The organism is Pseudomonas putida (assembly GCF_030159595.1).
Lineage (GTDB): Bacteria > Pseudomonadota > Gammaproteobacteria > Pseudomonadales > Pseudomonadaceae > Aquipseudomonas > Aquipseudomonas putida_AC.
The window spans coordinates 166787-224076 of sequence record NZ_BSKJ01000001.1 but is presented as its reverse complement, the minus strand read 5'-3'; the positions used below and the strand labels follow the sequence as shown (position 1 = coordinate 224076).

At 62.4% G+C, this 57290-nt stretch carries 47 protein-coding genes, 2 pseudogenes and 1 riboswitch (1 of these 50 cut by a window edge); of the genes and pseudogenes, 23 read left to right on the top strand and 26 right to left on the bottom strand.

Annotated elements, in window-relative coordinates; all coding sequences use genetic code 11:
* The 7 genes from QQL85_RS01065 to QQL85_RS01035 form a co-directional block, all read left to right on the top strand.
* A protein-coding gene (locus QQL85_RS01065; protein ID WP_284356221.1) for an efflux RND transporter periplasmic adaptor subunit crosses the window boundary here: on the top strand, positions 1-1109 show its 3' portion. It extends 55 nt beyond the left edge of the window; 1109 of the gene's 1164 nt are visible here — the last part of the coding sequence; its start codon lies off the left edge, out of view; it ends in the stop codon at positions 1107-1109.
* Positions 1106-4198: a multidrug efflux RND transporter permease subunit gene (locus QQL85_RS01060; RefSeq protein WP_284356222.1), complete on the top strand. Its 3093-nt coding sequence runs from the start codon at positions 1106-1108 to the stop codon at positions 4196-4198. The genes QQL85_RS01065 and QQL85_RS01060 overlap by 4 nt, the downstream gene beginning before the upstream one ends.
* A gap of 9 nt (positions 4199-4207) precedes the next feature.
* On the top strand, positions 4208-4882 hold the full coding sequence (locus tag QQL85_RS01055; protein ID WP_012270545.1) for a heavy metal response regulator transcription factor: 675 nt from the start codon (positions 4208-4210) through the stop codon (positions 4880-4882).
* Positions 4857-6260 (top strand): heavy metal sensor histidine kinase, encoded by a 1404-nt coding sequence (locus tag QQL85_RS01050; RefSeq protein WP_284356223.1) that lies wholly within the window; start codon positions 4857-4859, stop codon positions 6258-6260. Before QQL85_RS01055 ends, QQL85_RS01050 begins: the two co-directional genes overlap by 26 nt.
* 174 nt (positions 6261-6434) lie before the next feature.
* The gene (locus QQL85_RS01045) at positions 6435-6659 is read left to right on the top strand and encodes a hypothetical protein (protein WP_019099753.1); all 225 of its coding nucleotides are present in this window, start codon (positions 6435-6437) and stop codon (positions 6657-6659) included.
* Positions 6660-6864: 205 nt separating this feature from the next.
* A complete protein-coding gene (locus QQL85_RS01040) occupies positions 6865-8199 on the top strand; it encodes an OprD family porin (protein WP_284356224.1) in 1335 nt (444 codons plus the stop codon).
* Positions 8200-8434: 235 nt separating this feature from the next.
* Entirely contained in the window at positions 8435-9925 is a 1491-nt protein-coding gene (locus QQL85_RS01035; protein ID WP_284356225.1) for a sensor domain-containing diguanylate cyclase, read from the top strand.
* Here QQL85_RS01035 and QQL85_RS01030 read toward each other — a convergent pair.
* The gene (locus QQL85_RS01030) at positions 9922-10398 is read right to left on the bottom strand and encodes a ferritin-like domain-containing protein (protein ID WP_284356226.1); all 477 of its coding nucleotides are present in this window, start codon (positions 10396-10398) and stop codon (positions 9922-9924) included. The two genes, QQL85_RS01035 and QQL85_RS01030, sit on opposite strands and share 4 nt — an antisense overlap.
* Before the next feature lie 203 nt (positions 10399-10601).
* Here QQL85_RS01030 and QQL85_RS01025 point away from each other — a divergent pair, with 203 nt between their 5' ends.
* Positions 10602-10823 (top strand): DUF3820 family protein, encoded by a 222-nt coding sequence (locus QQL85_RS01025; RefSeq protein WP_284356227.1) that lies wholly within the window; start codon positions 10602-10604, stop codon positions 10821-10823.
* A 121-nt stretch (positions 10824-10944) separates the two neighbouring features.
* Here the strand turns inward: QQL85_RS01025 and QQL85_RS01020 are convergent, their stop codons facing one another.
* From QQL85_RS01020 to ptsP, 3 genes are read right to left on the bottom strand one after another with little or no spacing between them, the layout of a single operon-like run.
* A complete protein-coding gene (locus QQL85_RS01020) occupies positions 10945-12684 on the bottom strand; it encodes a PTS fructose-like transporter subunit IIB (protein WP_284356228.1) in 1740 nt (579 codons plus the stop codon).
* On the bottom strand, positions 12681-13628 hold the full coding sequence (pfkB, locus tag QQL85_RS01015) for a 1-phosphofructokinase (protein WP_284356229.1): 948 nt from the start codon (positions 13626-13628) through the stop codon (positions 12681-12683). Before pfkB ends, QQL85_RS01020 begins: the two co-directional genes overlap by 4 nt.
* Positions 13629-16481, bottom strand: coding sequence for a phosphoenolpyruvate--protein phosphotransferase (gene ptsP / locus QQL85_RS01010; RefSeq protein ID WP_284356230.1), 2853 nt, complete (start codon positions 16479-16481; stop codon positions 13629-13631).
* Positions 16482-16764: 283 nt separating this feature from the next.
* On the opposite strand from ptsP, the gene cra reads away from it, so the two are divergent.
* Together cra and QQL85_RS01000 are read left to right on the top strand one after the other, a co-directional pair.
* A complete protein-coding gene (gene cra / locus QQL85_RS01005) occupies positions 16765-17760 on the top strand; it encodes a catabolite repressor/activator (RefSeq protein ID WP_284356231.1) in 996 nt (331 codons plus the stop codon).
* Positions 17761-17762: 2 nt separating this feature from the next.
* The gene (locus QQL85_RS01000) at positions 17763-18539 is read left to right on the top strand and encodes a TatD family hydrolase (protein WP_284356232.1); all 777 of its coding nucleotides are present in this window, start codon (positions 17763-17765) and stop codon (positions 18537-18539) included.
* Between the two features lie 20 nt (positions 18540-18559).
* Here the strand turns inward: QQL85_RS01000 and ampE are convergent, their stop codons facing one another.
* The 3 genes from ampE to QQL85_RS00985 form a co-directional block, all read right to left on the bottom strand.
* Positions 18560-19390, bottom strand: a complete 831-nt coding sequence (gene ampE / locus QQL85_RS00995; protein WP_284356233.1) for a regulatory signaling modulator protein AmpE — start codon at positions 19388-19390, stop codon at positions 18560-18562.
* Positions 19387-19959, bottom strand: a complete 573-nt coding sequence (ampD, locus tag QQL85_RS00990) for a 1,6-anhydro-N-acetylmuramyl-L-alanine amidase AmpD (protein WP_284356234.1) — start codon at positions 19957-19959, stop codon at positions 19387-19389. The genes ampE and ampD overlap by 4 nt, the downstream gene beginning before the upstream one ends.
* A 97-nt stretch (positions 19960-20056) precedes the next feature.
* Positions 20057-22204 carry a DUF1631 domain-containing protein gene (locus tag QQL85_RS00985; RefSeq protein WP_284356235.1) on the bottom strand — a complete coding sequence of 716 codons (2148 nt, stop codon included), beginning with the start codon at positions 22202-22204 and terminating at the stop codon, positions 20057-20059.
* 242 nt (positions 22205-22446) lie between these two features.
* On the opposite strand from QQL85_RS00985, the gene nadC reads away from it, so the two are divergent.
* Positions 22447-23295, top strand: coding sequence for a carboxylating nicotinate-nucleotide diphosphorylase (gene nadC / locus QQL85_RS00980; RefSeq protein WP_027615751.1), 849 nt, complete (start codon positions 22447-22449; stop codon positions 23293-23295).
* Positions 23296-23372: 77 nt separating this feature from the next.
* On the opposite strand, the gene trxB is transcribed toward nadC, so the two are convergent.
* On the bottom strand, positions 23373-24335 hold the full coding sequence (trxB, locus tag QQL85_RS00975) for a thioredoxin-disulfide reductase (protein ID WP_003247318.1): 963 nt from the start codon (positions 24333-24335) through the stop codon (positions 23373-23375).
* A gap of 331 nt (positions 24336-24666) precedes the next feature.
* Between trxB and cysZ the strand changes: the two genes are divergently transcribed.
* From cysZ to QQL85_RS00960, 3 genes are all read left to right on the top strand, one after another.
* Entirely contained in the window at positions 24667-25428 is a 762-nt protein-coding gene (gene cysZ / locus QQL85_RS00970) for a sulfate transporter CysZ (RefSeq protein ID WP_284356236.1), read from the top strand.
* A gap of 137 nt (positions 25429-25565) precedes the next feature.
* A complete protein-coding gene (locus QQL85_RS00965; RefSeq protein ID WP_284356237.1) occupies positions 25566-29267 on the top strand; it encodes a calcium-binding protein in 3702 nt (1233 codons plus the stop codon).
* 210 nt (positions 29268-29477) lie between these two features.
* A complete protein-coding gene (locus QQL85_RS00960; RefSeq protein WP_284356238.1) occupies positions 29478-29825 on the top strand; it encodes a M10 family metallopeptidase C-terminal domain-containing protein in 348 nt (115 codons plus the stop codon).
* A 124-nt stretch (positions 29826-29949) separates the two neighbouring features.
* Here the strand turns inward: QQL85_RS00960 and QQL85_RS26690 are convergent.
* Both QQL85_RS26690 and QQL85_RS26685 read right to left on the bottom strand, forming a co-directional pair.
* Positions 29950-30366 (bottom strand): annotated as a pseudogene (locus tag QQL85_RS26690) (methyl-accepting chemotaxis protein); the annotation flags it as partial.
* Between the two features lie 171 nt (positions 30367-30537).
* Positions 30538-31137, bottom strand: a pseudogene (locus QQL85_RS26685) (PAS domain-containing protein); the annotation flags it as partial.
* A gap of 307 nt (positions 31138-31444) precedes the next feature.
* Between QQL85_RS26685 and QQL85_RS00950 the strand changes: the two are divergent.
* Positions 31445-32662 carry a glycosyltransferase family 4 protein gene (locus QQL85_RS00950; RefSeq protein WP_284356240.1) on the top strand — a complete coding sequence of 406 codons (1218 nt, stop codon included), beginning with the start codon at positions 31445-31447 and terminating at the stop codon, positions 32660-32662.
* 124 nt (positions 32663-32786) lie between these two features.
* Here the strand turns inward: QQL85_RS00950 and QQL85_RS00945 are convergent, their stop codons facing one another.
* Both QQL85_RS00945 and QQL85_RS00940 read right to left on the bottom strand, forming a co-directional pair.
* Positions 32787-33269: a glutathione peroxidase gene (locus QQL85_RS00945; RefSeq protein WP_025337716.1), complete on the bottom strand. Its 483-nt coding sequence runs from the start codon at positions 33267-33269 to the stop codon at positions 32787-32789.
* A 145-nt stretch (positions 33270-33414) separates the two neighbouring features.
* A complete protein-coding gene (locus QQL85_RS00940; RefSeq protein ID WP_016501463.1) occupies positions 33415-33900 on the bottom strand; it encodes an FKBP-type peptidyl-prolyl cis-trans isomerase in 486 nt (161 codons plus the stop codon).
* Between QQL85_RS00940 and QQL85_RS00935 the strand changes: the two genes are divergently transcribed.
* Positions 33899-34201 carry a DUF3565 domain-containing protein gene (locus tag QQL85_RS00935; RefSeq protein WP_284356241.1) on the top strand — a complete coding sequence of 101 codons (303 nt, stop codon included), beginning with the start codon at positions 33899-33901 and terminating at the stop codon, positions 34199-34201. The two genes, QQL85_RS00940 and QQL85_RS00935, sit on opposite strands and share 2 nt — an antisense overlap.
* 31 nt (positions 34202-34232) lie before the next feature.
* The gene (gene pta / locus QQL85_RS00930; RefSeq protein WP_284356242.1) at positions 34233-36320 is read left to right on the top strand and encodes a phosphate acetyltransferase; all 2088 of its coding nucleotides are present in this window, start codon (positions 34233-34235) and stop codon (positions 36318-36320) included.
* Between the two features lie 34 nt (positions 36321-36354).
* Here pta and QQL85_RS00925 read toward each other — a convergent pair whose 3' ends face one another.
* From QQL85_RS00925 to QQL85_RS00890, 8 genes are all read right to left on the bottom strand, one after another.
* On the bottom strand, positions 36355-37077 hold the full coding sequence (locus tag QQL85_RS00925; RefSeq protein WP_016501466.1) for an OmpA family protein: 723 nt from the start codon (positions 37075-37077) through the stop codon (positions 36355-36357).
* Between the two features lie 109 nt (positions 37078-37186).
* Positions 37187-37831 (bottom strand): MBL fold metallo-hydrolase, encoded by a 645-nt coding sequence (locus QQL85_RS00920; protein WP_284356243.1) that lies wholly within the window; start codon positions 37829-37831, stop codon positions 37187-37189.
* A 145-nt stretch (positions 37832-37976) separates the two neighbouring features.
* A complete protein-coding gene (locus QQL85_RS00915) occupies positions 37977-38669 on the bottom strand; it encodes a sensor histidine kinase (RefSeq protein ID WP_284356244.1) in 693 nt (230 codons plus the stop codon).
* A complete protein-coding gene (locus QQL85_RS00910; protein ID WP_284356378.1) occupies positions 38666-40273 on the bottom strand; it encodes a tetratricopeptide repeat-containing response regulator in 1608 nt (535 codons plus the stop codon). The genes QQL85_RS00915 and QQL85_RS00910 overlap by 4 nt, the downstream gene beginning before the upstream one ends.
* A 159-nt stretch (positions 40274-40432) precedes the next feature.
* Positions 40433-43150: a LuxR C-terminal-related transcriptional regulator gene (locus QQL85_RS00905; protein WP_284356245.1), complete on the bottom strand. Its 2718-nt coding sequence runs from the start codon at positions 43148-43150 to the stop codon at positions 40433-40435.
* Positions 43151-43434: 284 nt separating this feature from the next.
* Complete coding sequence (locus QQL85_RS00900; protein WP_284356246.1) at positions 43435-44799, bottom strand: DUF1329 domain-containing protein; 1365 nt, start codon at positions 44797-44799, stop codon at positions 43435-43437.
* A gap of 25 nt (positions 44800-44824) precedes the next feature.
* Positions 44825-46708, bottom strand: coding sequence for a DUF1302 domain-containing protein (locus QQL85_RS00895; protein ID WP_198748888.1), 1884 nt, complete (start codon positions 46706-46708; stop codon positions 44825-44827).
* Positions 46709-47040: 332 nt separating this feature from the next.
* Positions 47041-48723 carry a fatty acid--CoA ligase gene (locus QQL85_RS00890; protein ID WP_284356247.1) on the bottom strand — a complete coding sequence of 561 codons (1683 nt, stop codon included), beginning with the start codon at positions 48721-48723 and terminating at the stop codon, positions 47041-47043.
* Between the two features lie 251 nt (positions 48724-48974).
* On the opposite strand from QQL85_RS00890, the gene QQL85_RS00885 reads away from it, so the two are divergent.
* The 3 genes from QQL85_RS00885 to QQL85_RS00875 all read left to right on the top strand — a co-directional run bounded on the left by QQL85_RS00885 (position 48975) and on the right by QQL85_RS00875 (position 51845).
* Complete coding sequence (locus QQL85_RS00885; protein WP_284356248.1) at positions 48975-49940, top strand: 2-hydroxyacid dehydrogenase; 966 nt, start codon at positions 48975-48977, stop codon at positions 49938-49940.
* A gap of 54 nt (positions 49941-49994) precedes the next feature.
* Positions 49995-50993: a class I SAM-dependent methyltransferase gene (locus QQL85_RS00880; protein WP_284356249.1), complete on the top strand. Its 999-nt coding sequence runs from the start codon at positions 49995-49997 to the stop codon at positions 50991-50993.
* A 39-nt stretch (positions 50994-51032) separates the two neighbouring features.
* Positions 51033-51173, top strand: a riboswitch (yybP-ykoY riboswitch).
* Between the two features lie 87 nt (positions 51174-51260).
* Positions 51261-51845 (top strand): TMEM165/GDT1 family protein, encoded by a 585-nt coding sequence (locus QQL85_RS00875; protein ID WP_016484894.1) that lies wholly within the window; start codon positions 51261-51263, stop codon positions 51843-51845.
* Positions 51846-51881: 36 nt separating this feature from the next.
* On the opposite strand, the gene QQL85_RS00870 is transcribed toward QQL85_RS00875, so the two are convergent.
* The 4 genes from QQL85_RS00870 to QQL85_RS00855 all read right to left on the bottom strand — a co-directional run bounded on the left by QQL85_RS00870 (position 51882) and on the right by QQL85_RS00855 (position 53977).
* The gene (locus QQL85_RS00870; RefSeq protein ID WP_019099796.1) at positions 51882-52700 is read right to left on the bottom strand and encodes a M48 family metallopeptidase; all 819 of its coding nucleotides are present in this window, start codon (positions 52698-52700) and stop codon (positions 51882-51884) included.
* Positions 52701-52898: 198 nt separating this feature from the next.
* Entirely contained in the window at positions 52899-53519 is a 621-nt protein-coding gene (locus tag QQL85_RS00865; protein WP_284356250.1) for an SOS response-associated peptidase, read from the bottom strand.
* A gap of 15 nt (positions 53520-53534) precedes the next feature.
* The gene (locus QQL85_RS00860) at positions 53535-53795 is read right to left on the bottom strand and encodes a putative signal transducing protein (RefSeq protein WP_284356251.1); all 261 of its coding nucleotides are present in this window, start codon (positions 53793-53795) and stop codon (positions 53535-53537) included.
* Positions 53795-53977 (bottom strand): CPXCG motif-containing cysteine-rich protein, encoded by a 183-nt coding sequence (locus QQL85_RS00855; RefSeq protein WP_012270508.1) that lies wholly within the window; start codon positions 53975-53977, stop codon positions 53795-53797. Before QQL85_RS00855 ends, QQL85_RS00860 begins: the two co-directional genes overlap by 1 nt.
* A gap of 125 nt (positions 53978-54102) precedes the next feature.
* On the opposite strand from QQL85_RS00855, the gene QQL85_RS00850 reads away from it, so the two are divergent.
* On the top strand, positions 54103-55269 hold the full coding sequence (locus QQL85_RS00850) for a 1-acyl-sn-glycerol-3-phosphate acyltransferase (RefSeq protein WP_284356252.1): 1167 nt from the start codon (positions 54103-54105) through the stop codon (positions 55267-55269).
* A gap of 34 nt (positions 55270-55303) precedes the next feature.
* On the opposite strand, the gene QQL85_RS00845 is transcribed toward QQL85_RS00850, so the two are convergent.
* Entirely contained in the window at positions 55304-55564 is a 261-nt protein-coding gene (locus QQL85_RS00845) for a hypothetical protein (RefSeq protein ID WP_284356253.1), read from the bottom strand.
* Between the two features lie 159 nt (positions 55565-55723).
* Here QQL85_RS00845 and QQL85_RS00840 point away from each other — a divergent pair, with 159 nt between their 5' ends.
* Complete coding sequence (locus QQL85_RS00840) at positions 55724-55930, top strand: hypothetical protein (RefSeq protein ID WP_284356254.1); 207 nt, start codon at positions 55724-55726, stop codon at positions 55928-55930.
* Between the two features lie 73 nt (positions 55931-56003).
* On the opposite strand, the gene QQL85_RS00835 is transcribed toward QQL85_RS00840, so the two are convergent.
* Positions 56004-56588, bottom strand: coding sequence for a YajG family lipoprotein (locus tag QQL85_RS00835; RefSeq protein ID WP_284356255.1), 585 nt, complete (start codon positions 56586-56588; stop codon positions 56004-56006).
* Between the two features lie 145 nt (positions 56589-56733).
* On the opposite strand from QQL85_RS00835, the gene QQL85_RS00830 reads away from it, so the two are divergent.
* Positions 56734-56967 carry a hypothetical protein gene (locus tag QQL85_RS00830; RefSeq protein ID WP_284356256.1) on the top strand — a complete coding sequence of 78 codons (234 nt, stop codon included), beginning with the start codon at positions 56734-56736 and terminating at the stop codon, positions 56965-56967.
* The last annotated feature ends 323 nt before the right edge of the window (positions 56968-57290 follow it).

The following is a 57290-nucleotide window of genomic DNA, read 5'->3' as shown; positions in this document are numbered from 1 at the left end:
TGGTTGCGGGCAGCTGGTACAGCCAGCGCCAGCCCGCACCGGTCGCCCGCGCGCAAACCGCCGTGCCGGTTCGCGTGGTCAGCGTCGCCCAGCAAGACGTGCCGCGCTACACCAGTGCCATCGGAACAGTGCTGTCGCTGCACAGCGTCGAGGTGCGGCCACAAGTCGAGGGGGTGCTCACCCAAGTGCTGGTCAAGGAAGGGCAATGGGTCAAGGAAGGCGACCTGCTCGCCACCCTCGACGACCGCAGCATCCGCGCCAGCCTCGACCAGGCCCGTGCCCTGCTCGGCCAGAGCCAGGCGCAGATCCAGGTGGCCGGCGTCGACCTCAAGCGCTACCGCCTGCTCAGCAGCGATGACGGCGTCTCGAAGCAAACCCTCGACCAGCAACAGGCGCTGGTCAACCAGTTGCAGGCCACCGTCAAGGGCAACCAGGCCGCCATCGCCAACGCCGAAGTGCAGCTTTCCTACACGCAAATCCGTTCGCCGGTCACCGGGCGCGTCGGCATTCGCAATGTCGACCCGGGCAACCTGGTACGCACCAGCGACACCCAAGGCCTGTTCAGCGTCACCCAGATCGACCCGATCGCCGTCGAATTCGCCCTGCCACAGCAGATGCTGCCAACCCTGCAAAGCCTGTTGAAGGCACCCACCCCAGCATTGGTGCAGGCATACATGGACGCCGACGGCGAGCGTAGCCTGCTCGGCGAAGGCCACCTGGCGCTGATCGACAACCAGATTTCCGCCACCACCGGCACCGTGAGGGTGAAAGCCGAATTCGACAACAAGGACGGCCATCTGTGGCCGGGCCAGTTGGTCACCCTTCGCCTGCGCACCGCCGTCGAAGAGAACGCCCTGGTGGTGCCGCCGCCCGTGGTGCAACGCGGCGTCGACGGGCACTTCGTCTACCGCCTGGACGGCGACAAGGTCACCAGCGTGCCGGTCAAGGTGCTGTACCAGGACAGTGGGCTGAACATCATTGCCGGGGTCAAACCGGGCGAGCGCCTGGTACTCGATGGCCAGTCAAGGCTCAAACCAGGCTCGCGGGTCGAGGTCACGCCTGATGCGCCCGCGCCGTCGGAAATGGCCGACCGCCGGAGCCAGCCATGAACACGCGCAACGGTGTTTCCGCCTGGTGCATCGACCACCCCATCGCCACCCTGCTGCTGACCTTCGCCCTGGTGCTGCTGGGGGCCATCGCCTTCCCGCGCTTGCCAGTGGCGCCCTTGCCGGAGGCGGACTTCCCGACCATTCAGGTTACTGCCCAGTTGCCCGGCGCCAGCCCGGAAACCATGGCCTCGTCGGTGGCCACGCCGCTGGAGGTGCAGTTCAGCGCCATCCCCGGCATGACCCAGATGACCAGCAGCAGCGCACTGGGTTCGACCACCCTGATCCTGCAGTTCACCCTCGACAAGAACATCGATACCGCCGCCCAGGAAGTGCAGGCAGCAATTAACACCGCCACCGCACGCCTGCCACAAGACCTGCCCAACCCGCCGACCTGGCGCAAGGTCAACCCGGCCGACAGCCCGGTGCTGGTGCTGACAGTCAGTTCCAACCAAATGCCCGGCAATGACCTGAGCGACTACACCGAAACCCTGCTGGCCCGCCAACTGAGCCAGATCGACGGGGTGGGCCTGATCAACATCACCGGCCAGTTGCGTCCGGCAATCCGCGTACAGGCGCAGCCCGAGAAGCTGGCCGCCATCGGCCTGACCCTGGCCGACCTGCGCCAGGCCATCCAGCAGACCAGCCTCAACCTGGCCAAGGGCGCGCTGTACGGCGAGCACAGCGTGTCGACCATCGCCGCCAACGACCAGCTGTTCCACCCCGAGGACTATGCGCAACTGATCGTCTCGTACCGCGACGGCGCCCCCGTGCACCTGAAGGACGTGGCCAAGGTCATCAACGGCGCCGAAAACGCCTACGTCAAAGCCTGGTCCGGCGACCAGCCGGGGCTGAACCTGGTCATCTTCCGCCAGCCCGGCGCCAACATCGTCGATACCGTGGATCGGGTACTGGCCGCCCTGCCCAAGTTGCAAGAGATGCTGCCGGCCTCGGTCGAAGTGTCAGTGCTACAGGACCGCACCCAGACCATCCGCGCCTCGCTGCACGAGGTTGAGCTGACGCTGATGATTGCCGTGGCCCTGGTGATCGGGGTGATGGCGCTGTTCCTGCGCCAGTGGTCGGCGACCATGGTGGTGTCCAGCGTGCTCGGTGTCTCGCTGATCGCCAGCTGCGCGTTGATGTACATCCTCGGATTCAGCCTCAACAACCTCACCCTGGTGGCCATCGTCATCTCCGTGGGCTTCGTGGTCGACGATGCCATCGTGGTGGTGGAAAACATCCACCGCCACCTGGAAGCCGGCGACGACAGCCGCACGGCGGCGCTCAAGGGCGCCGGGGAAATCGGCTTTACCGTGGTGTCGATCAGTTTCTCGCTGATCGCCGCGTTCATTCCACTGCTGTTCATGGGCGGCGTGGTCGGGCGGCTGTTCAAGGAGTTTGCCCTTACCGCCACTGCCACCATCCTGATTTCGGTGGTGGTCTCGTTGACCCTGGCACCCACGCTCTGCGCGCTGTTCATGCGCCGCCCACCCGGTGAGCACAAGGGTGGCTTTGGCGAGCGCCTGGTCAAATGGTACGAAAAGGGCCTGAACCGCGCCCTCGCCCACCAGCGCCTGACCTTGGGTGTATTCGGCGTGACCCTGGCGCTGGCGGTGGCCGGTTATGTGGCCATCCCAAAAGGTTTCTTCCCGCTGCAGGACACCGGTTTCATCTTGGGCACCAGCGAGGCAGCGGCGGATGTGTCGTACCCGTCGATGATCGAAAAGCACCAGGCGCTGGCCAAGATCATCGGGGCAGACCCTGCGGTGCGTGCGTTCTCCCACTCGGTGGGCGTTACCGGCAGCAACCAGACCATCGCCAACGGCCGCTTCTGGATAGCCCTCAAGCCGCGCGGCGAGCGTGACGTGTCGGCCAGCGAGCTGATCGACCGGTTGCGGCCCAAGCTGGCCCAGGTACCGGGCATTGTCCTGTACATGCGTGCAGGCCAGGACATCAACCTCAGCTCCGGCCCCTCCCGCACCCAGTACCAGTATGTGCTCAAGAGCAACGACGGCGAGGCACTGAACCTGTGGACCCAGCGCCTGACCGACCGCCTGCGGGAAAACCCGGCGTTCCGCGACCTGTCCAGCGACCTGCAACTGGGCGCCAGCGTCACCCGCATCGACATCGACCGCCAGGCCGCAGCGCGTTTCGGCCTGACCACCACCGACGTCGACCAGGCCCTGTACGATGCCTTCGGCCAGCGGCAGATCAGCGAATTCCAGACCGACACTAACCAGTACAAGGTGATCCTTGAACTGGATGCCCGCCAGCGCGGCAAGGCCGAGAGCCTGAACTACTTCTACCTGCGCTCGCCGCTGAGCAACGAGATGGTGCCGCTGTCGGCCGTTGCCCATGTGGCGCCGCCTGGTACCGGGCCTCTGTCGATCAGCCACGACGGCCTGTTCCCGGCAGCCAACCTGTCGTTCAACCTGGCCCCCGGCGTGGCCTTGGGTGATGCAGTGAGCATCCTCGACCGCACCCAGCGCGAGCTGGGCATGCCCGACGCCATCAGCGGCAACTTCCAGGGTGCAGCGCAGGCCTTTCAGAGTTCGTTGTCGAGCCAGCCCTGGCTGATCCTGGCGGCGCTGGTGGCGGTGTACATCATCCTCGGCGTGCTGTACGAAAGCTTCGTCCACCCACTGACCATCATCTCCACCCTGCCCTCGGCGGGTTTGGGCGCGCTGATATTGCTGTGGGCCATGGGCCAGGATTTCAGCATCATGGGGCTGATCGGCGTGGTGCTGCTGATCGGTATCGTCAAGAAAAACGGCATCCTGCTGATCGACTTCGCCCTTGAAGCCCAGCGCCATCATGGCCTGACACCGGAGCAGGCGATTCACCAGGCATGCCTGACGCGCTTCCGACCGATCATCATGACTACGTTGGCGGCCTTGCTGGGCGCGGTACCGCTGATGTTCGGCTTTGGTACGGGTGCCGAGCTGCGCCAGCCACTGGGCATTGCTGTGGTGGGTGGCCTGCTGGTGAGCCAGGCCCTGACGCTGTTCACCACCCCGGTCATATACTTGGCCCTGGAGCGCCTGTTCCACCGCCACCAGGCTGCCCGTGCGGCAGCGCCAAGTGCCAGCTAGGACAAGACCATGCGTGTGCTGATCATCGAAGACGAAGAAAAAACCGCCGACTACCTGCATCGCGGCCTGAGCGAACAAGGCTTTACCGTGGACCTGGCGCGGGACGGCATCGATGGCCTGCACCTGGCCCTTGAGGGCGACTACGCGGTGATCGTGCTGGATGTGATGCTGCCCGGCCTGGACGGTTATGGCGTGCTGCGTGCCTTGCGCGCACGCAAGCAAACGCCGGTGATCATGCTGACCGCCCGCGAACGGGTCGAAGACCGCATCCACGGCCTGCGTGAGGGTGCCGACGACTACTTGGGCAAGCCGTTTTCGTTCCTTGAACTGGTCGCCCGCCTACAGGCACTGACCCGCCGCAGCAGCAGCCACGAACCGCTGCAGGTGCAGGTGGCGGACCTGTGGATCGACCTGATGGCGCGCAAGGCCACCCGCGCCGGTCAACGCCTGGACCTGACTGCCAAGGAGTTCTCGCTGCTGAGCGTGCTGGCCCGGCGGCAGGGTGAAATCCTGTCGAAGACGGCGATTGCCGAGCTGGTCTGGGACATCAACTTCGACAGCGATGCCAACGTTGTCGAAGTGGCAATCAAGCGGCTGCGCGCCAAGCTGGACGGGCCCTTCGATAACAAGCTGTTGCACACCATCCGAGGCATGGGCTATGTCCTGGAAAACCGTGCGGGGTAATTCCATCGCCCTGCGCCTGTCGGCGCTGTTCATCCTGGTGGCACTGGGGGTGTTCCTGCTGATCGGCTCGGCACTGTACCGCCAGGTTGATCGCAGCCTCGACCTGCTGCCGCAGGCCGAACTGGATGCACGCTTCAGCGTGCTCGAATCCACCCTCAACCGCTTCGGTACGCCGGATCACTGGGCCAAGATCAACAACAAGCTCAACCTGCTCAGCGAGGAAGACAAGCGCATCCGTTTCTGGGTGGTCAGCAGCAACCCGACCTACGAGTACGGCCACCCTAGCGAGCTGGTACATGCCTTCGCCGAAGGCCCGCAGGGTATGCGCGACCTGCGCCTGCCCGACCGGCCCTACCCTTACAAGGTGCTGGTCAGCGAACTGCCAGCACTGGGCGAACGGCCGCCGCTGCGCTTTCTGATCGGCATCGACACGGAAACCTTCTGGCAGGCCCAGCACAGCCTGCTGGTGGCGATTGTCGGGTTGGCAGTGCTCGGCGTACTGCTGGCCTCCGTGCTGGGATACTGGGTGGCGCGCATCGGCCTTCGCCCATTGCTGGCATTATCCAATGAAGCCCAGTCCCTGGCCCCGCCACGTCTGGATGGGCGCTTGCAAACCCACGCCCTGCCCCCGGAACTGGCGCAGTTTGCCGGCGCCTTCAACGCTGCGCTCGACCGCGTCAGCCAGGCCTACTCGCGCCTGGAAGCCTTCAACGCCGACGTGGCCCACGAACTGCGCTCACCGCTGACCAACCTGATCGGCCAGACCCAAGTGGCGCTGACGCGTGGCCGCAGTGCAGAGCACTACTTCGAAGTGCTGCAATCGAACCTGGAAGAGCTGGAGCGCCTGCGCAGCATCATCAACGATATGCTTTTCCTGGCCAGTGCTGACCAGGGCAGCAAAGCCACGGCCCTGGCCCAGGCCTCGCTGGCCGAGGAAGTGGCGACCACCCTCGATTACCTGGACTACATCCTCGAAGACGCGCAAGTCAGCGTGAACGTGACCGGCGATGCTCAAGCCCCTATCGAAAAGGCCCAACTGCGCCGGGCGCTGATCAACCTGCTGAACAACGCCGTGCAGCACACCGCGCCGCACCAGGTGATTCAGGTGCAGATCGATGCCGGGCCGGAGCAGGTCAGCATCGCCGTGAGCAACCCAGGGCCGGCGATTGACGATGAGCACCTACCGTTGCTGTTCGAACGCTTCTACCGGGTAGACGCGGCGCGCAGCAACAGCGGTGGGGGTAACCATGGGTTGGGGTTGGCCATCGTCAAGGCGATTGCGCTGATGCATGGGGGCGGGGTGTTTGTGCGCAGTGATGCGGGGGCCAATACCTTCGGCATCCAGTTGCCAGCCGCTAGGCCAACGCGGCCCGTATAACCCGCGTAGGCTGTCTAGCATGGGGGTTTTCGCCGAAAGTCCTATTGCTTTTGCTGTGATCGTTACCTTTTGTGCAACAGTGCTTATCGCACTTCGCTCTGTTTCCAGTGCATTGAAAGGACTAACTTTACCCCCGTCCTCATTAGCACTTGCATCGCAAGAAGGTAGTTTCAAATGTCCAACAGTATGGGTATTGCCAGCGTTTTCGTCCTGTCTTCCCTGTTGTTGTCGCCCCTGGCCATGGCCGAAGAATCCAGCGCTTTCGTCACCCGTAATGCTGCGCTCGCCGCCGTCCACCAAGAGGCCCGCGACGCGGTAGCTGCAAACAAGTCTGACGCCGCCAAAGACGCAAAACAGACCGCTTCCAAAGTTTCTGTCGATGCCAATGCCGACAGCTGATCAAGCGCTGTTGCTGCTCCCGATTTCCCTTGGCTACGCCATGGGCACCACCGGTGCCGATATGTTAGCCTTTTAAAGCCGCTGCCAATCAGCGGCTTTTTTTATGTGCTTTAACGCTCAGCCCGGCTGTAACGTCTACCTATAAAAAAGACGCACATTCAAAAATAACAACTGCCCCACCGTCATACCAAAGGAGCTAGTACCGGTGCCTTCCGCGTTTCGTTTTACCCCGCTGTTCATTGCGTTGACTGCAACGATCCCTTTCGCCGCCCAGGCAGATGAAGACAAGGCTGATGGCTTCATCGAAGGGTCGTCCTTCAACCTGCATTTCCGAAATGCCTACTTCAACCGCGACAACCACAACGCCGGCGTGCGTGACACCCGCGAATGGGGCCAGGGCGCGGTTGCGCGCTTCGAGTCGGGCTACACCCCGGGTGTGGTCGGCTTTGGCCTGGATGCCCATGCCATGCTGGGCCTCAAGCTCGATGGCGGTGGCGGCCATGCCGGCACCAGCATCCTGCCCGAGCACATCAAGGACGACGGCGAACTGGGCGCTGCCCCGCATTCGTTCTCCACAGCGGGCGCCGCAGTCAAGCTGAAAGCATTCGACACCGAGCTGAAAGCCGGTGACCTGTTCCTCACCAACCCGGTGATCGCTGGCGGCGAAACCCGCATGCTGCCGCAGACCTTCCGCGGTGTGAGCCTGACCAACACCAGCATCGACGGCCTGCTGCTCGAAGGCGGCCAGGTGAGCTTCACCCACCCGTACAACCAGAGCGGCCACCGCCGCATCGACACCTACTACGGTTCGCTGAACGAGCACGACAAGAGCAAGCACCTGAACTGGGCCGGCGCGTCGTGGAGCGGTACCGAGAACATCACCGCCAACCTGTACGCCGCCGAGCTGAAGGACATCTGGAACCAGTACTACGCTGACTTCGACTACACCTATGTGGTCAACGACCTGGTCAGCCTGAACCCGGGCGTGCACTTCTACCACACCCAGGACACCGGCCAGGCCCTGCTGGGCAAGATCGACAACAACACCTACAGCGTGCACTTCACCGTCAACGCCGGGTTCCACAGCGTCACCGCCGCCTACCAGCGGGTCAATGGCAACACGCCGTTCGACTACATCAACCTGGGCGACAGCGTGTACCTGGACAACTCGCGCATGTACTCGGACTTCAACGCGCCGAACGAGCGTTCGTGGAAGTTGCAGTACAACTATGACTTCGCCGGTGTGGGCGTGCCTGGCCTGAGCACTTCGCTGTCGTACTCGCGCGGTGAGGCTGACCTGACCAAAGCCGTCAAGGACACCACCCACTACGACTACTACCGTGAAGATGGCAAGAACGCCATGCACTGGGAACGTGACCTGGACGTGAAGTATGTGTTCCAGGAGGGTGACCTGAAAGACCTGTCGGTGCTGGTGCGCTATGCCACCCACCGTGGTAGCCAGGGTTATGCGTCGATCGACAGCAACAGCGACAACGATGAAGTGCGGGTGATCGTGGATTATCCGCTGAACGTGTTCTGATCCCGTTTTTTAGGCTTCACACATAACCCCTGTGGGAGCGGGTTTACCCGCGAAGAAGGCACCGCGGTGTTGGGCACCGGCTTCGCCGGTGTTCGCGGGTGAACCCGCTCCCACAGGGTCTGGTGTGAATCTGAAATACAGCACACCGTGATTCCGTCGGACAAATCTTGTCCGACAATCCGCGCTTCCCTAGAATGTCGCCGCCGCGAATGGCCCTGCCCACGCAGTAGCGAGCATGCCCACCCGATTATCGCGTTTCGCATTCCTCAGGTCGCACCCCGAGCTGACCCTCAATCTGGGCAGCTGCCTTGCCGTGCTCGCCATCGTCGCCATCGTCAGCTACTTGCTGGCGCGTGAACGCGACAGCGTAGAGCTGTCGGCCATTCGCTCGTCCAACAACATCGTCCAGTTGATCGAAAGCGATATCCTGCGCAACGCTGAACTCTACGATCAGTCCCTGCAGGGCCTGATCTGGGCCGTTGGGCGCAAGGAGCTGCCGGAAATCCCCGGCCCGCTGCGCCAGCGCCTGCTGTTCAACGAGGCCTTCGTCGACCGCAAGCGCGGTGATGTGCTGTGGCTGGACAAGCAAGGCAATGTGGTGGGCGACTCCACCAACAGCGTGCCGCGCAAGGCCAACTTCGGCGATACCGGGGTGTTCAAGGCGCATCAGAACAACGCCAACCTCGGCCTGTTGGTGGGCCCACCGTTCAAGGCCAAACTTGGCGACCTGGACTGGTGTATCAGTTTCAGCCGGCGTATCTCTGGCCCCAATGGCGAATTCGCCGGGCTGGCGGCAGGGGCACTGCGCCTGTCGTACTTCAGCGAGCTGTTCCAGCGCCTGGACATTGGCGACGACAGCAGCATTAACCTGTTCAATACCGACGGACAGCTACTCGCCCGCCAGCCTTCGCGCCCCCAAGACCCGCTGATCGGCACCAACTATGCCGCCCGCCCCAACTTCCAGCGCATTCTCAACGAGCAAAGCGGCAACTTCACTGCCCGCTCTGGCACCGACGGTAGCCCGCGCATGTACACCTTCGCCCGGGTCGCGCAGCTGCCATTGATCGTACTGGTGGTGCATTCGGCCGACGAAGTGTTCCAGTCGTGGCGGCGCACCGCGATTCTGGTCAGCGTCGCCACTGGCGTGCTGTGCGTGGGCATTCTCTGGCTAACCCTGCTGCTGGGCCGCGAACTGCGCCGCCGCCAGGAAGCCGAGCAAGGCCTGGCGACGTTGGCCGCCACTGACAGCCTGACCGGCCTGGCCAACCGCCGCCGCCTGGACCAGGTGCTACGCCAGGAGTGGGCTCGTGCACAGCGCAATCGCAAGCCGCTGGCGGTGCTGATGGTGGACGTGGACCATTTCAAGGCGTTCAACCAGCGCCATGGCCATGCAGGTGGCGACCATGCCCTGCGCGAAGTGGCCAAAACCATCGAGGCATGCATCCGACGTCCGGCTGACTTGGCTGCACGTTACGGTGGGGAGGAATTTCAGGTGGTGCTACCCGAAACCGACTTGGCTGGCGCACGGCTGTTGGCCGAGCGCATTCGTGCCAGTGTCGAGGCGTTGGCACCGTTTGCCGATGATGCCCACGCCGTTACGGTGAGCATCGGTATCGGCCTGTCCGGCACCCAACACGACCTGGCCAGGGTGCTGGGTGCCGCGGACGAAGCGCTCTACCAGGCCAAAGCCAAGGGCCGCAACCGGGTAGAGGGGCCTGGCGCCTAGGCGCGAGCGCGGGCGGCGTTGCGCAAGGCCTTGACCTGGTCATGGTTGCGCTGCACGCCTTGTAGCTGCTTTTCCACCAGGCTGTAGGTCATGTCGCTGGCAGTGCGGCCCAGTTTCACCAGTTTCTCGCGGGCCTCCTTGTAGGCTTTAAGCGCATGGTCTTCGCCACGCTCCACCTCGTTGAGCACCGCTTCTTCATCTTTGCCGGTGACCATCGACTTCAGGTTGACCCAGCCACGGTGCAGGTCGCCGCTGATGCTGGTGGAGGTTTCCGGGTCGCCGCCCAGACGGCGAACTTCGCTCTGCAGTTCGCCTGCGGCGTTGGCGCACTCGCCAGCGCGCTGAACGAAGAACGCTTTCAACTCAGGGTTCTTCACATCATCGGCCGAAGTCTTGAAGCCCTTCTCGCCATCCTTGCTGTACTCGATCAGGTCGTTGAGCACATCGATCACGTCTTTGTTGGGGTTGCTCATGGTACGAACTCCTTGGCAGGTGATAGTCATCTGTAAGGGAGCAGTGTTCGTGCCAAGCCATTGAATAAAAATAAATCTATAAAAAACAGCAACTTACACTTTAACGATTAGCGACGTATGAGGGCGTTCTGCATGATCGCCGCTTGGGCGCTCGTGCAGATTGCAGTATGGTCGGCACTTTTCCACAGCCAGGTGCGCCGAAAATGAAGCCGGAAACCCTCGAACTGCTGGTGACCCGGACCCTGCCGTTTGGCAAGTACCAGGGGCGGATCATTGCCGACTTGCCGGGCGACTATCTGGCGTGGTTTGCGCGCAAGGGGTTTCCGGCGGGGGAGCTGGGTGGGTTGCTGGCGCTGATGCATGAGATCGACCACAACGGGCTGGGTGATCTGCTGGTGCCGTTGCGGCAGAAGCATCGGCGCTGACCTGTTAGGGCCCTATCGCCGGCAAGCCAGCGCCCACAGGATCGCGCTGGCTTCTGGAGATGCGCTGTACCTGTGGGAGCTGGCTTGCCGGCGATAGGGCCAGTGGAGCCTACCCAGATCTTTAACCTTTCACCGGCGCTACGGCCAACTCCACCCGCTCGCTCTTCTTGATCACCGCATACACCACCGCCGTCACCAGGCTACCCGCCACGATCGCCAACAAATACAGCAGGGCATGGTTGATCGCATTGGGGATCAGCAGCACGAACAAGCCGCCATGCGGCGCCATCAGCTTGCAACCGAAGTACATCGACAACGCCCCGGTCAGTGCACCACCGACGACACTGGCCGGGATCACCCGCAGCGGGTCCTTGGCTGCGAACGGGATCGCCCCTTCGGAAATGAAGCACAAGCCCAGCGCCAAGGCTGCCTTGCCGGCCTCGCGCTCGCTCTGGGCAAACTTGCGCCGGGCCAGGAAGGTGGCGATGCCCAGGCCGATCGGCGGCACCATGCCAGCGGCCATGGTGGCTGCCATCGGTGCGTAGCTCGACGACGCCAATAACCCTACCGAGAAGGCATAGGCAGCCTTGTTGATCGGCCCGCCAAGGTCGACGCACATCATGCCACCCAGCAACAGCCCCAACAGGATGGCATTGGTGGTGCCCATGCTGTCGAGGAAGTGCGTAAGCCCTTCGAGCATGGCCGCCACTGGCTGGCCGACCACATAAATCATCACAAGGCCGGTGAACAGGCTGGCCAACAGCGGAATGATCAGGATCGGCTTGAGTGCTTCCAGGCTGGTGGGCAAGCGCGCCCATCGGGCAATGGCCTTGGCGCTGTAACCGGCAAGGAAGCCGGCGACAATGCCACCGATGAAGCCCGCGCCCAAGGTACTGGCCAGCAAGCCACCGATCATGCCGGGGGCAAGCCCAGGGCGGTCGGCGATGGACCAGGCGATATAGCCTGCCAACAACGGCACCATCAGCTTGAACGCGGCTTCGCCGCCGATCTGCATCAACGCCGCAGGCAAGGTGCCTGGCTCTTTGTAGGCCTCGATGCCAAACACAAACGACAGGGCAATCAGCAGCCCGCCGGCCACCACCATGGGCAGCATGAACGACACACCGGTAAGCAGGTGCTTGTACACACCGGTCTTCTCGCCCTTTGTCGTGGTGGCGGCCGCTGTGGCATCGGCACCGTTTTCCACCTTGGCTTCGGCCAGGGCCTTGTCCAGCGTGGCATGGGCCTGCTTGAGGGCGATGCCGGTGCCACAACGGTAGATGCGCTTGCCGGCAAACCGCGCAGTGGGCACTTCGATGTCAGCGGCCAGCAGCACCACATCCGCCTCAACGATGGACTCGGCAGACAAGGGGTTGCGCGCACCGACCGAACCCTGGGTTTCGACCGTGAGCTGGTAGCCCATTTGTTGCGCAGCTTGCTGCAAGGCTTCTGCGGCCATGAATGTGTGCGCAACACCGGTCGGGCAAGCAGTGACCGCAACGATACGCGTGACAGAGCTGCCAACGGCGCCTGGGGTGCCTGATGCTGCCACCCACGGCTGTGCGTTGGCTGCTGCCTCATCAAGGAAACCTTCGCGGTCGGCCAGCGCCTGGGCGGGTGTGCTCTGGTACACGCGCTTGCCGACGAAGCGGGCCAGGTCCACTGCGCCAGTGCTGACTACCAGCACCCAGTCGGCCTCGGCGATCTGCTGCGCACTCAGTTGCCGTTCGGGGTGCCCGGCTTCCTGCACTTCGACACTGGTACTCCAGCCACGCCGCTGGGCAGCGGCGGACAACAAGCGTGCGCTCAGCACACTCGACACCTGGCCGTTAGGGCAGGCGGTGACAATGGCAATGTTCATCGGCAACCCTCTTGTTGCTCTGTCAGTTGCACGGCCGCTTCCAGACGCGCCAGTTGCTCGCGGTCACGGATGCCGAAACCAACCTGGGTGACGGCCTGGGCGGCAATCGCGGTGGCACGGGTCAACGTCTGCGCAGGCGGCTCGCCCTGCAACAGGCCATGGACCATGCCGGCTACCAGCGAATCCCCCGCCCCCACCGTGCTGGCGACCCGCACCTTGGGTGGGCTGGCGTGTACGGCCAGGTCGCGGGCGAACCAGCTGACGCCCTGCTCGCCCGCCGAAACCACGACGTGTTCGACACCGCTGGCCAGCAGACGCTCAGCGGCGGCACGTTGCTGCGCCAGGTTATCCACAGCCAGACCAAGCACTTCGCCCAACTCTTCGGTATTGGGCTTTACCAGCCAGGGCGCGCTTTGCAGGCCGACACGCAAGGCTTCGCCGCTGCTGTCCAGGGCCACCTTGAGACCTTGGGCCTTCAGTTGCTCAAGCAGTTGGCGGAACCACTCGGCGCTGATCCCACATGGCAAGCTACCCGCTACCACCACGGCGTCATGGCCCGGGGCGACCTGCTCCAGGCGGCGTAGCAACGCGCTACGCGCCGCCTCATCGACCTCCGGGCCCTGGCCGTTAATGTCGGTGACGCGGCCATCCGCTTCCACCAGCTTGATGTTGCTGCGGGTTTCGCCCGGCACGCGAACAAAGCAGTCAGCAAAGCCGCGCCACTGGATCAGTGCTTCGAACGGCTGCAGGTTATCCTGCCCAAGGAAGCCGCCGACGGTCACGCTGTGCCCCAGGTCGGCCAATACCTGGGCAACGTTGAGCCCCTTGCCCGCCGCATGGCTCTGTTGTGCCTGGCTGCGATTGACCTGCCCAGGGCGCAAGGTGTCCAGGCCGATGGTGATATCCAGCGCCGGGTTCAGGGTGAGGGTGAGGATCTTGGCCATTCAGTAACGCTCCACCAGCGCGCGAACTGCCGCAGCGCTGTCTTGTTGCAGGGCCTCGTGCGCCAGGGCGCGGGCCGTCTGGTGATCGGCCTGGCGAACCAGGGCCTTGACTTCGGCGATGCTGCGCGCAGACACGCTGAGCTCGTCAACGTCCAGCCCCAACAGCACAGGCACCGCCTGCGGGTCGGCCGCCAACTCGCCGCACACGCCCACCCATTTGCCGTGGGCATGGGCAGCGCGCACGGTCATGTCGATCAAGCTGAGCACCGCCGGGTGCAGGCCATCGGCCTGGGCCGAAAGGCTCGGGTGGCCACGGTCGATGGCCAAGGTGTACTGGGTCAGGTCGTTGGTACCGATGCTGAAGAAGTCCACTTCGCGCGCCAGTTGCGGCGCCAGCAAGGCCGCCGAGGGCACTTCGACCATGATGCCCAGTTGCAGGTCGGCCACCGGGGTCTCTGCACGCAGGCGCTCGACCATGGCCCGCGCCTCGCGCCACTCGTGCACCTGGCCAACCATCGGGAACATGATACGCAGCGGACGCTTGTCGGCAGCCCGCAGCAAGGCACGCAACTGGTCTTCCATGATCTGTGGGCGCTGCAGGGTCAAGCGTACGCCGCGCACACCCAGGAAGGGGTTTTCCTCGGAAGCGATCGGCCAGTACGGCAGCGGCTTGTCGCCGCCGACATCAAGGGTGCGCACCACCAACGGCCGCCCGTCCAGGCCATCGAGCACGCGGCGGTACTCGGCTTCCTGGGTGGGCACGTCCGGGGCCTGGGGGTGGGCCATGAAAATCAGTTCGGTGCGCAGCAGGCCCACGCCTTCAGCGCCCTGCTCCACCACCTTGGCGATGCCGTTGCTGTCACCGATGTTGGCGAACACTTCCACGGCATGGCCATCGCGGGTGACCGCGGGCTCGAAGCGGTTGGCCCAGGCGGCCTGCAACCTTTGCTCGCGCAGGTCGCGCTCGGCCAGCGCCCGTTGCAGCTCATCGGCTGGCGGCGCCACGCTGACCACACCGCGTTGGCCGTCGAGCAGCAGCGGCGTGCCACGCTCCAGCAACAGTATCGACGCACCTGCGCCGACCACCGCCGGGATGCCCAAAGCGCGGGCGACGATGGCACTGTGGGCGGTCGCGCCGCCCTGGGCGGTAACGATACCGGCAACCCGGCTTGGGTCCAGCCGCGCCACATCGGACGGGCCGACTTCGGTCATCACCAGCACATAAGGTTGCTCGGGCTCAACCTGAGCCTGCACGCCGCACAATTGCGCCAGCACGCGGCGGCCAATGTCACGCAGGTCGGCGGCGCGCTCGGCCAGCAAGGTATCGTGCAACGCCTCCTGCTGACGGGCTGCGGCTTCGATTACCGCCATCCAGGCTGCCGCAGCGCTTTCGCCTTGGGCAAGGCGCTGTTCGACATCGTCGGTCAGGGCCGGGTCGGCGAGCATTTCCTGGTGGGTGACGAAGATCTCGCCAATGGCCTTGTCGCTGCGCTTCACCAAAGCCTGCAGGTCGCTGTCCACCGCCGCTATGGCCTCACGCAGCTTTTGCCGCTCCAGAACACTGGATTCGCCACGCAGCGGATAATCGAACTCACGCTCGACACACACATGCGCCGGGCCGCTGGCAATGCCAGGGGCAGCGCCCACGCCCTGGATGCAACTACCGGCCACAGGGGCTTGCAGCACGTCGGTCGCAACACTGGCTACGCGGGCCGCACTTTGCGGCAGCGGCTTGACCTCTTCACCCAGGCCCTGTTCGATGGCAGCCAGCAACACCGGCAAGGCATCGGCGGCGATGCCCGGTTCGGCCACCAACTCCAGCGTCTGGCCACGGCGGGCGCCGAGGCTGAGCAGCTTGCTCAGGCTCTTCACCGACACCGCCGGCTGCGCACTGTCGACCAGCCGCACCCGGATCTCGCCCTCGAAGCCTTTGGCCAGTTGCGCCAGCACCTTGGCCGGGCGCGCATGCAAGCCATGCGGGTTGGCCAGCACGATGCGCGCGCTGGGCCAGTCCGGCAGCGCCTCGCCACCCAGTACTTCCAGCACCGCACGGCTGCTGGTGGCCTGGTAGAGCATCTGACCGCGCCCTTCGATCAGCACTTCGCACAGGCGCTCAAGCAAAGCCTGGTGGGCGGCGCCAAGGCTGGCCAGGCAGAACAGGCCGTTGAGCGGCTGGTCGCGATAACGCAGTGGCTGCTGCGGGGTGATGAAGGCCAGGCCCGGTTGGCGCACCTGGCGCTCGCTGTGCAGCCACCACAGGCCCTCACCCAATGGCAGCGGCTCAGCCTGTTGCAGCACGGCGGCAAAGCCGCTGTCGACACAGTCGGCGCGCTGCAGCAGGCGGGCACCACGCCAGGCCAGTTCGTCGAAATCTTCAGCCGGCACGTTCAGGCCGACCAGCTGCGCATCCAGCGCCAGCTCCTGAGGCGCACCTTGCAGCAGCTTGAGCAACGCTTCGGCAGAGCTGGCCCGGCGCAGTGCTTCGGCCAGGTCGGTCTCGCCCAAGGCGCGGGTCAGCAGTTGCAGCAGGCGCAGGTGTTCATCGGAGCGGGCGGCAATACCAATGGCCAGGTAGACCATTTGCCCGTCACCCCAGTCCACGCCTTCAGGAAACTGCAACAGGCGCACGCCGGTGGCGTGCACCAGGTCGCGGGTTTGCGGCGTGCCATGGGGGATGGCGATGCCCTGGCCAAGGAACGTTGAGCCTTGGGCCTCACGGGCTTGCAGCCCTTGCAGGTAACCCTCGGCGACCAAGCCATCAGCGACCAGCCGGTCCGCCAGCAGGCGCAACGCCTCGGCTTTGTCGGCGGCCGTCTGGCCCATGGCTATCTGCTCCTTGGCGAGCTCGAGCATGACCTTCTCCTTTTGCAGTTCCCGGTCGGGTACTGGAGTATTGTTGTGAAATTCACATGAAGGGCCAGTTCACAGCCTTGCACAGAGGGCAGCCGAGGCAGAAAATTCGGCGGCTGAAACGTTTAATCTGACCAGACGGCCACGTTACTCGATAATCTGCCCGGTAAAAAGCCCCATCCTGTCGGACAATTGCGACAATGGTCGTCTGCGCGTGAAGCCTGCGCTGGGTCAAACTACCCGGTCCGGCCTTACAGCCAGCCCCGGAAATAACAAGGAAAATTCGGTGAAACTCAGCGATATCGCCCGTCTGGCCGGTGTGTCCGTGACCACAGCCAGCTACGTCATCAACGGCAAGGCTGAACAGCAGCGCATCAGCAGCACCACTGTCGAGCGGGTGCGTGCGGTGGTCGAAGCCCACGGCTTCACCCCCAACCCGCAGGCCGCTGGCCTGCGCAGCCGGCACACCCGTACCCTGGGCTTCATTCTCCCGGATCTGGAGAACCCCAGCTACGCCCGCATTGCCAAGCAACTGGAGCAAGGCGCCCGCGCGCGTGGCTACCAGTTGCTGATCGCCAGCAGCGACGACCAGCCCGACAGCGAGCGCCAGTTGCAGCAACTGTTCCGCGCCCGTCGGTGTGACGCGCTGTTCGTCGCCAGCTGCCTGCCGCCGGAAGACGACAGCTACCGCGATTTGCAGGACAAAGGCCTGCCCGTGATCGCCATCGACCGCCGCCTGGACCCTGCGCACTTCTGTTCGGTGATCAGCGATGATCGCGATGCCAGCCGCCAACTGGCCGCCAGCCTGCTCAGCGCCACCCCACGCAGCATCGCCCTGATCGGCGCCCGCCCAGAACTGTCCGTCAGCCAGGCCCGTGCCGGCGGGTTCGACGAAGCCCTGCAAGGCTATGCAGGTGAAGTGCGCCGCTATCAGGGCGAAGCGTTCAGCCGCGAGTGCGGCCAGCGCTTGATGCAGCAATTGATCGACGACCTGGGTGGCCTGCCGGATGCACTGGTGACCACTTCGTATGTGCTGCTGCAAGGGGTGTTCGACACCCTGCAGGCGCGCCCTGCCGATTCGCGCCAGTTGCAGTTGGGCACCTTCGGCGATAACCAGTTGCTCGACTTTCTGCCGTTGCCGGTCAACGCCATGGCCCAGCAACATGGCCTGATTGCCGCTACCGCGCTGGAACTGGCCCTGGCCGCAATCGAGGAAAAACGCTACGAACCCGGCGTACATGCCGTCGGCCGCACCTTCAAGCAACGCATCACAGCGGCCTGAACATGCGCCTGATCGACACCCACACCCACCTGGACTTCCCCGACTTCGACGCCGACCGCCCGTGCCTGCTGGCCAACGCGGCGGCGCGTGGGGTGGAGCGGATGGTGGTGTTGGGGGTGTACCAGGCGAATTTTCAGCGGGTGTGGGACCTGGCTTGCGCCGATCAACGCCTGTTCGCGGCGCTTGGCCTGCACCCGGTCTACCTCGACCAGCACCGCCCGGAGCACCTCGTTCAGTTGCGCGAATGGCTGGAGCGCCTGCACGGCGACTCGCGGCTGTGTGCCGTGGGCGAATTTGGCCTGGACTACTACCTCGAAAACCTGGACAAAACGCGCCAGCAAGACCTGTTTGAAGCGCAACTGCAAATGGCCTGCGACTTCGAACTGCCTTCGCTGTTGCATGTGCGCCGTAGCCATGCGCAGGTGATTGCCACGCTCAAGCGCTACAAGCCGGCGCGGGCGGGGGTGATCCATGCGTTTGCCGGCAGTTATGAAGAGGCCCGCGAGTACATCAAGCTGGGCTTCAAGCTTGGGCTTGGCGGTGCCGCGACGTGGCCACAGGCACTGCGGCTACGCAAGACCTTGGCGCGGTTGCCGCTGGAGAGTGTGGTGCTGGAGACCGATGCACCAGACATGGCACCGGTGATGTACCCGGGGATGAGGAACAGCCCGGAGCATCTGCCGGAGATTGCCGGGGCGCTGGCCGAGGTAATGGGTGTTGATGTCGAGGCGCTGGCAGAGGCCAGTAGCCGCAATGCCTGCGAGTTGTTTGGCTGGTAACAACTGCCAGCAAATTCAGTTCAGACCAGCACCGTCCACAACGCAAACCCGGCATACCACAGCACCGCACAGCGCAGCAGCAGTTCCCACAAGCTGTCCAGCCGCCCCAACCCGCGCTGGCTGTCTTCTTCCTCGGGAATATCGTCGGCAATGCGCCCTACCCTGGCCACCAGGTGCGCAGCGCTGATGTGCCAGTTGAGCACCTCATGCAGCATCACCCGGGTGACCGCGAGGAAGTTGCCAACCAGGGCAAAACTCAATGCCAGCACCCGCACCGGCAACCAGTCCATGATATGCCGCAACTGCTCGGCCCGGGCCTTCAACGTCGGTTGCTTGCTGTGCTCGCCGCACAACGCCAGCAAGCGATAAGCCAGCGCCGCACCAGGCCCCAGCACGAAGTACCAGAAGATCACCGAAAAAAAGCCTTGGTACACCTGCCACAGCAGGTTGCCCTGCACCCTTACCAGCAAGCTGTGCGGCTCGTCGGCGGCCAGGCCCAGGTCACGCTCTGCAACATGCAGCGCCGCCTGGTCATCACCGCGCCGCCAGGCATCGCGGAACGCCCCAAGCGACGCCTTGGCATCGCCACGGCCCAAGCTGTAGACCAGCACCAGCAGGTGCACCGGCAAGGCCAACAGCCCATACGCCACCGGCTCCAGCACATGCAGCAGCAACACCAGCAGCATTACCGGTGCCAGCACCAGAATGGCCAGCGTCCACCACGGGTGCACCTTGCCGCTGCGCTCCAGCCGCACCAACTCGCCGAGGAAGAACCCATCACGCTGCACTTGGTGGCGCAGGGCCGAAAACTTCTCGACCCACAGCGCCAGCAGCAACACCAGAAAACTCATGCCTTTTCCTCGTTGTGCAACAACGCTTCGCGGTAGCGCGGCCAATCGAAGGATGGGCCGGGGTCGGTCTTGCGTTGCGGGGCAATGTCGCTGTGGCCCTGAATGCGGCCCAGGTCGATGGCCGGCCAAGCGCTACGAATGTGCCGGGTAAGCTGCTCCAGCACGCCGTACTGGGCATCGGTATAAGGCAGGTCGTCGGTGCCTTCCAGCTCGATGCCGATGGAAAAATCGTTGCAGCCTTCGCGCCCATCGAAGCGCGACACACCCGCGTGCCAGGCGCGCTCGAGCAACGACACGAACTGGGTCACCGCCCCGTCACGCTCGACAAACAGGTGCGCCGACACGGTCAACTGGCTGATGCTGGCAAAATAAGGATGTTCGTCGGGGTCCAGGCGGTTCTGGAAGAACTGCTGCACCTTGCCGGTTCCAAAACAGGCCGGCGGCAGGCTGATGTTGTGGATCACCAACAGGGAAATCGAATCGCCTTCGGGACGGGAATTGAAGTTCGGCGAGGGGCAGTGGGTGATTCCGATTCCGTGGAACCAGCCAGTGGCACGGTCCAATTGCATGGGGCAGTTCCTGAAAGCGCCGTGAACAGAACCACAGTATGCCCTGCCACCTACACCGTTTGCATGTGAATGATTGTAATGTTTCAGCCTACTGCATCTACGGTTGCCGCAACCCATCGAGCACCGCCTCCAGCGCCCGCTCGAACAACAATCCGTCATCCAGCATCCGTACGTCCCCTCGGTGCAGTGCCTGGGCCAGGCCGGCGCTGTTCCACTCACGCACTTTCATGCCAGTACGGTTGGCGAATACCAACCTGTCGCTGCGATCGATGTGCGCCACCAGTTTGCATCGCAGCAGTTCGTCGTCATCCATTACTTCAACCCAGCTACCAATGCGTAAGCGCTGCACTTGCCGCAACGTTGCCGCCTGCCCATCGACAAACTGCAGCGGTGCGCAGGCTGGCTCTTCGGCAATGGCCAGCACGATATCCTCGTCCACCAGCACCTCGGCAAAGGGCTTGTCACTACCCGCCGGTGGCGCGGTGCCCGCACAGGCAAGCAGGTGCAACTGCTCCAGTTGCAGGAAAAATTCACGCGTTGCTGCCGAATCCAGAGCCACGCTGGCCAAGCCATCGCGCAGCGCCTTGAGCAGGCCCGGCACCTGCTGCAAAAGTGCTTGCGGCTCATGCCCGATGGTAATGCTGGCCAGTAGCGCATCCACGGTTTGCAGGGCATCCCGCCAGCTCTGGGAGGCCTCACCTTGCTTAAGCCAGGCCAGCTGCAGCACCTGGCTCCAGGCCTGCACCAGCATCTGCACCACGACCAGTGGCAATACCCGCCCACGCAGGCGCTGGTTGAGCGCCCGCTGCACCTGCTGCCGGGCCTGCAAGGCACGCGCACGCCCCTCTTCGGCATCGCGGGTACGCTGCTCAAGCAGCTCGTTGCGCCGCCGTTCCTCCAGGTTGAATGCAAGGAACTCATCAAGGAGCTCGGCAAACAGGCCAGCATCTTCGGCAAAATCATTGAGCAGGCGCTGAACTATGCGTTCTACCCGCAGGTGAAGGCTGTCACGCTGGCCTTCGCTGCCGCACTCCCAGCCAATGGCCGCGCCCGCAATCTCGTTGATCAACCGGCGCCCCGGGTGGCTGGCCCGACTGAATAGCCCCTTGTCCAGCAGCGCTACCTTGAGCAAGGGAATATGCAGGCGCACAAGCAGTGCGCGCAGGCTGGCCGGCAGGTTGTCATCGTTCTGGATGAAGGCGAACAGCCAGCCGACCAGGTTGATCACGTCCTCATCGTCCACGGCGATGCGCCGGCGCATGCCGCTGCGCACACTGACCCGCAACAGCAGCTGCTCAAGCTGCTGGCCGAGCTCGAAGTCATCTGCCTCGTGAGGTGTGGGTACATAGTGCTGCAAGTGCGAAAGCAGGCGAATCAGGTCTGCAGTGCTGATCGGCTGGGCAGCAGCCACCGCCTGCAATCGCGGTGCGAACTGCCCACGCGCCGGGGCCAACAACGTTTGCAACGAGGCAAAATACGCCAGCCCAGCCGCATCTGCCCCAACGTCCTGGTCTTGGCTTACCGGCCCTCGTCGTGCCCGCAAACGCCGGTCTTCAGCGCGCCGGCGCGGTGCCGGTTGCAACTCCGGCAGTACGCCGGCTGCAGCCAACAACTGGTTGGCGTCGGCATAGAGGACATCTGCATCGCGCAGTACATAGCGCTCGAACAGCTTGAGCAGCACCAGCTTGACCCGCAAACCAACCCCCAGATTGCGCCCGGCGTCCAGGAAGTACCCGCACAATGCGGCAGGGCCCAACGGGTTGTGCTGTTCATGTATGGGGCGATCGAGCAGGGCCTGCAAACGCAGGCCCAGTTGCTGCAGGCCAATACCATCGCGTGACAGCACCCGTGCAACCATGCCTTCTATTGCCGCAGCTCGTTCCGGTTGTGCCTTGCTACGCAAGCTGCCCGGTTCGGCCAGATGCGCCAGCGGGTCTGCCTGGCCGATGCGGGCGTAAGTGTCATGGAAGGTATCGAGAAAGCCACGTTCGATGCTTTTGCGCTTGAGCCTCAGATCACGCATGGCTTCGAAGTACAGATGCTGGTCACAACGGTCGAAGGCCTTGTCGGCCATTTCGAAGAGTGTGTCATCGGCATTGTCGAACAAGTCCTGCAGGCCCTGGCGCAACTGCAGGGCAGCTTTGTCGCGGACCTGTAGCAACAACACGGGAAGGCAAGGCAGCGGCATACGCCCCCCTCGCTCGATGGCTGCCGCCAAGGGCACCACCTTGCCTTCTTTTTGCATCCTGGACTCCTTGCAGGGTGTCTTGCCCGAAGGGGCCGATGGTCGTCAAAGCTATGACGCCAAATACTGGGCGTTATTATCGGTAAAAAATCGCAGTGCTGCCAGCGCCGTTTCACCGACCGGTTAAAGACCCGGTTGGGCTTCGATTGCTCACGATGCCCGACCAACGGTCATCGCCAAGGCGGCTGTACACACCGGCCCCCTGCCCTATAATCGCGGGCATCTAGCTTGTGGAGCCGAACATGCCGAACCTACGCCTCGCCGACCTGACCGCTGAAATCGAAGCCAACGTGCGCCGTGCACTGTTGGAAGACATCGGCAGTGGCGATATCACTGCGCAGCTGATCCCGGCCGAGCGCCTCGCCAAAGCGACCATCATCACCCGCGAAGACTGCGTGATCGCCGGCACCGCCTGGGTAGACGCCGTTTTCCGTCAGCTCGACCCACGCGTGGCGGTGCACTGGCAGGTGGCGGACGGTGAGCGGGCGACTGCCAACCAGCCGCTATTCCACCTGGAAGGTCCGGCCCGTTCGCTGTTGAGCGGTGAGCGCAGTGCGCTGAACTTCCTGCAGATGCTGTCGGGGGTAGCCACCCGTGCGCGCTTCCTCGCCGACCTGGTGGAAGGCACCCAGGTGCGCCTGCTGGACACCCGCAAGACACTGCCGGGCCTGCGCCTGGCGCAAAAGTACGCGGTAACCTGCGGCGGCTGCGACAACCACCGCATCGGCCTGTACGACGCCTTCCTGATCAAGGAAAACCACATCGCGGCCAGCGGCGGCGTGGCCGAGGCCGTGGCCGCGGCACACCGCATTGCACCGGGCAAGCCGGTTGAGATCGAAGTGGAAAGCCTGGATGAACTGCGCGAGGCGCTGGCCGCTGGCGCGGACATCATCATGCTCGACGAGCTGAACCTGGACGAAATGCGCGAAGCAGTGCGCATTAACGCCGGTAAGGCCAAGCTGGAGGCCAGTGGCGGGGTCAACGAAACGACCCTGCGTGTGATTGCCGAAACCGGCGTGGACTACATCTCGATTGGTGCCATGACCAAGGATGTGAAGGCGGTTGACCTGTCGATGCGCTTGAGCCTGTAAGCTGCTTGCGGGCAATAAAAAAACCGGCCATCGAGCCGGTTTTTTGTTGCCGTTGCTGAGGGCCCGGCGTCTTTGGATCAGAACGAGGCGTTGGCCAGGCCGTCCAGGTAACGCTCCACGTCCAGGGCCGCCATGCAGCCAGCGCCGGCCGAGGTAATGGCCTGACGGTAAACGTGGTCAGCCACGTCACCCGCAGCGAACACACCTTCAACGTTGGTGGCGGTAGCGTTGCCTTCACGGCCGCCGTTGACCACCAGGTAGCCGTCCTTGAGGGTCAGCTGGCCTTCGAACAGCGAAGTGTTCGGGGTGTGGCCAATGGCGATGAATACGCCGTCGACCTTGATTTCGTCGCTGCTGCCGTCGTTGTTCTTCAGGCGCGCACCGGTCACGCCCATGTTGTCACCCAGCACTTCGTCCAGGGTGGCGTTGAGCTTGAGCTCGATCTTGCCTTCGGCCACACGGGCGTTGAGCTTGTCGACCAGGATCTTCTCGGCGCGGAAGGTCTCGCGACGGTGAACCAGGGTCACCTTGCTGGCGATGTTGGCCAGGTACAGCGCCTCTTCCACGGCAGTGTTGCCACCACCAACCACAGCGACCGGCTTGTTGCGGTAGAAGAAACCGTCGCAGGTGGCGCAGGCCGAAACACCCTTGCCCATGAAGGTTTCTTCCGACGGCAGGCCCAGGTAGCGGGCGCTTGCACCGGTGGCGATGATCAGTGCGTCGCAGGTGTACTTGCCGCTGTCACCCTGCAGGGTGAACGGCTTGTTGGCCAGGTCGACGGCATTGATGTGGTCGAAGACGATTTCGGTCTCGAAACGCTCGGCGTGTTCCTGCATGCGCTGCATCAGGGCCGGGCCGGTCAGGCCGTGGGGGTCGCCCGGCCAGTTGTCGACTTCGGTGGTAGTGGTCAGCTGGCCGCCGGCCTGCATGCCGGTGATCAGCAGCGGCTTGAGGTTGGCGCGGGCAGCGTAGACCGCAGCACTGTAACCGGCAGGGCCGGAACCGAGAATGATGACGCGCGAATGACGTACTTCAGACATGTCGAACTCCTGTCGAGCGGGCCGCACGGGCCGGCATCGGTGTACCGGCTGCGCCAGCTGGAAAATTAAAACGGACCCACGCAGCACTTGGGGAAGGCTACAACGCGCAGGCCCGAAAAGCGGAAAGTTGAGCGCACTGTAGCGAGGTCGCAAAGATTAAGGAAATATCCTTCGACAATCCACCTCATAGGCATCCTCTATGCTTCGATTTCATCGATAGTCGAAGCACCCGCGCTTTTGTTACAGCCCGTTTCCCGCTTACCTGTCGCCTTTCGTCGGCGCGGCAAAGTCGGTAAGGTCAGCGCGTTTTCCCTCTCTGCGGAGTATCCCGATGCAAGCCCCTGTCCTCTCCGGCCCCCAGTACCTGCGCGAAGGCCTGAAACTGGTGCTGAGCCCCAACCTGCGGTTGTTCGTGCTGCTGCCGTTGGCGGTCAACCTGCTGTTGTTCGGTGGCATGATCTACTTCGCCGGCCACCAGTTCGGCCTGTGGCTGGATGCCCTGATGCCAACGCTGCCGGACTGGCTGAGCTTCCTCAGCTACATTCTCTGGCCGCTGTTCGTGGCCTTGCTGGTGCTGATGGTGTTCTTCACCTTCACCCTGGTGGCCAACATCATTGCCGCGCCGTTCAACGGCTTCCTGGCAGAAAAGGTCGAGGTGGTGGTACGTGGCCAGGACAACTTCCCGGCGTTCAGCTGGGGTGAGCTGGTGGCCATGGTGCCGCGCACCTTCAGCCGTGAAATGCGCAAGCTGGGCTACTTCCTGCCACGCGCCATCGGCCTGTTCATTCTTTCGCTGATCCCGGTGGTCAACGTGGTGGCCGCGCCGCTGTGGCTGATGTTCGGGGTGTGGATGATGGCTATCCAGTACATCGACTACCCGGCGGACAACAACAAGATGAGCTGGCAGGACATGCTCGCCTGGCTGCGCAGCAAGCGCTGGCAGAGCCTGGGCTTTGGCGGGATTACCTACCTGGCGTTGATGATTCCGGGGGTGAACGTGGTGATGATGCCGGCGGCGGTGGCCGGGGCTACGTTGTTCTGGGTGCGCGAAAAAGGTGATGCGCCAGTGGCAAAGCACTCGATGCGAACTTGAATCCATCCCAACGATTGCTGAGACAAAGACGTATTGCGATTGGACGAGCGGCACAACCAGTTATCCTGGGGGCTCTAAGCGAAGCGGCCCCTTAACTAAAGTCAACTAACAATCCTACTAATCCATAGGTGTTAGTCATGGCTATTATCAATGGCAACGACGCTGCCAATACCTTAACTGGCACCACTTCAGCAGACACAATCAATGGATTAGGCGGTAACGATATCCTGCAAGGGAATGCAGGAAACGACATCCTGGATGGCGGCACTGGCAATGACCGGCTTTTCGGTGGCCGTGGCAACGATGTCTACCGCTATGGTCGCGGCTATGGCAACGATGTCATCGACAATTCGGGTGGTGCCGCCAGTGATGTTGACCTCATTCAACTAACCAATCTCACGTCCAGCCAGATACGCCTCACCCGTGTGGGGTTTGACCTGGTGCTCAGTGTATTGGCCACCGGCGAAACCCTCACTGTCAGCCAGTGCTTCCTGGATGCGGACCACGCCCTTGAAGGCATCGTGTTTGCCGACGGCACTCGCTGGGGCGTAAGCGAAGCGCTGGCGAACCTCTATTACGTGCCAGTCACACCTACCGCAGGTGCTGACATCATCAATGGCAACCCCACCGATGACACGCTTCTCGGGCTGGGTGGCAATGATCAGCTATATGGCAATTACGGCAACGACACCCTGGACGGTGGCTCCGGTAACGACCTGATGGTTGGTGGGCAAGGCAATGACACCTACATGGTCGATGCCGCTGGCGATGTGGTGGTGGAGGCAGCCGGTGGTGGCGATGATCTTGTACGCGCCAGCATCAGCTACACCCTAGGCAACAATGTAGAGCACCTGACACTGACCGGCAGCGCTAACCTTAATGGTACGGGCAACGGTCTGGATAACACATTGATTGGTAATACCGGCAATAACCGGCTCGATGGCGGTGCTGGCAACGATGTGCTGTTTGGCGGCGAAGGCAATGATGTTTTGATGGGTGGCGCTGGCAATGACCGACTCGATGGCGGCACCGGCAGCGATCAACTCGCGGGGCGACAAGGCAGCGATACCTATGTGTATGCACAGGGTTATGGCAACGATCTGATCGACAACAGCGGCGGTGCTGCAAGCGATGTCGATACGTTGCAACTGGTCGGTCTGAACAGCAACCAGGTCCGCTTCGCCCGCGTAGGCAACGACTTGCAAATGCGGGTACTGGCCACGGCTGAAACCCTGACAGTTTCGGGCTTTTACCTGCGCGCCGACAATGAGATCGACCGCGTCCGCTTTGACAACGGCATCACCTGGAACACCGCGACCTTGAAGGCCGCTGCTGCCCAGCCCAACGCCGCGCCAACCTCGACCAACGACAGCCAGACCACCCCGGAAGCTACTGCCCTCACCCTCGGTGTCGGTGACTTCGGTAGTTACACCGACCCGGAAAACAACCCGTTAGTCTCGGTGATGATTACCCGCTTGCCGAGCGCCGGTAGCCTTCTGTACCTGAGCGGTAGTAATTGGGTCGCCGTGGTGCAGAATCAGGTGATCAGCAAGGTTGACCTTGATGCCGGAAAACTGCAGTTCGTGCCGGCGGCGAATGCCAATGGTGCGGGGTACGCGAGTATCAGCTTCAAGGTTGGCGATGGTGTGGCGTACTCGGTCGCGGCCTACACACTTAATATCGATGTAACAGCTGTACCGGATGTGCCAACGGCAGTGGCAACGGTCACGGCACTCAGCAATGACAGTGGTGTGGCTGGAGATTTCATCACCAATGTCGAATTTCAAACGATCTCTGGCTCCTTTACTGGAAGTTTGAACGCAGGTGAACGGATTGAGGTGACTGCCAACGGGGGAGAAACCTGGGTATCGGCAGTGATTGACGCGTCGGGACACACCTGGAGTGCTCAAGGGGTGGAGCTGTCCATTGATTACACCGATTTCCTGGTGCGGACAATCAATGCAGGGGGTGAAGTCCAAGCGGGGCTAGGGCATAGCTATCAATACGATGACAACGCAGACCGTGATTTCAACCTGCGCTTGGTTCTACCAGATGTTCAGATTAACGGCGCGGAAAAGCATTCGGTTGCATACAGTATTGAAGGTCTGGACGCCGATGACACAGCGACTGTGGTGTTCCGCGATCTCATTGGACATGAGGCTGTGGGCATTGCAGGCGTTGCTGACCTTTCAGGATTGAATGATGGGCCAATAGGCGTGTTATTGACGGCCACCGATTTGGCCGGAAATATAGCGCAGCGAGGCGTAATAATAGGCGGTGGAGGGGCTCAGACAACGATCAATTTCGATAACGTCGCCGAAGGTACGGCACTGGCCAATCAATACAACGGTGTCACGTTTGGCACTGGGATCGTTATCAGTAGCCAACCCAGTTTTCCCGCGCAGTCTGGCACGCATCTGGCCTTTACGGACACAGGTTTTATTGATGTCAACTTTTCCAGCAGCCTGGGCTTGGTGGCTCGAGTTAGTATGTACGTATCCACCATGGTGGGGGTAACAGCGTATGCCTACAGCGGCAGTAACGTTATCGTGGCCAGCGCTACGGTTCCTGCGGGCAGCATAAACGCTCAATTGCAACTGACGTCATTCGCTACGCCTATCAGCAAGATCTATATCGACGGTGGTGCTGATCTCCTTGCCATTGATACTTTGACTTATGCAATTACGCCAGCGCCTGCTCTCGTTATAGACAGTTCAGCCGACCGCGATCAACCTTTGGCGGTCGCCTTGAGTGACAGTATCGTTGGAGCTGCCCATAAAACCGCAGTCCCTTACACGATCACCGGACTTGATAGTGACGCAGTGGCAACCATCACTTTCAGTGACGGTACTCACTCAGTCCTCGGTAGCAACGGCATTGCCGATCTATCTGGGCTAAATGACGGACCAATATCGGTAACAGTTTCCGCCACCGATTCATTTGGCAACACGGCAACGGGTATCGGCACACAGCTGCAACTCGACACGACCAATCCTACGGCGGTGGCCAGCGTTAACCTGCTAAGTGACGACACTGGCCTGGCTGGGGACTTCATTACGAACGCCCATCACCAGGCAGTCACCGGTACGTTTACAGACCTCCTGAACGATGGCGAAATCATTCAGGTGACTGCGGATGGCGGCAATACTTGGATCAACGCCACTGTGTTACCGGATCCCCATACATGGACGACCTTGATCGATCTCGTCGACGGAGAGCATGCGCTTGATGTGCGTGTCATCGACTCGGCAGGCAATATTCGTGCGGGGGTTGGGCATACCTATAACCTGGATACTAATGCAGACCTCGGGCAGCCTGCGCTGATTACATTCTTGGACCAATACATCCCCGGAGAGTCAAAAGGTGCCGTTTCATATTCACTATCGGGTCTAGATGCAGATGCGACAGCCATCGTAACGTTCCGCGACAATGCAGGGCACGTAGCCTTGGGGCAAAATGGTGTTGTGGATCTCAGGGGGTTTCAGGCTGGCCAGGTGGGGGTAACGCTTTCAATCGAGGATGTAGCAGGTAACACGCTAAGTCGTGGACTCAGCGGAGGAGGAACAACCACAACTCTTAACTTTGATACCCTTGGTGATGAGGTACCTATTACCAACCAATATCAGAGTCAAAGCGTTGTCGCAAATGGTGCTAATGGAGTTAACGCAATCTTTTTAGGGTTCCTATCACATTCAGGCACGCAAGTGGCCTACAGCCCTGGCGGGCTAATGAGCTTTAGTTTGTCCATCCCCGATGTCAGAACAGTATCAGCTTATCTGACAGGCCCCGTTGATGTCGGAATATTCGCTTACGACGCAAGCAACAATCTCGTTGGCTAGGCATTGTTGCCAGCGAATGCACCCGCTAATACGTTGCTTTCGGTTACCTCTCATGGTCTAGCGATAGCGAAAGTCGAGGTACATGATGGTGGAGCGTCATTTGCCATCGATGATGTATCTTTCACCACAAGCACTGGACTTTTCGTAGGGGCAGACCCAGCATCGAATGCCAAAAACTCTATTAACGGAGACAGTAACGACAACATTCTCGTGAGCACTTCGGCCACCGACCTGTTCACTGGCGGCGCAGGTAACGACACCTTCCAGTTCGCCCAACTCCCCGGTTCAACACCTGATCAGATCACCGACTTCACCCCAGGCAGCGATCTGATTGCCCTGAATAGCGCAGTATTTGACCTACATGGCAAAACCTTGGCGGACGCATTCGCAAGCGGCAATGCACAAACCGAGGCAGAGGGAGCACACCTGACATTCAACCAAGAGGATCACACCCTCTACTACGACTCAGACGGTGCGGCCAATAACAACTCTGTAGCAGTGGTTACGCTGGCAGGCGTGAACAGCTTGGCGGCTGGGGACTTGGCGATGATAGCTTGATGACGAGAAAGGGGATGTTGTCTGGCAGTCGCTGGCGGGGGCTAGGTTGTTCTGGGCGCGGGAGTGCAACCCCAAAAGGGCTGGGTCTCCCATAGGGGCCGCGATGCGGCCCTGTCAAAACACGTCACTGCCCCAACCGGCTGGAAAACTGCCCCACCACATCCACCACCCGTTTCGCCCCGTCCTGGATCTCGACAATCACGCTACCCGTCTCGTCAGCCAGTGCCAGCCCCTGCTCGGCCTGGCGCTTGCTGGTGTCGATGATCGCCACCGCCGCCTGCGCCAGCTGCTCGTTCTGCTTCACCACCCGGGCGATCTCCTCGGTGGCGGTACTGGTGCGCGAAGCCAGTTGACGCACTTCGTCGGCAACCACGGCAAAACCCCGCCCCTGCTCGCCGGCACGGGCCGCCTCGATAGCGGCGTTGAGCGCCAGCAGGTTGGTCTGCCCGGCAATGTCGCTGATGGTCTTGATGATGGAGCCGATTACCCGCGACTGGGTATCCAGCGCCTGAATGCCCTCGGCCGCCTCCTGCATCGACGCTTCCAGACCGCGCATCACGCTGACGGTCTGGGTAACCACATCGGTGGCCTTCTGGGCGCTGACATCGGTACCCAGCGAGGTGTTGTAGGCAACATCTGCTGCCTCCGCCACCGCCTGTTCCTGATTGACCTGATCGGTAATCACGGTGGCGAACTTGACCACTTTGTACAGCACGTCATGGGCGTCGAAAATCGGGTTATACGAGGCCTCCAGCCAGATCACCCGGCCATGGGCATCGATGCGCTTGAAGCGTTCGGCAACATATTCACCACGGCGCAGTTTTTCCCAGAACGCCTGGTAGCCGGCCGAGTTGGCCTCCTCCGGCTCGCAGAACATGCGGTGGTGCTTGCCGCGAATCTGCTCCAGGCGGTAGCCAACGGAGGCCAGGAAACGGTCATTGGCAGTGAGGATGGTGCCGTCGAGGTCGAACTCGATAACAGCGGTGGACCGCATCAACGCCTTGATCAGGCTTTCATGCTCGCGCGAGGTCTCGATGGTGCGCGTGAGGTCGCTGGAATGCAGGGTGAAATACTTGATGCGCCCCTCGCTGCTCTTGACCGGCTGCAGGATCGAGCGCAACCAGGCTTCCTGACCATTGCCGCGCAACAGGCGGAACGCGCCGTTCAAGTGCTCGCCACGGGTGATCGCGCTTTTCATGCGCTGGTAGAAATCCAGCGACTTCACATGCGCGGGGACGATGTCCTCGATGTTGCGTCCAAGCAATTGTTCGGCACGGTAGAGCATTTCGCTCTCGAAGTTGCCGTTGACCATCTCGATCCGTCCCTGGGGGTCGAGTTGAAGTACCAGCATCTCGTTGTCGAGGCTACTCTTGACCTGTTCGATGGACATCAGGTCTTCGCGCAGCTGCCGGATTTCTTGCTTGAGCTTGTTGTTGAACATCACCGCTCTCCTGGAGCGCATCACATAGTCGAATGCATCTGCATCGGCTGCCGCCTGCACCTTCTTGAGTGTCGCGCCAGGAAATATTCAAAAAGCCGGAAGCGTCGGCGGTCAGGCGTCATCTGTATGTCACATGGTGGTCACATTGGCGCAACCCAGCAGGCGGAAACTTTTTGTCATGAATACACCCGCCCTACGCATTACCTTGGTCAGCGAAACCTTCCCACCCGAAATTAACGGCGTGGCCAACACCCTTGGCCGCCTCAGCGAAGGGCTACGTCAACGTGGCCATGAGGTTGAAGTGGTACGCCCGCGCCAGGCCAATGAAACGCCGGCGCACAACGACCCAAACCTGATGTTGTGCCGTGGCTGGGCCCTGCCCGGCTACCCGGGCTTGCAGTGGGGCGAGGTGTCGATGCACAAACTGATGCGCCGCTGGCGCCGGCAGCGCCCGGATGTGCTGTACATCGCCACCGAAGGGCCGCTGGGGCTCAGCGCCCTGCGCGCAGCCAGGCGCCTGGGGCTGGCGGTGGTCAGTGGCTTTCACACCAACTTCCCGCAGTATTCCGGCCAATATGGCCTGGGTTTGCTGGCGCGCCTGCTCACCCACTATCTGCGCTGGTTCCATCGGCGTACAGCGATCACCCTGGTGCCCAGCCTCAGCCAGCGTCTGGAACTTGAACGCCGTGGTTTCGAGCGCCTGGACCTGCTGGCCCGAGGTGTCGATGCCTGCCTGTTCAACCCGGCCCGGCGCAGCCAGGCGTTGCGTGAAAGCTGGGGGCTAGGCCCGGACGATATCGCCGTGCTGCATGTCGGGCGGCTGGCGGTGGAAAAGAACCTCGGGCTACTGCGCCCGTGCCTTGAGGCATTGCAGAAGACTTATCCACAGAAACGCCTGCGCCTGATCCTGGTGGGTGACGGCCCGCAGCGTTCAGCACTCCAACAGCAGGTGCCGGATGCGGTGTTCTGTGGCGCACAGCGAGGTGAGGTGCTGGCCGAGCACTATGCCAGCGGTGACCTGTTTCTGTTCCCGAGCCTGACCGAAACCTTTGGCAATGTAGTGCTCGAAGCCATGGCTTCGGGGTTGGCTGTGGTCGCTTACGACGAGGCCGCCGCAGCGCAGCATATTCGCCATGGTCACAGCGGTGCGCTGGCCATGCCGGGGGATCAGGCGGCGTTTGTCGATTCGGCTTGCTGGCTGCTGGAAGAAGAGGAAACATTGCGCCGGGTGCGCCTGAATGCGCGACAGCATGCCAGCCGCCAGGGCTGGCCGGCGATTGTCGAGCAGTTTGAGGAGTATCTGTACAACGCCTGCAGGCAAAGTGACCCAACACCGGAAAAGAACAAAATCACCGCATTGGCAATCAAGCCTGGCTCAACAGCATCTCGCGGTTGATCGGAGAACCTGTGGGAGCGGGTTCACCCGCGAACACCGGCATAGCCGGTGCCATCCACCGCGGTGGACCCTTCGCGGGTAAACCCGCTCCCACAGGGTACGGGATGCACTTGCCAAATCTGTTTCAGGCCAACGCCTTCTCGATTGCCTGCACAACCGCCGGATCATCCGGCGCTGTACGCGGTGAAAAGCGCGCCAGCACCCGCCCATCCTTGCCCACCAGAAACTTCTCGAAATTCCAGGTGATGTCGCCCGGAAACTCGGCTCCTTCGCCCGCCAGCAGGCGGTACAGCGAATGGCGCTGCGGCCCGTTGACCTCCAGCTTGCCCCCCAGCGGGAAGCTCACCCCATAGTTGAGGCTGCAAAACTCCTGAATTTCCTTTTCGCTGCCTGGCTCCTGCCCGGCAAACTGGTTGCACGGCAGGCCAAGCACGTTGAAGCCCTTGTCCTTGTAAACCTGGTAGAGGTTTTCCAGGGCCTTATATTGCGGCGTGAGCCCACACTTGGAAGCGACGTTGACCACCAGCACCACTTGGCCCTTGAACGGGGCCAGGGGCAGCTCCCCTCCGTTCAGCGCGTCCAGTTTCAGGTCGTGAAATGCACTCATGATGACATCCCCTCTCAGGTTCCCGGTTGCCGCGCAGGCGAATTTCGCCCACTAAAAAGGCGCTCGTCCAAACCGTCCACCTCCCGAAGGAAGGCAAATCGGCTTGTCCGAGCGCCTGGCGACTTTCTGAGCTTAGCGCAGAAAATCAGTGGTGATGACCACCTTCACCGTGGATGTGACGGTGAGCGATTTCTTCTTCGCTGGCGTCACGCACGTCGACGACCTTGACCTGGAAGGTCAGGCGCTGGCCAGCCAGCGGGTGGTTGCCGTCAACGGTGACGTCGTCGCCGTCGAGGTCGCGGATGGTGACGATCTGCATCTGGCCGTCCGGTGCCGAAGCGTGGAACTGCATGCCCACTTCCAGCTCGTCGACGCCTTCGAACAGGCTGCGGTTCAGGGTGCTGACCAGCTCGGCCAGGTATTCGCCGTAGGCGTCTTCCGGCTCGATGGAAACGTTCAGCTCGTCACCGGCTTGTTTGCCTTCCAGGGCTTTTTCCAGGCCCGGGATGATGTTGCCGGCACCGTGCAGGTAAACCAGCGGCGCGCCACCGGCGGAGCTGTCGATGGTCTCCCCGGCGTCGTTGGTCAGGGTATAGTCGATGGAGACAGCCTTGTTGGCGGCGATCAGCATGGGGCAAGACCTTTTGCAAAAGAATGTAGAGCGCACAAGTGTAACCAAGCCATCGTCCGAATGCGAACGCACTGCGGACGAGCAACGGCCCATCAGTCGGATCACCGGCTTCCACCAGGACGAAGAAGGCCACTGGGTGGCCGAACTGTCCTGCGGCCATACCCAACACCTGCGCCACCAACCGCCGTGGCAGGCACGCCCCTGGGTGCTCGACCCGGCACAGCGTGCGCAGCACATTGGCCAGCCTTTCGCGTGCGGTTGGTGCGCACAGGGGGCCGATAGCGCTACCCTTGGCCGTTAATTTCTTGCACCGCTTATTTCGAGAAGCACGCATGCAGACATTTTTCATTGCGCCGACCGACTTCGGTGTCGGCCTGACCTCCATCAGCCTGGGCCTGGTGCGCACCCTGGAGCGCGCCGGCCTGAAGGTCGGCTTCTTCAAGCCGATCGCCCAGCCCCACCCGGGTGACACCGGCCCCGAGCGCTCCACCGAACTGGTGGCCCGCACCCATGGCATCAAGCCCCCGGTGCCCCTGAGCCTGGCTCAGGTCGAGCGTATGCTCGGTGACGGCCAACTGGACGAGTTGCTCGAAGAAATCATCCGCCTCTACCAGCAAGCCTGCATCGGCAATGACGTGGTGGTGGTCGAGGGCATGGTACCCACCCGCCATGCCAGCTATGCGGCGCGGGTCAACTTACACCTGGCCAAGAGCCTGGATGCCGAGGTGATTCTGGTGTCGGCCCCGGAAAACGAAGTGCTCAGCGAGTTGTCCGGCCGGGTCGAACTGCAGGCCCAGCTGTTTGGTGGCCCGCGCGACCCGAAAGTACTCGGCGTCATCCTCAACAAGGTACGCACCGACGAAAGCATGGCAGACTTCGCCACCCGCCTGCGCGAGCACTCCCCCCTGCTGCGCGGCAACGATTTCCGCCTGCTCGGCTGCATCCCCTACCAGCCTGAATTGAATGCCCCGCGCACCCGCGACGTGGCTGAGCTGCTCGGCGCCCAGGTGCTCAACGCTGGCGACTACGAACAACGGCGCATGAGCAAGATCATCATTTGCGCGCGCACTGTGGCCAACACGGTGCCGCTACTGACTTCGGGCACCCTGGTGGTCACCCCAGGCGATCGCGACGACATCATCCTCGCCGTCAGCCTGGCGGCGATCAATGGCGTACCGCTCGCCGGGCTGCTGCTGACCAGTGACAGCAAGCCTGACGCGCGCATCCTTGGGCTATGCCGCGGCGCACTGCAGGCTGGCCTGCCAATCCTGTCGGTCAGCACCGGTTCGTACGACACCGCCAACCAGCTCAATTCGCTGAACCGCGAAATTCCGGTCGACGACCGCGAGCGCGCCGGGTTCATCACCGACTTCGTCGCCAGCCACCTCGACGCGGCCTGGCTGCACCAACGCTGCGGCACCCCGCGTGAGATGCGCCTGTCGCCAGCGGTGTTCCGTTACCAGCTGATCCAGCGGGCGCAGCAGGCCAACAAACGCATCGTCCTGCCGGAGGGCGCCGAGCCGCTGTTGGTGCAGGCTGCGGCCATCTGCCAGGCCCGTGGCATTGCCCGCTGCGTGCTGCTGGCCAAGCCCGAGGATGTCGATGCCGTGGCCCGGGCCCAAGGCATCACCTTGCCGCCAGGCCTGGAAATCCTCGACCCCGAGCTGATTCGCGGGCGTTATGTAGAGCCGATGGTCGAGCTGCGCAAGAGCAAGAACCTCAACGCGCCGATGGCCGAGCAACAACTGGAAGACCCGGTGGTGATCGGCACCATGATGCTGGCCCTGGACGAAGTGGACGGCCTGGTCTCGGGCCTGGTGCACTCCACTGCCAACACCATCCGCCCTGCCCTGCAATTGATCAAGACCGCGCCGGGTTCAAGCCTGGTGTCGTCGGTGTTCTTCATGTTGTTCCCCGAGCAGGTGCTGGTGTACGGCGACTGCGTGATGAACCCTCACCCGAGCGCTAACGAACTGGCCGAGATCGCCCGGCAGAGCGCTGAATCGGCACAAGCCTTCGGCATCGCGCCACGCGTGGCGATGATCAGTTATTCGAGCGACTCGGCTAGCGATGAGGAAGTGGAGAAGGTGCGCGAAGCCACACGCCTGGCACAAGGCGCAGCGCAGGCGTTGCTGATCGATGGGCCATTGCAGTACGACGCGGCGGCCAACCCGGCGATTGCACGGGACCTGGCGCCGGGTAGCCAGGTGGCCGGCCGTGCCACGGTATTCGTGTTCCCCGACCTGAACACCGGCAACACCACGCACAAGGCGGTGCAACGCAGTGCTGACGGGGTGAGCCTAGGGCCGATGCTTCAAGGGCTGCGCAAGCCGGTGAACGACCTGCCGCGTGGGGCTCAGGTTGACGATATCGTGCATACCATTGCCCTGACGGCGATTCAGGCCAGCGTGGTGCGCTAGAGGCCTGGGGCCGCAAAGCGGCCCCGGCGATCAATCAGGGATACTGCTGAACCTGGCCTTGCTGCTGGTCATACTGCTGGCCTGGAATCGGCTTCAGGTTCACTTCCACCCGGCGGTTCTGTGCACGGCCATTGGCGTCGGCGTTGCTGGCGATCGGCTGGTCCGGGCCCATGCCACGCACCGAGATACGCGAGGCATCCACACCCTGCGAGGTCAGGTAGGTGCTGACCGCCTGCGCACGGCGCTGGGAAAGGTCCATGTTGTGCTGGCGGCTGCCAGTGCTGTCGGTGAAACCGACCACTTCGATGGTGTTCTGGTTGAACTGCTTGAACGAGCCGGCCAGGTTGTTCAGCGGCGAGTAGAAGCTAGGGGCGATGTTGGCCGAGTCGGTGGCGAAGGTGATGTTGCCCGGCATGATCAGCTTGATCTGGTCACCCTGGCGCTGAACCTCCACACCGGTGTTGGCCATCTGCGCGCGCAGCTCTGCTTCCTGCTTGTCGGCGTAGTAGCCGTAACCGGCAGCGGCAGCACCCACCGCAGCGGCGCCGATCAGTGCACCCTTGCCACGGTTGTTGTGGTCGATGGCAGCACCGGCAATGGCGCCGGCCAGTGCACCCAGGCCGCCGTACTTGGCGGTCTTGCTCATCCCCGTGGAGCCCTGTGCCTGACCCTGGTTGTCATAAGGGTTCTGGCCGGCACAGCCGGTCATCAGGGCAGCGGCAGTTGCGACGATAATCAGACGACGCATGGTGAACATGGACAAGCTCCTACTGAAATTCATAAATGCGGCAGATCTCAAAGGGATCTATGCCAGCCTTGGATTGCATCGGCAACGAAAAATTCCATGAAAGTGCCTTCATGTGCCATCAGGCACGTACGAAGGGGTTTTCGCGCATTTCATCGCCCAGCCGGGTATCGGGCCCGTGGCCGGTCACCACGATGGCCTCTTCGTCCAGCCGGTACAGCCGCTCCTTGATGGAACGCACGATCGCCCGCTGGTCACCACCCCACAAATCGGTGCGGCCAATGCCACGGCGGAACAGGGTGTCACCGGCAATCAACAGCTTGGCATCGGCGAACCAGAAGCTCATCGAGCCCGGCGTGTGCCCTGGCGTGTGCAGCGCCACACCGCAGCCACAGGCCAGCTCTTCGTCATCGCCCAGCCAGCGGTCGGGTGACGGCACCGGAGTGTAGGGAACGCCGAACATCTGGCACTGCATCTCCAGATTGTCCCACAGCACCTGGTCGTCCTTGTGCAGGTGCAAAGTAGCGCCGGTCAGTTCCTTGAGTTTGCCTGAGGCGAGGAAGTGATCGAAGTGCGCGTGGGTGTGGATGATGCTGACCAGCGTCAGGCCGTGGGCTTGCAGGCGCGCCAGGATCTTGTCCGGGTCGCCGCCCGGGTCGACGACGATGGCCTTTTTGGTCAATGGGTCGCCGATCAGGGTGCAATTGCATTGCAGGGGGCCTACGCGGAAGGTTTCGCGGATGATCGCAGGCGGGGATTGGGTCATGATGCTCTCGGCGGTAAAACTGGAGTTTGCTCAGAGCCTGACAGGAAAATGAGGTGGGTGCACGAGGTTCATGCCTTGGGAGGTTTGGCGCTCATGAGATAGAGCGCCGCGCGGGCGTCGCTCGATCTCACAGGCGCCACACATCCTAAGGCAGGAACAACCTGAACAGCCCGCCCCCAAGCGCCCCGCCATTGGAAATTTCGATCCGCCCGCGCACCCCGCCGCTTTCATGCAATGCCGCGATCCGCGCCGCAAAATAGAGGCCCAGGCCAGTGCTGCCGCTGGTCGAGTCGATGCCCTGGATGTACTCCTCCTGGCGCTCGAGCATGTGCTTTGGATAGCCCGGGCCGTCATCGTTCACGCAGATTGCCAGCTGGTTGTCTGCCTCTTCGATGGTGATCAGCAAGGCATGCCCGGCAAAGCGGGTGGCGTTGGTGATGACATTGGCGATCACCGAGGCCACCAGTTCGCGGTCGAAGAAACCCAGCGGGTTGTCGGTGTCGATGCGCCAGGTGGCGAGGATGTCATTGTGCTTCAGCACTTCCTGGTGCGCCGCCAGCTGGGCTTCGATGAAGTCGTCCAGCTCATGGTAATCCGGGCACACCGGCAGCTGGTTGATACCCAGTTTGTAGAGCCCCAGCAGTTGCACCAGCATGCCGTTGAGGTGGCGAAACTCGTGCTCCATGATCCCCTGCTCGGCACCACCACGCAGCTCTTCGGGCAAACGTTCCATCCACTGGTTGTGGGACTGGATCAACGCTGACAAAGAGCTCTTGAGGTCGTGCACGGTGGAGGCGATCACCGTGGAAAAATCCAGCCCCTGATTGTCTTGATTCATGCGCCGAACACTCGGATGTGCAGTTTGCGGTAACGGTCATAGCGATTGTCGCTGGCAGGGATACCGGCCACGCTGGTCAAGGCGTCCTGGCATTCCTGCATGATCGCGGGCTGAGGGTTTTCACCGCCGATGCGCAACAGCGCCTGGGCGGTGTTAAGGGCGATGCTGATGTTCTTCGGCTGCATACCCAGCGCCTTGCGGAACAGTTGCAACGCCTCGCCAAGTTGCCCTCCCTGGTAACTGCGCACACCCTGGCGATTGAGGGTGACCGCTTCGGTAATGGCGTTGAGCACAGTGGGGTCGTCGGTCAGCTTGCCCACTTTCTCCATGACCTTGGGGTCATCGCCATAACTTTCCACACAGCTTTTCAACACACCGATGGCAGCGGCGTCCTGGCCCATTGCCTGCAACTGCGCGGCAACGGTCAGGGCCGAATCGACCGAGAAGAACTGGTTCATCTTGTCCAGTCGCTGAATCGCCTGTTCGGTCAGCTTGGCGGCTGTTTCCGGGTCGCCCGCCTGCTGCAGGCTGGCGGCCTTCATCATCCGCGCACGCACCTGCAAGCCTTGGTCTTCGGGGTTTTCCTTGGCCACCTCGCTGAGCGTGGTGTTGATCTCGACCCGGGTACGGGCGTCCAGGCCGAAGCCTGCGTTCTTGCTCATCAGCGCCTGCACCAGGCCAAGGTTGTTTTCGGCATCCTTGTAGCGCGAGCTCTGCCCCTGGTTTACCGCATGGCGGAATGCCTTCGATGCACTCTCGAAGTCTTCGTTTTCCAGCGCCAGCTTGCCCAGCGTCGACTGCCGGCGCACCGACAGCGGCGACAGGCGCACCGCTTCTTCAAGCAGGTTTTGCGCACGTCGGGTGTCGCCCTGCGCCACCAGCACCTCGGCCATGCCATCGTAAAGACCTGGCATGATCGGAAACGCCTTGAGCGCCTGCTCGTACACACCCTGGGCCTGGGCATTCTGGCCACGCTTGTGCATCAGGGCGCCCAGCGCGGCATACACCCACGGCTGCGGGCGGCTGGCCAGAATGGCCTTGAGGAATTTTTCCAGTTCCTCGAAGCGGTTGAGGTTGCGCAGGGCATCGGCCCGATAGCGCAGGCACAGCGGTGCCAGACGCGGGTCTTTCTTGCACAGCTCGGCACAGGCCGCCAGCACTTCGGCCGGGCGATTGCGGTCCAGCGCCTGCAAGATCGGCTTGAGCAGCGTCTTGCGCTGGAACAGCTTCTCGACGCGCTGAGCCAGGCCAACCCGGTTGAACGGTTTGGTCAGATAAGCATCGGGCTCGTGCTCGATGGCGCTGAGCACAATAGCCTGGCTGCTCTCGGCCGTGACCATGATGAACACGCACTCATGGCTGATGTGCTTGTCGATGATCAGGTCTTCGAGCACCTGTTGGCCGTTTTTCTTGCCGTCGCCCAGGTGGAAATCCTGCAGGATGAAGTCATAGCGCTTCTGCGCGCACATGCGCAGCGCCTGCTCGCCGCTGTCAGCGGTGTCCACGTCACGCACGCCCAACTCGCGCAGCATGGAACGGGTCGACGTACGAAAGTCGGTAAAGTCGTCGACGATCAGAAAGCTTTTTTGCCCGTACTGCAGCATCAACTCGACCTGCCTTGGAATGATTGAAAAATCGCGCGAGGCGATGCCACCGATCGCTGTATCGGCAGCTGGTCGGGAAAGATGAGGGTTGCGCATTACCGGCCACAAACCATGGCCTCAAGCCATCACTTTAGCGGGCAATGACCTGCAGGGCCAGTATCACGCCAGCAACCCCAGGGATTTGGCCTTGGCCACCGCCTGCGTACGCCGCTCAACCCCCAGCTTGCTGTTGATGTGGCTGGCGTGGGTCTTCACGGTGTGCAGGGAAATGAACAGCCGCTCGCTGATTTGCTGGTTGGAACAGCCCTGGGCAATCAGTTCGAGCACGGCCCGTTCGCGGCCGCTCAGGGCTTCGCCGGTGCCCGTGGTGGCGCTTGGCTGCTGCGGCAGGCGCTTGAGCAGCTCGCCCTGAACCGGGCAAGGGGCACTCGCCTGCAGGTGCTCGTAAAGCCATTGCGGGTGTTTTTCCAGCAGTGGCTGGAACGGTTGCAGCACGCCGCCATGCGCTGCCGCCAGCAAGCTTGGCAGCAACTGCGCGGCCTGCCCTTCCCGGCCTTCGTCCAGCAGCAGGGAGAGCCATTGGCACAAGGCGCTGACGCTGAGCATCATGCCGCCATTGGCCTGGCCCCGCTCGACCAGGCTGGCCAGGCGTTGCACGGCATCGTCGCCACGTAACTGTATGCGCTCGAGCAGCGCCTGCTGCAGCGCAATGTGCAACGGCAGCAGTGGGTGGAACTCCGGAGCTGCCGCGGGCTGCTCGCCGCCGTAGGTCTGGCCCAGGCGCAGCAGCCAGGACTCGGCGAGGTCGGTACGTCCCTGGGCCAGCCACAGTTCGCATTTGACCAGGGTAATCATGGCCAGGTAGTAGACCGGGGGCACGTCCCAGATATGCATCAATCGCTCGGCTTCAGCCAGTTCGGCAAAGGCCTCGGCAAAATGCCCTTCCCGCCCATCGAGCGTGGCAATCACGCAATGGCCTATGAGCACACTGATGTCCCGGCAGGCGCGCGCCTCACCCAGGCCCGCGCGCAAACGCGCACGGCCCTGGGCCGGTTGCAGGCGCGAAACCAACAGATAGCCTTCGTAAAGCGTCAGGCGAGCGCGCACGGCATACAGCCGCTGCGCCGACAGCCCTTGCAGGCGTTGCAGCCCTTGGCGAACTTCGTCCAGCGCCCGCAATACTTCGCCACGGGCGTGCAGTACCCGCGCCCGGTCGTAATGGGCCAATGCCTCGAACAAGGGGTTGCCGACACGCTGGGCCAGTTCCAGGGCTTCTCGGTTCCAGCCTCGGGCACGCCAGAAATCACCATCGGCGATGGCCAGGTTGGACAGCGTCGACAGGCACACCAGGCGCTGGCCATAGCGCTTGCTTGGCAGGCTCTGCAGCGCTTCGCTGCAATAGGCGAACGTGCGCTCACGGTCGCCACGGCCACGGGCAATCACCCCACTCAGCGCCAGCCACTGTGCCAACATCGATTTTTGCGCGGTCGCCGAAGGCGCGGGCAGGAAACGGCTAAGGTAGCCAGCCAGTTCCTCGGCAGCGTCCAACTGACAAGCCAGGCCCAACGCCCAGCTGTAAAGCACGATCAGCCTTGGCGTGCTGATCAACAGGCTGTCAGGCAGGTCCATCTTCCAGCGCAGCAACATGCCGACGTTCTGTTCAGCCAGCAGTTGCTCCTCGGACAGGCTCTGCACCAGGTCGGCAGCGACATCAAGGTGACCGGCACGCAGCGCCTGCTCCACCGCCTCGTCCAGCAGGCCTTGGGCTTCGAACCAACGGCTCGCACGCAAGTGCAAGCCGGCCAGCGGTTCGCTGGCCTGGCGACTGCGCAGCAAGTCGGAGAACAAGTGGTGATAGCGGAACCAGTGACCATGCTCGTCCAGCGGCACCAGGAATACCTGGTGCGCCTGCAGGAAACTCAGGATCTCGGCACTGTCGTGACGCCCCCGCACGGCATCGCAAAGTGGGGCGCAGAAACGCTCCTGGCAGGCGGTTTCGTACAAGAAGGCCTGTACATCAGCGGGCAGCATGTCGATGACTTCTTCAAGCAGGTAGTCGCGGATCAGGCCCTCGCCACCATGCAACGCCTGGGGCAAGGCCTGCTCATCGGCAGACTCGCTAGCCGCCAGCTGCCAGAAGCGCAAGCCGGCCACCCAGCCGTCACTGCGCTGGATCAGGTTGTCCAGGGCCTGGCCGCGCAGGCTGGTAGGCTGACGGCCAATCACGGCCAGCGACTCATCGGCAGTGAGGCGCAAATCCTGTTCGTTCAGTTCGACAAGCTGACGCGACAGCCGCAGGCGCGCCAAGTGCCAGTCCGGGCGCTGGCGACTGGTAACCAGCAACACCAGGCCGACCGGCAGGTGGTTGAGGAAGAACTGCAGGCAACGGTCAAGTACAGGCCCTTGGGCCAGGTGATAATCATCCAGTACGAGCAGCAACGGTGTATCCGCTTGCAGGTACAGCGCCAGCTCGTCGAGCAAGCCGTCAAGCCACTCTTCAAAGGCAAACGGCTGGTGGCGCTGGCGCATTTTCAGCAAACCCATGGCCTGACCACCCAAGGCCGGGCAGTACTGCTGCAGGCCTTCGAGCAGGCGCTCGAGGAAACGGCCAGGGTCTGCGTCTCGCTGACTCAGGCCAAGCCACAGGCTGCGCCAGTGTTCGGGCAAAGCCTCGCAAAACTCGATGGCCAACGAGCTTTTGCCAAAACCCGCCGGGGCGTTGACCAGCAGCAACCGACCGCCGAGGCCGGTGTGCAGACGCTGACACAGGCGCAGGCGCGGCACATGGCCCTCCGGCAGGGGGGGCCGAAAGAAACGCCCGTCCAGCAGGCCCAGGGCCTGGCTGGCGAATCCATGCGTACGGGACAGGTCTGTCATGGCCGGCTCGTTCTGGTTGGAAGACTACGGCGTTATGGATGCTTGCGAGACTAGCCGGTAACGCAGCGCATTTGAAGATGATGGGCGCATTTGCCCCGGGAAAGACTGCGACAAAAAGCGACAAGGCTGATGGACAGGGGCTGGGGCGGGGGTTTGGGTGGGTATTCAGCAGATTTATTGCCTGCCCCGACCCAATCGCCGGCAAGCCAACAACAATCTTTGCGCCAAAACAGAAACGCCCCGGCAGGCCGGGGCGTTCTGGGGATCACACGGAGTCTTTCAGGTTACCGAATACCCGACTGACGCAGCGCTGCTGGCTGGAAGTCAGCCTTGCTGGCACTGAAGCCAAAGTCGTAGGCACGCTTCTCTTCGTTTTTCATGCCCAGGGCCAGGTAACGACCCGATTGCAGGTCGTAGATGGTTTCCAGGGTGTACCAAGGCACCTCTTTGTTGTAATACGGCTGGGAATGGGCTTCGGAAACGCGCCACAGCTGGTTGCGACCGTCGTACTGGTCGATCACCGCAGCCTGCCAGGTGTCTTCGTCGATGTAGAAGTCACGCTTGGCATAGATGTGACGCTGGCCTGGCTTGAGGGTCGCAACCACATGCCACACGCGGCGCAGCTCGTAACGGGCCAGGTCCTGGTTGATGTGCCCGGCCTTGATGATGTCGGTGTACTTCAGCTTGGGGTCGTCCAGCTTGAAGGCGTTGGAGGCGATGTACAGCTCCTTCTTGCCTTCCAGCTTCCAGTCGTAGCGGTCTGGCGCACCGTTGAACATATCCAGGTTGTCCGAAGTCCGCAGCCCGTCTGCGGCGGTACCCGGGCCGTCATACGACACTTGCGGTGCCTGGCGCACGCGACGCTGCCCGGCGTTGTAGATCCACGCCTTACGCGGCTCCTTCACCTGGTCGAGGGTTTCGTGCACCAACAGCACGGTACCGGCCAGGCGCGCAGGCGCGGTCACTTCCTGCTTGAAGTAGAACAGGATATTGCCCGGGTTGTTCGGGTCGTAATCCTTCATCTTGTCGCGGAAGACGAACTGGTCGGAGAAGTACACCGGGTTGAACGAGCCGTTCTGCTGTGGTGTAGCCTGGGTCACCAGGCGGCTGACACTGCCCCCCCGGTAGCGGGTGATGTGGTTCCAGATCACCTCCAGACCGCTTTGGGGGATCGGGAACGGCACAGCCGTGCGGAAGTTGTTCAGGCCGTTGCCGCCTTCCACCAAGGTGGTCTTGGTGGCGTTTTCCTTGATGGCAGCGAACACATCAGCCGGGACGGTCGAGCCGCGATGGGTCTTGAATACCGGGATCTTGAAGGTGTCCGGGTAGCGCTTGAGCATGGCCAGCTGGCCCGGCGAAAGCTTGTCCTTGTACTGCTCGGCGTTCTGCGCGGTGATGGTGAACAGCGGCTTGTCACTGCCGTACGGATCGGACAGGAAACCCTTGCCGTCAGCGCTGCCCGCGCTCTTCGACAATGGCTCCCACGGGCCGATCGAGCCATCGGCGTTACCGGCTTTTTCAGCACCCATCGGGGTCAGGGTACTGCCCAACTTGGCCGCCTCATCGGCGGATACCGCAGCCATCACGCTGGTCGCCAGCAGGGACAGGCCCAGTACACCAGCTTGCAGCAGACTTCTGGTCTTGTTCATGTCGTGTCGTCCTGGATCTGTGTGCTTAGAAGTTCACGCCGAAGCTGAGGGCGACGAAGTCGCGGTCATCCACGGTGGTGTACTTGCCGTCAAAGAAGTTGGTGTACGACAGGCTCGCCGTGTAGGTGTTCTGGTACTCGGCGTCCAGGCCCAGGCTGACTGCCTTGCGGCCTTCCTCGAAGTTGCCGCCAGGGCCGGGCGAGTAGCCGGAGACATCATGGGACCAGGCCACGCTTGGTTTGAGGTTGACCCCGGCGAATACGTCGTTGTAGTCCCAGATGGCGCGGGCGCGGTAGCCCCAGGAGGTCGAGGTGGTAAAGCCGTCGTTTTCGCAGTTGCGATCAAGATTGGCGGTTGAGGAGCCCAGCCCAGAGCCTGCGATGGTGGCACTGTTAAGAATGGCGCAGGTACCGTTTGGCAGTGGCCCAGGGCCATAGACCGGGTCACGCCCGTAGCGCGCCTTGCTGCTGCTTTCCAGCCCTCCCACGTGAGTAACGCCGACTTCACCGACCACGGTAAGGCGGCTGGCACCCATGACTTGGTCGAAGAAGTGCGTGAAGGTGGTTTGGAACTGAGTGATTTCCTTGCGCCGGTAGCCGTGCAGGTCTTGCCCAGGGGTGCCAGTCAGCACCGAAGCATTGTTGTAAGGCGCTCTATCGATCGGCCTTACCCCGGCAAACAGAATGTCCGTGGAGTTGAGCTGCACAGGAGCGTTAGGGCGGTAGCTGAGTTCGCCGCTCCAGGCCGTGCCAGTAGGCAATGTAGTGGAGAAGCTCAGCCCGTACAGACGAATGTCTTCCGGATACTCGACGAAGTACTGGGAGTTGCCCGCAATGATCAACGGCGCCAGCGCTCGTACCGCAGGTGACGCGAGTGGGTTGTTCACCAGGTTGAACAGCCCCTGCGGCGCCCCGGTAGCACTGAAGATCGGTGCCCGGCTATGGTAGTTCATGAAGTAGGCACCGAACTCGGTATCCAGCGGCTCGAACATGTAGCGGAACGCAACGCCGAACTGGCCGCTGTCACGCGCATCGCGGTCGGCGCCACGCGGTACTTTCACACCCTCGCTGTTCACGTCCACACCAAATGCCGACAAACCGGCAAGCGCCTGGGGTGACAACGCCCGGCTACTGTTCAACACCCGCAGATTGTCACTGCAACCATCGGCAATGATGTCCGGCTGGGAGAAGAAGGTGCCGCAGTTGTCGACGACCGTCTGGTCCCATTCGATCTGGTAGAAGGCCTCGGCCGACAGGTTGTCGGTCAGGCTTTGCGACACATAGAACATGTTGACCGGAATCAGGCCTTCCTTGATTTCGGCCCCCGGGCGCCGGAATGCCGATACGTCGATGGGGTTGATCGAGTTGATACCGCCGCCGATGAAGGTACTTTCACCCCAGCTCACCACCTGCTTGCCCAGGCGCACCGAGCCTGGCTGATCGCCGATGGAGTAGTTGTGGTAGACGAAGGCGTCGAGCAACTCGGCGCCAGAAGACTTGGCGCCCTCCTTGCGGTTGGAGTCGCTGATGTCCTTGAACTCGCGGCTTTCGTCCTTAAGCTCGAAGTCGTACCAGTACTTGCCGCGCACGAACACGCCGGTATCACCGTACTTGAGCTCCAGGTCATGGATGCCCTTGAAGATCTTGGAGAAGGTTTCGCCCTTCTTGAAGTTCAGGTGGCCATCGTCGGAGGTCTGCGACAGGCCCTTGCCGCCATTGTTGACACCGATCAGGTTCTTGTTGGGGTTGGCCGTCGACCAGCTGGCGCCGATGGAGAGCGACGAGTCGAACTGGCCTTCGATTTCACCAATGTTGAAACTGACAGCGAAAGCAGGACTTGCGAGCGTGGAAGCAAGGCTGACAGCCAGGGGCAACTTGGCCCGGCGCCAGAACAGGTTTGCAGATTTCATCGACGCTACTCCATGTACTTTATTGTTATGGCAGTGAGTCCTTTCAAGAACGGCCCGAGCGACCGGTTTGCAGGTTTGCACCTGCGGCGACACGGCTTGCGCGTGTCGCCCTCCCCCATTCCTGAAAATCCCCTGGCCCCGACTATAGCCAGCAAGGCACAGGCGCTTGATCCCTCTAAAGTGTGATTTGCGCTCCATGCCGCCAACTCGCTGCACTGTTGTCCCGGTTGCGGGCTGGCAGTGCTAAAGGATGGCGCATTTCAGCCGTTTGGCAAGGCGTGAAAGCCTCTAGCATGCGGGTCGCGTTCTGGCGTTCGCGACCCGCACGGCGGTTACAGCGTGGAAAGGAACGCGCTGTTGCTGGCTTGCCACTGGACGATGTCCTGGCGGATGCGTTTCTTGTCGAGCTTGCCGACACTGGTCTTGGGAACTTCAGTAACAACGGCGATCTGGCTAGGAATCGCCCATTTGTTGATGTGCCCTTGCTCGACGAACGGCTTGAGGTGTTCCTTGAGCGCCTTGGCATCGATGACCTGGCCGTCGCGCACCACCAGCAGGGCAAACGGGCGCTCGCCCCACTGCGGGTCGGCCACCCCAACCACCGCCACCTCACGCACGGCCGGGTGGCGGCTGATCAGGTCTTCCAGATCGAGTGAGGAAATCCACTCGCCACCCGTCTTGATCACATCCTTGATGCGATCGCGAATGTCGATATAGCCCATGCCGTCGAGGGTGGCGACGTCCCCCGTGTGAAGCCAGCCGCCCTGCCACAGCTCCTCGCTCTTTTCCGGCTCCTTGAAATACCCCATGGTCAGCCACGGCGCACGCAGCACCAACTCGCCCTGGGTCTCGCCATCGGAAGGAAGGAAGTTGCCGTCGCCATCGACAATCGCCGCTTCGACCAGTGGCACCGGCACACCAGCCTTGATGCGGTAGGTGATGCGCTCGTCCTCGCTACCCGCCTGCAGTTCGTCGTTCAGGTGTGCGGCGGATATCAGCGGACAGGTCTCGGACATGCCATACGCTGCAGTCAGCTGGATACCCCGGGCCAGGGCGGCCTGGTACAACGAGCGGTTGAGCGCGCTGCCACCGATGATGATCTTCCAGCCGGCGAAATCCTGCCCCTGCGAGGTCGGGCAGTTGAGCAACATCTGCAGGATGGTCGGCACGCAATGGGAGAAGGTGACCTTTTCCTCGCGCCACAGCTTGACCAGCATGTCTGGCTCATAGCGCCCCGGGTACACCTGTTTCATGCCGAGCATGGTGGCTGCGTAGGGAATGCCCCAGGCATGCACATGGAACATCGGGGTAATGGGCATGTACACGTCGTTGCTGCCCAGCAGGCGCACGCTGTCGATGCTTCCTGTGACCGAGGCCTCCGCCAGGGTGTGCAGCACCAGTTGCCGGTGGGTGAAGTACACACCCTTGGGGTTGCCGGTAGTGCCGGTGGTGTAGAAGGTGGTGGCCACCGAGTTTTCGTCGAAATCCGGGAAATCGTAGTGCGGGCTGGCAGCAGCCAGCAGTTGCTCGTATTCGCCCACCAGATTGGGCAACTCGGCGGTCTTGTCCGGGCCATCGGTCAGCAGCAGGGTCGTGTCGACGGTGGTCAGTTGCCCCGCAATGCCTTGGTAGAGGCCGACGAAGTCGCTGTTGACCAACACCACGCGGTCTTCGGCGTGGTTCATGGTGTAGAGGATCTGTTCGGGGGACAGGCGCACGTTGATGGTATGCACCACCGCGCCGATCATCGGGATGGCGAACATGCATTCCAGGTAGCGGTGGCTGTCCCAATCCATTACCGCCACGGTGTCACCGGCCTTTACCCCGGCCTCGGTCAGCACATTGGCCAGGCGTGCGATACGTTCGTTGAGCTGCGGATACGTGAACCGCAACTGGTCGCGGTAGACGATTTCGCGGGTCTTTTCATAGCGGCTGCCGGACATCAGCAGGCGCTTGATCAGCAAGGGGTAGGCGTAGGCGCCCTCGGCGGGTTTGATGATGCGGGTCTGCAACATGGGTATCCCTTTTCTGAAAAGCGAGCCGGACAAGTCTGACAACTACTGTAGTTCGGCAATGTGACGGCTAAATCAGCCGAAGGAATGATTTGCGAGCCAAAGGTATGAGTGGCAGGCGTTGACGGGCGGCAACCCCGGGCTAGACACTGCGCTGACAACCTCAGGATTCGTGCCACAGCTAAAGGCCCTTTCGCGGGCTTGCCCGCGAATGGCCATAACACCCCTATCCCGCCCTGCCACCGGAGAACCCCATGCCAAGCCTGCGTCGCGCCGTGTTTCTCGATCACCAGTCCCTGGACCTTGGCGACCTCGACCTCTCGCCCCTGAAGCAGCAGTTCGACGAGTTCGAGCTGTTCGCCGCCACCGGCCCCGACCAAGTCGCAGAGCGCCTGCAGGGCGCGGTGGCGGTGGTCAGCAACAAGGTCATGCTCGACGCCGCGACCCTGGCCGCCAACCCGCAACTGAAGCTGATCCTGGTGGCTGCCACCGGCACCAACAATGTCGACCTGGCGGCGGCGCGTGCCCAAGGCATCACGGTATGCAACTGCCAGGGCTACGGCACGCCGTCCGTCGCGCAGCACACCCTCGCCCTGCTGCTGGCACTGGCCACTCGCTTGTGTGACTACAACCAGGCGGTGGCCGCCGGCCAGTGGGCCAAGGCCAGCCAGTTCTGCCTGCTGGACTTCCCTATCGTCGAGCTGGAAGGCAAAACCCTTGGCCTGCTCGGCCACGGCGAACTGGGCGGCGCGGTGGCGCGACTGGCCGAGGCCTTTGGCATGCGGGTACTGAGCGGGCAAATTCCCGGCCGCCCGGAACGTGACGACCGGCTGCCGCTGGACGAACTACTGCCGCAAGTCGACGCCCTGACATTGCATTGCCCACTGAACGAGCACACCCGGCATATGCTCGGTGCCCGCGAACTGGCACTGCTAAAACCCCGTGCGCTGGTGGTCAACACTGCCCGTGGCGGCCTGATCGACGAACAGGCGTTGGCCGACGCCCTGCGCCAGGGCCACTTGGGCGGTGCGGCCACCGATGTGTTGAGTGTGGAGCCGCCGGTCAACGGCAACCCGCTGCTCGAAGCGGGTATCCCACGCCTGATCATCACCCCGCACAGCGCCTGGGGCGCGGTGGAGTCGCGCCAGCGCATCGTCGGCCAGCTCAGTGAGAACGCCCAGGCCTTCTTCGCCGGGCAGCCACGCCGCGTGGTCAGCTGAGCCCGGCGCCCGCCTCTGCTACACTGCGCCACTTTTTTCCAGGAGGCGTCGTCCATGGACCCGCGCAGTGAAGTGTTGCTCCGCCAGGCAGAGCTGTTCCAGGGGCCGCTGCTGATCGCTGGCGCCCCCGCCGACGGCCTGCTCGCCCAATTGCCACAGGCCAAGGCCTGGACTTGGCACGCCGGCGATCAGGCCATACTCGACAGCCGCTTCGCCGGCCGCAGCCATTACGGGGTCGAGCCGCCTGAAATGGCATTCGACAGCGCCGTGCTGTTCCTGCCCAAGTCCCGTGAGCTGGCAGCCTACCTGTTGAATGCCCTGGCATCGCGCCTGGCCGGTCGTGAGCTGTACCTGGTCGGCGAAAAACGCGGTGGCATCGAAGGCGCGGCCAAGCAGCTACAGGCCTTTGGCAAACCGCGCAAGCTGGACAGCGCCCGCCACTGCCAGCTGTGGCAAGTGACCATCGAGCAGGCACCCGAGGCCAAGCCACTGGCAAGCCTGGCCGAGCACTTCGAGCTGGCGCTGGAAGACGGCCCTTTGCAGGTGGTCAGCCTGCCGGGCGTATTCAGCCACGGCCGCCTCGACCGCGGTACTGCCCTGCTGCTCAAGCACCTCGACGGCCTGCCAGACGGCCATGTGCTGGACTTCGGCTGCGGCGCAGGGATATTGGGCGCCACGGTCAAGCGCCGTTATCCACAAAGCCGGGTAACGCTGCTGGATGTGGACGCCTTCGCGGTAGAAGCCAGTCGGCTGACGCTGGCTGCCAACGGCCTGGAGGGTGAGGTGATCAGCGGTGATGGTATTGATGCGGCACCTGCCGAACTGAGCCTGATTCTGAGCAACCCGCCGTTCCATACCGGGGTGCACACCAATTACCAGGCCTCGGAGAACTTGCTGAAAAAATCCGCCGTTCATCTGCGAAAAGGTGGCGAAATGCGTTTGGTCGCCAACAGCTTCCTGCGTTACCAACCGCTGATCGAAGGGGCGCTGGGCAACTGCCAGGTACGCGACGAGGCTGACGGTTTTCGGATCTACCAGGCAACACACGGTTAAAAACAGCGCTTGCCGAAAGCGTTTTGCCTAGGCAGAATCCGCACCGTCCTAGGGGAGTAGTCTCCCGCGAGCGCACTGCTCGCCCGGTACGCGTCAACATACTTGGTCCACAGACCATGGCGCGTGCGACCCACCATGCCAGCCTGCATGGAGAGATCCGCGTAGACGGATCCAGGGTTTGACAAGACCTATGACACGCACACCTTACCCGGGGCGGGGAGGCTGTACGTGTCATAGCCGTGTCGACCCGCCCCCGTAGGAATCCTGATGCTGGAATCTCTGTTGGTCCCCACTGCTATCGTTGCCTTGGCCGAAATCGGCGACAAGACGCAATTGCTCGCACTCATTCTCGCCGCCCGCTTCCGCAAGCCATGGCCAATCATCGCCGGCATCATCGCCGCCACACTGGCCAACCATGCTGCGGCCGGCGCCGTGGGGGCATGGTTTGGTAGTTTCTTCAGCGACTCGGCACTGCACTGGATCCTGGCCGCGAGCTTTACCGCCACTGCGCTGTGGACCCTGGTCCCGGACAAGATGGATGACGACGAAAACCCGGCACGCCGCTTCGGGCCGTTCCTGACCACGCTGATCGCATTCTTCCTGGCGGAAATCGGTGACAAGACCCAGGTCGCCACCGTGATGCTGGCGGCGCAGTACCCTCACCTGATCATGGTCATTATCGGTACCACCCTGGGCATGCTGATTGCCAACGTGCCGGTGGTTCTGGCGGGTAACTTTGCGGCAGACAAACTGCCGTTGACACTGATCCGTCGCCTGGCGGCCACGGCGTTCTTCGTGCTGGCAATCGTGGCCGTGTACTCGGCGATGAAGGCCAGTGGCTGGGTGGGATAACGGCAAAAGTGGGGGCGCTTTGCGCCCCCTACTGCCTTACTGCTTGGCCGCAGCCTGATACAACGGCATCACCTTCGGAATCGCTGCCTGCAGCGAAGCAATGCGGCTTTCGGACGCCGGGTGAGTGCTCATGAACTCTGGCGGCGCTCCTTCGGAAGCCTTGCTCATCTTGTTCCACAAAGTGATCGCGGCATTCGGGTCATAACCCGCACGGGCCGACAGTTCCAGGCCAATCAGGTCGGCTTCGTTCTCGTTGGCCCGGCTGTTGGGCAGGGTCATGGAGTAGTTCACCACGGCATCGGCCATGGCCATGCTGCCCTCGCCCAGGCCCAAGAGGGCACCGGCACCCTGGCGGGCCATTTGCACGCCATAGGCCTTGGACATCGCCTCGCGGCTGTGCTCACGCAGGGCGTGGGCAATTTCATGCCCCACCACGGCGGCAATTTCCGCATCGGTGAGCTTGAGCTGATCGATCAGCCCGGTGTAGACGATGATCTTGCCGCCCGGGCCGCAGTTGGCGTTCAGCTCATCGCTCTTGATCACGTTGACTTCCCAGTTCCACTGCGCGGCATCCGGGCGGAATTTGGGCGCCTGGGCGATCAGGCGGTTGGCGATGACCTGCACGCGTTTGGCATCGGCGCTGGACTTGTCGAGCACACCCTTGCTCGACGCTTCGCCCAAGGTCTGCTGGTACGACTGGGCGTACATCTGGTTGACCTCATCGGTCGAAAGCATGCTGAACATGTACTGCTGGCGCTGCACGCCGACAGCACCGCCGCTGGTGGTGTTCACCGCCTGGCAGCCGGCCAGCAGGATGCCAGCACTCAACAGGCTGACAACAAAAGACTTACGCATGAAAACACTCCCTATCCACATGCGGCGTATCCTAGGCCGACTCGCCTGTGGCTGCCATAGCCGCAGGGAAGATTTTCGTCGACTGTACCGGCCTCTTCGCGGGTAAACCCGCTCCCACAGGGTTCTCCGCATGCCTGAGGCGGACACATTACCTGTGGGAGCGGGTTTACCCGCGAAGAGGCCAGTGCAGGCAGCACACTAGGCGGGGGTCAGACACTCCGGCGCATCCAGCTTCGGATCATTGACGAAGTTGGCCAGGGCCCGCTCGCGCAAGGTTGCCGCAGGGCTGGCCAGCAACTCGTGCAAGCGGGTAACCGGCGTATCCGGGTCGAGCCAGGCGGCCTGTCCCGCCTCATCCAGTATCAGCGGTCGACGCTGGTTCATGGCCGCCTGGGTGACCACCGCACAGCTCAGCCACACCTGATCCTGCACGGGGTAGGCCTCCCACACCGCAGCAAAATACAGCGACGAACCCTCACCTGGGGTCAGCCAGTAAGGGCGCTTGCGCACGCTGCCACGCCACTCGTAAAAGCCGTTGGCCGGCATCAGGCAGCGGCGCTGGCGAAACGCCTCGCGGAACATCGGTTGCTCGGCCAAGGTTTCGGCGCGGGCATGGGCGGGGGTGCGGGACAGGTCGGTGAGCCAGGCCGGGGTCAGCCCCCAGCGCGCCTTGGCCAGTTGCTGCAGGCCATCGAGCTGGCGCTGGATCAGCACCGTGGCACCTGGCGAGATGTTCCATTGGGCCGGCTGGCCTTCGGGGAAGCCAGGCAGGCTGGCAAGCGCCTGGGGCCAGCGAAACAGGGCGTAACGTCCACACATGGGCGAATTCAGAACCTAGCAGATCAAGGTACCGGGGAAGCTCTCCGGTTCGTCGCCAACCAGTGGCTGGGCATCATTGTACGCATCGATCAGCTCCCGTGCGTACTCGGCCTGTTCATCCGCTACCGCAAGCCCAAGCAAGCCTTGAAGCGGCAACTCGCCCACACCGCCCATCAGATCACGGCCCACCAGTTGCACGTCAATGCCTTCACTGGCCAGCATGCCGAGCAACATTTCGGCTTCAAGCAGGTTTTCCGGTTCGTAGATCCGCCGCATCAGTCATTCTCACCGAAGACGTCCAGCATCCACTCCTCGCCATGAACCTGCAGCACGAAGCGGATAGGCTTGCAGCACACCTGGCAGTCCTCGATGTACTCCTGATCGCCACCGGACAGGTCCACCGTGGTTTCGACTTCCTCGCCACAATAAGGGCAATCGTAGATCGCAGTTTCCAGCATCGCGGCCTCCGGGGTGACTTATGCGTATAATTGCCGGTCTGTTTACAGGGCCTGTGTGTGTCCGAGCCGTTTTTCGGAGCCCGCCCCTACCTTATTACCCTAGCCGTTTCCAACAAGAGAGCATGATGGGCGAATTCGATGCCATCCGACCGTACGACGACGCTGAGGTCCCTGCCGTTCTGGCACGCCTGCTCAGCGACCCGGCATTCCTCGATATCCTCACCCACTTCCGCTTCCCGCGTGCGGCCGGTGCTCTCGGCTGGTTGCTCAAACCGCTGATCGCCCGCCGCCTGCGCAAGGAATTCGCTGGCGTAACCTGCGTTTCGACCTTGCAGGACAAAGTCGAGTACTACGTCGACCAGACCATCGACCGGGCCACCGACGGCGTCACCTATTCGGGTGTGGAACAGCTCAAGGCTGGCACCGCCTACCTGTTTTTAGCCAACCACCGTGACATCGTCATGGACCCGGCCTTCGTCAACTATGCGGTGTACCACGCCGGCCTGCCCACGCCGCGTATCGCCATTGGTGACAACCTGCTGCAAAAGCCCTTTGTCAGCGACATGATGCGCCTGAACAAGAGCTTCATCGTGCACCGTTCGATCAGCGGGCGGCGCGAGAAGCTGGCGGCCTACCAGTTGCTCTCGGCCTACATCAACCACTCGATCCGCAACGATGCCGCTTCGATCTGGATCGCTCAGGCCGAAGGGCGCGCCAAGGACGGTGACGACCGTACCGATTCGGCGATCCTCAAGATGTTCCACATGAGCCGCAAGGACGAGCCGTTCGGTGCAGTGATCCAGAGCCTGAACCTGACACCCGTTTCGATCAGCTACGAATACGACCCGTGCGACCAGGCCAAGGCGCGCGAGCTGTACATCCGCGCCACCACCGGTACCTACAAGAAGGCACCGGGCGAGGATGACAACAGCATCGCCAAGGGCATTACCGGCTACAAAGGCCGGGTGCACATCAACTTCGCACCACCGGTGACCGAATACCACGAGGACACCAAGCAACTGGCGGCTGAAATTGACCGGCAGATTCTGGGTGGCTACCGGCTGTTCCCGGTGCATTACCTGGCGTATGCCATGTGGGACGCCAAGGATGAGGCGCTGCAGGTGCCAAGCGCCGAAAACGTGTTCCCGGCTGATGAGCTGGCCAAGGCCAAGGAAGAATGGCAGCGCCGGCTGGATGCCTGCCCTGAAGAGCAGCGGCCGTACCTGGTGGTGCAGTATGCGACGCCGGTGCGTAACCAGTACCAGGTGCGGCAACAGGCACCTGTCGCCTGAAAGATTGCCGGGGCCGCTTTGCGGCCCCGGATTCTCAAACCCAGGTACTGAACCAGGACAGCAGCAACGCCATCGCCAGACACGAAAAACCGAGAATATAGAAGTAGCGCGGCACTCGTAGGTCGAACGCATCCACCACGCCCTCGTCCACCGCCATGTATTCACGCGTCTCGGCGTCGCGCCGACGTGCACTGTGCAGCAGCAACCCGCCCGGACAGGTCAGCAGCAACGCCAGCAGGTTGATCCACTTGGCGGGGTGGGCGGACAGAAACCCCCAGAGCACTTGCAAGGACATCAGGCGACCTCGGTGTGAGCAGCAACAAAGGCCCGCATTTTACCCAAGTCGCACCCGGGTACCCGGCCTTGGCGACAAAGTGTCATTAAATTTCATCTGTCATCCGCTCGTCATCTGAACAGGCCACCCTGTCGGCCTTTCATGACCCGGAGCTTGTTCATGCTGCACGCCGAAAACCAGGACCGCCTCTACCTCGTTGCCCAGAGCGATGAACAACAGGCGCTGATCGATGGTTTTGCCATCAATGTGCACGACCGCCAGTGGCTGGTCTACTGTGCGCTGGGCGGGCATGTGCATGAAGACTTGCCGGAGGTGGATGCCGGTACAGGCTTCAGCTTGCTGGATTTCCACATAGAAGCGGCTTGATCCGATACCAATAAAAAAACCCGCTGCCTGGCTCTCAGGCAGCGGGTTTTCTTTTATAGCTATAGCTAAAGGCTTACTGGCCCAGCACCTGCCCGATGGTCGGGTCCTTGAACAGGCGGGTCAGTGCATCGCTCAGCACATCGCCCACCAGCTGGGTGTTGGTGTCCTGGTTCGGCGCCATACCGAAACGCTGGTCCAGCGAAGCGCCGTAACGGCCACTGTAGCTGCGGCCACCATTACGTACGTCGGCACGGAAAGTGGCCCCGATGGTGGCCTCGGTCACGTACAGGTTGTCTTTGGGCGACTGATACTTCAGCTCGGCCAGGGTCACGGTCAGCTGCGGTGCATTGTAGGCGTTCGGCGTCGGGGTGAAACCGAGCAGTCGTACAGCCGCTTCGGCCTGGGCCTGCAGCTTGGGCACCACGTCGTTACCGCTGACGCTGATGGTGCTGGTTTCGGGGTACATGCCACCACGGGTGCCCAGGGATTGCGAAGCACGGCCGTCAACCACCCGAACCACGACCGGCTGGCCGTGGCCGACCGGGGCAAGCTGGGCCTTGAGCGTGGGTTGCGGGTTGAGTTGTTGCGGGCTGTGGGCACAACCGACCAGGCTAAGGCTGGCCACGGCGATCAAACCGAACAACAGACGTTGCAACATGCGCGTTTCTCCAGAAAATGCGGCTAAGGCGCACAGTATACCTAGGCACGCGTCGACCAGTCATCGGTCCGGCCCGCTTGTCACAATCGTTTCATGGCCACGCCCTTATCCTTGCGCCAAGCCCTCACGCAAAGGACTCGCCGCCATGGCCTCGCTCTGGACTCTGCTCTTCCAACGCCCGCGCCACAATGCCTATGCCCGCCTCGATGCCCAAGGCAAATGCCTGGCTTTCAAGCAATGCAGCCAGGCGCCCAGCGGCAGCGGCTGGGTCCAGGTCAGTGAAATCCAGTTGGCCTGGCTGGGCCGCGAGCTGCCTGCCGACGCCCGGCTTTGCGCCCGCGCAAGCCGCCGCTGGCATCAGCGCATCCTCGCGGCCTGACAAACGCTGCAATAAAAACCACGAATGGCGACATTTCTGCCCGCGACATCGCTATAATCTCCCCCCGATTATAAGGACGTCTCCTGATCGGGCCCCGCACTCGCCGATTGACCCCGGCAACTTCACTGCTTCGCCCACAGAGAGCCTTCCACTCAGGTCTTGCATCGGCTGTCGTGCCTGCTTTTCCGGCCCTTCACACTGCATGAACCTGCGGGTTGCCATCGCGCAGTCCCCTTTTGAGGTTCACGTCTCCAAAAGAGCGTGAAAAAACGGTTTTCACAACTTCACAAGAGTGTGGCGAGCAAATGAACAGTCTGGCATGT

Excerpts from the sequence above, each read along its gene's own strand:
- QQL85_RS01060 (WP_284356222.1), top strand. The coding sequence starts at position 1,106 with ATGAACACGCGCAACGGTGTTTCCGCCTGGTGCATCGACCACCCCATC.
- QQL85_RS01055 (WP_012270545.1), top strand. The coding sequence starts at position 4,208 with ATGCGTGTGCTGATCATCGAAGACGAAGAAAAAACCGCCGACTACCTG.
- QQL85_RS01050 (WP_284356223.1), top strand. The coding sequence starts at position 4,857 with ATGTCCTGGAAAACCGTGCGGGGTAATTCCATCGCCCTGCGCCTGTCG.
- QQL85_RS01045 (WP_019099753.1), top strand. The coding sequence starts at position 6,435 with ATGTCCAACAGTATGGGTATTGCCAGCGTTTTCGTCCTGTCTTCCCTG.
- QQL85_RS01035 (WP_284356225.1), top strand. The coding sequence starts at position 8,435 with ATGCCCACCCGATTATCGCGTTTCGCATTCCTCAGGTCGCACCCCGAG.
- QQL85_RS01030 (WP_284356226.1), bottom strand. The coding sequence starts at position 10,398 with ATGAGCAACCCCAACAAAGACGTGATCGATGTGCTCAACGACCTGATC.
- QQL85_RS01025 (WP_284356227.1), top strand. The coding sequence starts at position 10,602 with ATGAAGCCGGAAACCCTCGAACTGCTGGTGACCCGGACCCTGCCGTTT.
- QQL85_RS01020 (WP_284356228.1), bottom strand. The coding sequence starts at position 12,684 with ATGAACATTGCCATTGTCACCGCCTGCCCTAACGGCCAGGTGTCGAGT.
- pfkB (WP_284356229.1), bottom strand. The coding sequence starts at position 13,628 with ATGGCCAAGATCCTCACCCTCACCCTGAACCCGGCGCTGGATATCACC.
- ptsP (WP_284356230.1), bottom strand. The coding sequence starts at position 16,481 with ATGCTCGAGCTCGCCAAGGAGCAGATAGCCATGGGCCAGACGGCCGCC.
- QQL85_RS01000 (WP_284356232.1), top strand. The coding sequence starts at position 17,763 with ATGCGCCTGATCGACACCCACACCCACCTGGACTTCCCCGACTTCGAC.
- ampE (WP_284356233.1), bottom strand. The coding sequence starts at position 19,390 with ATGAGTTTTCTGGTGTTGCTGCTGGCGCTGTGGGTCGAGAAGTTTTCG.
- ampD (WP_284356234.1), bottom strand. The coding sequence starts at position 19,959 with ATGCAATTGGACCGTGCCACTGGCTGGTTCCACGGAATCGGAATCACC.
- QQL85_RS00985 (WP_284356235.1), bottom strand. The coding sequence starts at position 22,204 with ATGCAAAAAGAAGGCAAGGTGGTGCCCTTGGCGGCAGCCATCGAGCGA.
- nadC (WP_027615751.1), top strand. The coding sequence starts at position 22,447 with ATGCCGAACCTACGCCTCGCCGACCTGACCGCTGAAATCGAAGCCAAC.
- trxB (WP_003247318.1), bottom strand. The coding sequence starts at position 24,335 with ATGTCTGAAGTACGTCATTCGCGCGTCATCATTCTCGGTTCCGGCCCT.
- cysZ (WP_284356236.1), top strand. The coding sequence starts at position 24,667 with ATGCAAGCCCCTGTCCTCTCCGGCCCCCAGTACCTGCGCGAAGGCCTG.
- QQL85_RS00965 (WP_284356237.1), top strand. The coding sequence starts at position 25,566 with ATGGCTATTATCAATGGCAACGACGCTGCCAATACCTTAACTGGCACC.
- QQL85_RS00950 (WP_284356240.1), top strand. The coding sequence starts at position 31,445 with ATGAATACACCCGCCCTACGCATTACCTTGGTCAGCGAAACCTTCCCA.
- QQL85_RS00945 (WP_025337716.1), bottom strand. The coding sequence starts at position 33,269 with ATGAGTGCATTTCACGACCTGAAACTGGACGCGCTGAACGGAGGGGAG.
- QQL85_RS00935 (WP_284356241.1), top strand. The coding sequence starts at position 33,899 with ATGGGGCAAGACCTTTTGCAAAAGAATGTAGAGCGCACAAGTGTAACC.
- QQL85_RS00940 (WP_016501463.1), bottom strand. The coding sequence starts at position 33,900 with ATGCTGATCGCCGCCAACAAGGCTGTCTCCATCGACTATACCCTGACC.
- pta (WP_284356242.1), top strand. The coding sequence starts at position 34,233 with ATGCAGACATTTTTCATTGCGCCGACCGACTTCGGTGTCGGCCTGACC.
- QQL85_RS00925 (WP_016501466.1), bottom strand. The coding sequence starts at position 37,077 with ATGTTCACCATGCGTCGTCTGATTATCGTCGCAACTGCCGCTGCCCTG.
- QQL85_RS00920 (WP_284356243.1), bottom strand. The coding sequence starts at position 37,831 with ATGACCCAATCCCCGCCTGCGATCATCCGCGAAACCTTCCGCGTAGGC.
- QQL85_RS00915 (WP_284356244.1), bottom strand. The coding sequence starts at position 38,669 with ATGAATCAAGACAATCAGGGGCTGGATTTTTCCACGGTGATCGCCTCC.
- QQL85_RS00910 (WP_284356378.1), bottom strand. The coding sequence starts at position 40,273 with ATGCTGCAGTACGGGCAAAAAAGCTTTCTGATCGTCGACGACTTTACC.
- QQL85_RS00905 (WP_284356245.1), bottom strand. The coding sequence starts at position 43,150 with ATGACAGACCTGTCCCGTACGCATGGATTCGCCAGCCAGGCCCTGGGC.
- QQL85_RS00900 (WP_284356246.1), bottom strand. The coding sequence starts at position 44,799 with ATGAACAAGACCAGAAGTCTGCTGCAAGCTGGTGTACTGGGCCTGTCC.
- QQL85_RS00895 (WP_198748888.1), bottom strand. The coding sequence starts at position 46,708 with ATGAAATCTGCAAACCTGTTCTGGCGCCGGGCCAAGTTGCCCCTGGCT.
- QQL85_RS00890 (WP_284356247.1), bottom strand. The coding sequence starts at position 48,723 with ATGTTGCAGACCCGCATCATCAAACCCGCCGAGGGCGCCTACGCCTAC.
- QQL85_RS00885 (WP_284356248.1), top strand. The coding sequence starts at position 48,975 with ATGCCAAGCCTGCGTCGCGCCGTGTTTCTCGATCACCAGTCCCTGGAC.
- QQL85_RS00880 (WP_284356249.1), top strand. The coding sequence starts at position 49,995 with ATGGACCCGCGCAGTGAAGTGTTGCTCCGCCAGGCAGAGCTGTTCCAG.
- QQL85_RS00875 (WP_016484894.1), top strand. The coding sequence starts at position 51,261 with ATGCTGGAATCTCTGTTGGTCCCCACTGCTATCGTTGCCTTGGCCGAA.
- QQL85_RS00870 (WP_019099796.1), bottom strand. The coding sequence starts at position 52,700 with ATGCGTAAGTCTTTTGTTGTCAGCCTGTTGAGTGCTGGCATCCTGCTG.
- QQL85_RS00865 (WP_284356250.1), bottom strand. The coding sequence starts at position 53,519 with ATGTGTGGACGTTACGCCCTGTTTCGCTGGCCCCAGGCGCTTGCCAGC.
- QQL85_RS00860 (WP_284356251.1), bottom strand. The coding sequence starts at position 53,795 with ATGCGGCGGATCTACGAACCGGAAAACCTGCTTGAAGCCGAAATGTTG.
- QQL85_RS00855 (WP_012270508.1), bottom strand. The coding sequence starts at position 53,977 with ATGCTGGAAACTGCGATCTACGATTGCCCTTATTGTGGCGAGGAAGTC.
- QQL85_RS00850 (WP_284356252.1), top strand. The coding sequence starts at position 54,103 with ATGGGCGAATTCGATGCCATCCGACCGTACGACGACGCTGAGGTCCCT.
- QQL85_RS00845 (WP_284356253.1), bottom strand. The coding sequence starts at position 55,564 with ATGTCCTTGCAAGTGCTCTGGGGGTTTCTGTCCGCCCACCCCGCCAAG.
- QQL85_RS00840 (WP_284356254.1), top strand. The coding sequence starts at position 55,724 with ATGCTGCACGCCGAAAACCAGGACCGCCTCTACCTCGTTGCCCAGAGC.
- QQL85_RS00835 (WP_284356255.1), bottom strand. The coding sequence starts at position 56,588 with ATGTTGCAACGTCTGTTGTTCGGTTTGATCGCCGTGGCCAGCCTTAGC.
- QQL85_RS00830 (WP_284356256.1), top strand. The coding sequence starts at position 56,734 with ATGGCCTCGCTCTGGACTCTGCTCTTCCAACGCCCGCGCCACAATGCC.